This window comes from Erwinia psychrophila (assembly GCF_039023475.1).
Taxonomy (GTDB): Bacteria; Pseudomonadota; Gammaproteobacteria; order Enterobacterales; family Enterobacteriaceae; genus Erwinia.
The window spans coordinates 114,110-170,385 of the sequence record NZ_JBCHVB010000008.1 but is presented as its reverse complement, the minus strand read 5'-3'; the positions used below and the strand labels follow the sequence as shown (position 1 = coordinate 170,385).

At 56.5% G+C, this 56,276-nt stretch carries 55 protein-coding genes, 1 tRNA gene and 1 other RNA gene (1 of these 57 cut by a window edge); 28 read left to right on the top strand and 29 right to left on the bottom strand.

All coding sequences use genetic code 11. From position 1 onward, the window contains the following. Positions 1–50 precede the first annotated feature (50 nt). Together AAH446_RS17680 and AAH446_RS17675 are read right to left on the bottom strand one after the other, a co-directional pair. Positions 51–126: transfer RNA gene (locus AAH446_RS17680), tRNA-Phe, on the bottom strand. 160 nt (positions 127–286) lie between these two features. Continuing rightward, complete coding sequence (locus tag AAH446_RS17675; protein WP_342907986.1) at positions 287–1,420, bottom strand: NAD(P)/FAD-dependent oxidoreductase; 1,134 nt, start codon at positions 1,418–1,420, stop codon at positions 287–289. 17 nt (positions 1,421–1,437) lie between these two features. On the opposite strand from AAH446_RS17675, the gene AAH446_RS17670 reads away from it, so the two are divergent. Both AAH446_RS17670 and AAH446_RS17665 read left to right on the top strand, forming a co-directional pair. Next, a complete protein-coding gene (locus AAH446_RS17670) occupies positions 1,438–2,616 on the top strand; it encodes an NAD(P)/FAD-dependent oxidoreductase (protein WP_342907985.1) in 1,179 nt (392 codons plus the stop codon). A 566-nt stretch (positions 2,617–3,182) separates the two neighbouring features. Continuing rightward, the gene (locus AAH446_RS17665) at positions 3,183–5,327 is read left to right on the top strand and encodes an ornithine decarboxylase (protein WP_342907984.1); all 2,145 of its coding nucleotides are present in this window, start codon (positions 3,183–3,185) and stop codon (positions 5,325–5,327) included. 35 nt (positions 5,328–5,362) lie between these two features. Here AAH446_RS17665 and AAH446_RS17660 read toward each other — a convergent pair whose 3' ends face one another. Continuing rightward, positions 5,363–6,001: a TetR/AcrR family transcriptional regulator gene (locus tag AAH446_RS17660; protein ID WP_342907983.1), complete on the bottom strand. Its 639-nt coding sequence runs from the start codon at positions 5,999–6,001 to the stop codon at positions 5,363–5,365. A 284-nt stretch (positions 6,002–6,285) separates the two neighbouring features. Here AAH446_RS17660 and AAH446_RS17655 point away from each other — a divergent pair, with 284 nt between their 5' ends. Then, a complete protein-coding gene (locus AAH446_RS17655; protein ID WP_342908011.1) occupies positions 6,286–7,506 on the top strand; it encodes a Tm-1-like ATP-binding domain-containing protein in 1,221 nt (406 codons plus the stop codon). Between the two features lie 2 nt (positions 7,507–7,508). After that, positions 7,509–8,336 carry a phosphoenolpyruvate hydrolase family protein gene (locus AAH446_RS17650; RefSeq protein WP_342907982.1) on the top strand — a complete coding sequence of 276 codons (828 nt, stop codon included), beginning with the start codon at positions 7,509–7,511 and terminating at the stop codon, positions 8,334–8,336. Between the two features lie 66 nt (positions 8,337–8,402). Here AAH446_RS17650 and mltC read toward each other — a convergent pair whose 3' ends face one another. The 3 genes from mltC to mutY are packed head-to-tail and all read right to left on the bottom strand — an operon-like array spanning position 8,403 to position 10,894. Continuing rightward, the gene (gene mltC / locus AAH446_RS17645) at positions 8,403–9,482 is read right to left on the bottom strand and encodes a membrane-bound lytic murein transglycosylase MltC (RefSeq protein WP_342907981.1); all 1,080 of its coding nucleotides are present in this window, start codon (positions 9,480–9,482) and stop codon (positions 8,403–8,405) included. A gap of 51 nt (positions 9,483–9,533) precedes the next feature. Continuing rightward, entirely contained in the window at positions 9,534–9,806 is a 273-nt protein-coding gene (locus AAH446_RS17640; RefSeq protein ID WP_342907980.1) for an oxidative damage protection protein, read from the bottom strand. Next, entirely contained in the window at positions 9,806–10,894 is a 1,089-nt protein-coding gene (gene mutY, locus AAH446_RS17635; protein WP_342907979.1) for an A/G-specific adenine glycosylase, read from the bottom strand. The genes AAH446_RS17640 and mutY overlap by 1 nt, the downstream gene beginning before the upstream one ends. A gap of 151 nt (positions 10,895–11,045) precedes the next feature. Between mutY and trmB the strand changes: the two genes are divergently transcribed. From trmB to AAH446_RS17620, 3 genes are all read left to right on the top strand, one after another. Continuing rightward, a complete protein-coding gene (gene trmB / locus AAH446_RS17630; protein WP_342907978.1) occupies positions 11,046–11,765 on the top strand; it encodes a tRNA (guanosine(46)-N7)-methyltransferase TrmB in 720 nt (239 codons plus the stop codon). Further along, positions 11,765–12,091, top strand: coding sequence for a YggL family protein (locus tag AAH446_RS17625; protein WP_342907977.1), 327 nt, complete (start codon positions 11,765–11,767; stop codon positions 12,089–12,091). The genes trmB and AAH446_RS17625 overlap by 1 nt, the downstream gene beginning before the upstream one ends. A 95-nt stretch (positions 12,092–12,186) precedes the next feature. After that, the gene (locus tag AAH446_RS17620; RefSeq protein WP_342907976.1) at positions 12,187–12,897 is read left to right on the top strand and encodes a YggN family protein; all 711 of its coding nucleotides are present in this window, start codon (positions 12,187–12,189) and stop codon (positions 12,895–12,897) included. A 34-nt stretch (positions 12,898–12,931) separates the two neighbouring features. On the opposite strand, the gene AAH446_RS17615 is transcribed toward AAH446_RS17620, so the two are convergent. The 5 genes from AAH446_RS17615 to AAH446_RS17595 form a co-directional block, all read right to left on the bottom strand. After that, the gene (locus AAH446_RS17615; protein ID WP_342907975.1) at positions 12,932–13,294 is read right to left on the bottom strand and encodes a hypothetical protein; all 363 of its coding nucleotides are present in this window, start codon (positions 13,292–13,294) and stop codon (positions 12,932–12,934) included. Positions 13,295–13,441: 147 nt separating this feature from the next. Beyond that, positions 13,442–14,581 carry a radical SAM family heme chaperone HemW gene (hemW, locus tag AAH446_RS17610; RefSeq protein WP_342907974.1) on the bottom strand — a complete coding sequence of 380 codons (1,140 nt, stop codon included), beginning with the start codon at positions 14,579–14,581 and terminating at the stop codon, positions 13,442–13,444. Beyond that, positions 14,574–15,167 (bottom strand): XTP/dITP diphosphatase, encoded by a 594-nt coding sequence (locus tag AAH446_RS17605; protein ID WP_342907973.1) that lies wholly within the window; start codon positions 15,165–15,167, stop codon positions 14,574–14,576. Before AAH446_RS17605 ends, hemW begins: the two co-directional genes overlap by 8 nt. A gap of 24 nt (positions 15,168–15,191) precedes the next feature. Further along, positions 15,192–15,746, bottom strand: a complete 555-nt coding sequence (locus AAH446_RS17600; RefSeq protein ID WP_342907972.1) for a YggT family protein — start codon at positions 15,744–15,746, stop codon at positions 15,192–15,194. An 8-nt stretch (positions 15,747–15,754) separates the two neighbouring features. Continuing rightward, positions 15,755–16,462 (bottom strand): YggS family pyridoxal phosphate-dependent enzyme, encoded by a 708-nt coding sequence (locus AAH446_RS17595; protein ID WP_342907971.1) that lies wholly within the window; start codon positions 16,460–16,462, stop codon positions 15,755–15,757. Between the two features lie 15 nt (positions 16,463–16,477). On the opposite strand from AAH446_RS17595, the gene AAH446_RS17590 reads away from it, so the two are divergent. Further along, positions 16,478–17,473 carry a type IV pilus twitching motility protein PilT gene (locus AAH446_RS17590; RefSeq protein WP_342907970.1) on the top strand — a complete coding sequence of 332 codons (996 nt, stop codon included), beginning with the start codon at positions 16,478–16,480 and terminating at the stop codon, positions 17,471–17,473. A 4-nt stretch (positions 17,474–17,477) separates the two neighbouring features. Here the strand turns inward: AAH446_RS17590 and exuR are convergent, their stop codons facing one another. The 4 genes from exuR to AAH446_RS17570 form a co-directional block, all read right to left on the bottom strand. After that, positions 17,478–18,266, bottom strand: coding sequence for a transcriptional regulator ExuR (gene exuR / locus AAH446_RS17585; protein WP_342907969.1), 789 nt, complete (start codon positions 18,264–18,266; stop codon positions 17,478–17,480). A gap of 116 nt (positions 18,267–18,382) precedes the next feature. Beyond that, positions 18,383–19,684, bottom strand: coding sequence for a TRAP transporter large permease (locus tag AAH446_RS17580; RefSeq protein WP_342907968.1), 1,302 nt, complete (start codon positions 19,682–19,684; stop codon positions 18,383–18,385). Continuing rightward, positions 19,684–20,205: a TRAP transporter small permease gene (locus tag AAH446_RS17575; protein ID WP_342907967.1), complete on the bottom strand. Its 522-nt coding sequence runs from the start codon at positions 20,203–20,205 to the stop codon at positions 19,684–19,686. Before AAH446_RS17575 ends, AAH446_RS17580 begins: the two co-directional genes overlap by 1 nt. Positions 20,206–20,250: 45 nt before the next feature. Beyond that, positions 20,251–21,240, bottom strand: a complete 990-nt coding sequence (locus AAH446_RS17570; RefSeq protein ID WP_342907966.1) for a TRAP transporter substrate-binding protein — start codon at positions 21,238–21,240, stop codon at positions 20,251–20,253. A gap of 423 nt (positions 21,241–21,663) precedes the next feature. On the opposite strand from AAH446_RS17570, the gene uxaC reads away from it, so the two are divergent. From uxaC to AAH446_RS17550, 4 genes are all read left to right on the top strand, one after another. Next, entirely contained in the window at positions 21,664–23,076 is a 1,413-nt protein-coding gene (gene uxaC, locus AAH446_RS17565; RefSeq protein WP_342907965.1) for a glucuronate isomerase, read from the top strand. Positions 23,077–23,191: 115 nt separating this feature from the next. Beyond that, positions 23,192–24,643 (top strand): tagaturonate reductase, encoded by a 1,452-nt coding sequence (locus tag AAH446_RS17560; RefSeq protein WP_342907964.1) that lies wholly within the window; start codon positions 23,192–23,194, stop codon positions 24,641–24,643. A gap of 10 nt (positions 24,644–24,653) precedes the next feature. Continuing rightward, entirely contained in the window at positions 24,654–26,144 is a 1,491-nt protein-coding gene (locus AAH446_RS17555; RefSeq protein ID WP_342907963.1) for a UxaA family hydrolase, read from the top strand. An 80-nt stretch (positions 26,145–26,224) separates the two neighbouring features. Further along, on the top strand, positions 26,225–26,785 hold the full coding sequence (locus AAH446_RS17550) for a YgjV family protein (RefSeq protein ID WP_342907962.1): 561 nt from the start codon (positions 26,225–26,227) through the stop codon (positions 26,783–26,785). An 11-nt stretch (positions 26,786–26,796) separates the two neighbouring features. Here the strand turns inward: AAH446_RS17550 and ruvX are convergent, their stop codons facing one another. The 8 genes from ruvX to metK form a co-directional block, all read right to left on the bottom strand. Further along, a complete protein-coding gene (gene ruvX, locus AAH446_RS17545; protein ID WP_342907961.1) occupies positions 26,797–27,219 on the bottom strand; it encodes a Holliday junction resolvase RuvX in 423 nt (140 codons plus the stop codon). After that, positions 27,219–27,782, bottom strand: coding sequence for a YqgE/AlgH family protein (locus AAH446_RS17540; protein WP_342907960.1), 564 nt, complete (start codon positions 27,780–27,782; stop codon positions 27,219–27,221). The genes ruvX and AAH446_RS17540 overlap by 1 nt, the downstream gene beginning before the upstream one ends. A gap of 90 nt (positions 27,783–27,872) precedes the next feature. Continuing rightward, a complete protein-coding gene (gene gshB / locus AAH446_RS17535; protein WP_342907959.1) occupies positions 27,873–28,820 on the bottom strand; it encodes a glutathione synthase in 948 nt (315 codons plus the stop codon). Positions 28,821–28,874: 54 nt separating this feature from the next. Continuing rightward, positions 28,875–29,606, bottom strand: a complete 732-nt coding sequence (gene rsmE / locus AAH446_RS17530) for a 16S rRNA (uracil(1498)-N(3))-methyltransferase (RefSeq protein WP_342907958.1) — start codon at positions 29,604–29,606, stop codon at positions 28,875–28,877. 74 nt (positions 29,607–29,680) lie between these two features. Then, positions 29,681–30,394: a deoxyribonuclease I gene (gene endA / locus AAH446_RS17525; protein ID WP_342907957.1), complete on the bottom strand. Its 714-nt coding sequence runs from the start codon at positions 30,392–30,394 to the stop codon at positions 29,681–29,683. Between the two features lie 107 nt (positions 30,395–30,501). Next, positions 30,502–31,026, bottom strand: coding sequence for a SprT family zinc-dependent metalloprotease (locus tag AAH446_RS17520; protein ID WP_342907956.1), 525 nt, complete (start codon positions 31,024–31,026; stop codon positions 30,502–30,504). Positions 31,027–31,095: 69 nt separating this feature from the next. Beyond that, positions 31,096–32,493, bottom strand: coding sequence for a sugar porter family MFS transporter (locus AAH446_RS17515; RefSeq protein ID WP_342907955.1), 1,398 nt, complete (start codon positions 32,491–32,493; stop codon positions 31,096–31,098). 411 nt (positions 32,494–32,904) lie between these two features. Next, complete coding sequence (metK, locus tag AAH446_RS17510; protein WP_342907954.1) at positions 32,905–34,059, bottom strand: methionine adenosyltransferase; 1,155 nt, start codon at positions 34,057–34,059, stop codon at positions 32,905–32,907. Between the two features lie 687 nt (positions 34,060–34,746). On the opposite strand from metK, the gene AAH446_RS17505 reads away from it, so the two are divergent. The 3 genes from AAH446_RS17505 (at position 34,747) to speB (ending at position 38,090) form a co-directional block, all read left to right on the top strand. Continuing rightward, positions 34,747–34,899, top strand: a complete 153-nt coding sequence (locus tag AAH446_RS17505; RefSeq protein ID WP_342907953.1) for a hypothetical protein — start codon at positions 34,747–34,749, stop codon at positions 34,897–34,899. Then, positions 34,892–36,868 (top strand): biosynthetic arginine decarboxylase, encoded by a 1,977-nt coding sequence (gene speA, locus AAH446_RS17500; RefSeq protein ID WP_342907952.1) that lies wholly within the window; start codon positions 34,892–34,894, stop codon positions 36,866–36,868. Before AAH446_RS17505 ends, speA begins: the two co-directional genes overlap by 8 nt. 298 nt (positions 36,869–37,166) lie before the next feature. Then, positions 37,167–38,090, top strand: a complete 924-nt coding sequence (gene speB / locus AAH446_RS17495) for an agmatinase (RefSeq protein ID WP_342907951.1) — start codon at positions 37,167–37,169, stop codon at positions 38,088–38,090. 237 nt (positions 38,091–38,327) lie between these two features. On the opposite strand, the gene loiP is transcribed toward speB, so the two are convergent. Beyond that, the gene (gene loiP / locus AAH446_RS17490; protein WP_342907950.1) at positions 38,328–39,080 is read right to left on the bottom strand and encodes a metalloprotease LoiP; all 753 of its coding nucleotides are present in this window, start codon (positions 39,078–39,080) and stop codon (positions 38,328–38,330) included. Positions 39,081–39,363: 283 nt separating this feature from the next. Here loiP and tkt point away from each other — a divergent pair, with 283 nt between their 5' ends. The 7 genes from tkt (at position 39,364) to AAH446_RS17455 (ending at position 47,864) form a co-directional block, all read left to right on the top strand. After that, a complete protein-coding gene (gene tkt, locus AAH446_RS17485; RefSeq protein ID WP_342907949.1) occupies positions 39,364–41,355 on the top strand; it encodes a transketolase in 1,992 nt (663 codons plus the stop codon). Between the two features lie 289 nt (positions 41,356–41,644). After that, complete coding sequence (gene epd / locus AAH446_RS17480) at positions 41,645–42,691, top strand: erythrose-4-phosphate dehydrogenase (RefSeq protein ID WP_342907948.1); 1,047 nt, start codon at positions 41,645–41,647, stop codon at positions 42,689–42,691. Positions 42,692–42,713: 22 nt separating this feature from the next. Beyond that, on the top strand, positions 42,714–43,874 hold the full coding sequence (pgk, locus tag AAH446_RS17475) for a phosphoglycerate kinase (protein WP_342907947.1): 1,161 nt from the start codon (positions 42,714–42,716) through the stop codon (positions 43,872–43,874). 94 nt (positions 43,875–43,968) lie between these two features. Next, on the top strand, positions 43,969–45,048 hold the full coding sequence (fbaA, locus tag AAH446_RS17470; RefSeq protein ID WP_342907946.1) for a class II fructose-bisphosphate aldolase: 1,080 nt from the start codon (positions 43,969–43,971) through the stop codon (positions 45,046–45,048). A gap of 185 nt (positions 45,049–45,233) precedes the next feature. Continuing rightward, positions 45,234–46,127, top strand: a complete 894-nt coding sequence (mscS, locus tag AAH446_RS17465; protein ID WP_342907945.1) for a small-conductance mechanosensitive channel MscS — start codon at positions 45,234–45,236, stop codon at positions 46,125–46,127. A 144-nt stretch (positions 46,128–46,271) separates the two neighbouring features. Further along, the gene (gene argO / locus AAH446_RS17460) at positions 46,272–46,892 is read left to right on the top strand and encodes an arginine exporter ArgO (RefSeq protein ID WP_342907944.1); all 621 of its coding nucleotides are present in this window, start codon (positions 46,272–46,274) and stop codon (positions 46,890–46,892) included. Positions 46,893–47,096: 204 nt separating this feature from the next. Next, complete coding sequence (locus tag AAH446_RS17455; protein ID WP_463322830.1) at positions 47,097–47,864, top strand: oxidative stress defense protein; 768 nt, start codon at positions 47,097–47,099, stop codon at positions 47,862–47,864. Positions 47,865–47,930: 66 nt separating this feature from the next. Here AAH446_RS17455 and AAH446_RS17450 read toward each other — a convergent pair whose 3' ends face one another. Beyond that, positions 47,931–48,827 carry a LysR family transcriptional regulator ArgP gene (locus AAH446_RS17450; protein ID WP_342907942.1) on the bottom strand — a complete coding sequence of 299 codons (897 nt, stop codon included), beginning with the start codon at positions 48,825–48,827 and terminating at the stop codon, positions 47,931–47,933. Positions 48,828–49,030: 203 nt separating this feature from the next. Between AAH446_RS17450 and rpiA the strand changes: the two genes are divergently transcribed. Beyond that, positions 49,031–49,690, top strand: a complete 660-nt coding sequence (gene rpiA / locus AAH446_RS17445) for a ribose-5-phosphate isomerase RpiA (protein ID WP_342907941.1) — start codon at positions 49,031–49,033, stop codon at positions 49,688–49,690. A 141-nt stretch (positions 49,691–49,831) separates the two neighbouring features. Here the strand turns inward: rpiA and AAH446_RS17440 are convergent, their stop codons facing one another. After that, entirely contained in the window at positions 49,832–50,053 is a 222-nt protein-coding gene (locus AAH446_RS17440) for a hypothetical protein (protein ID WP_342907940.1), read from the bottom strand. 29 nt (positions 50,054–50,082) lie between these two features. Here AAH446_RS17440 and serA point away from each other — a divergent pair, with 29 nt between their 5' ends. Further along, positions 50,083–51,318, top strand: a complete 1,236-nt coding sequence (gene serA, locus AAH446_RS17435) for a phosphoglycerate dehydrogenase (RefSeq protein WP_342907939.1) — start codon at positions 50,083–50,085, stop codon at positions 51,316–51,318. A gap of 43 nt (positions 51,319–51,361) precedes the next feature. On the opposite strand, the gene AAH446_RS17430 is transcribed toward serA, so the two are convergent. From AAH446_RS17430 to zapA, 3 genes are all read right to left on the bottom strand, one after another. Then, a complete protein-coding gene (locus AAH446_RS17430) occupies positions 51,362–51,964 on the bottom strand; it encodes a 5-formyltetrahydrofolate cyclo-ligase (protein ID WP_342907938.1) in 603 nt (200 codons plus the stop codon). A 140-nt stretch (positions 51,965–52,104) separates the two neighbouring features. Next, positions 52,105–52,288, bottom strand: a non-coding RNA gene (gene ssrS, locus AAH446_RS17425) — 6S RNA. A 41-nt stretch (positions 52,289–52,329) separates the two neighbouring features. Continuing rightward, complete coding sequence (gene zapA / locus AAH446_RS17420) at positions 52,330–52,659, bottom strand: cell division protein ZapA (protein ID WP_024965770.1); 330 nt, start codon at positions 52,657–52,659, stop codon at positions 52,330–52,332. A gap of 171 nt (positions 52,660–52,830) precedes the next feature. On the opposite strand from zapA, the gene AAH446_RS17415 reads away from it, so the two are divergent. The 4 genes in view from AAH446_RS17415 to ubiI are tightly spaced (at most 43 nt apart) and all read left to right on the top strand, a layout consistent with a single transcriptional unit that may run on beyond the window. After that, positions 52,831–53,409: a YecA/YgfB family protein gene (locus AAH446_RS17415; RefSeq protein ID WP_342907937.1), complete on the top strand. Its 579-nt coding sequence runs from the start codon at positions 52,831–52,833 to the stop codon at positions 53,407–53,409. A 43-nt stretch (positions 53,410–53,452) separates the two neighbouring features. Next, positions 53,453–54,769, top strand: a complete 1,317-nt coding sequence (pepP, locus tag AAH446_RS17410) for a Xaa-Pro aminopeptidase (protein WP_342907936.1) — start codon at positions 53,453–53,455, stop codon at positions 54,767–54,769. Then, positions 54,766–55,944: a 2-octaprenyl-6-methoxyphenyl hydroxylase gene (ubiH, locus tag AAH446_RS17405; RefSeq protein ID WP_342907935.1), complete on the top strand. Its 1,179-nt coding sequence runs from the start codon at positions 54,766–54,768 to the stop codon at positions 55,942–55,944. The genes pepP and ubiH overlap by 4 nt, the downstream gene beginning before the upstream one ends. 14 nt (positions 55,945–55,958) lie before the next feature. After that, positions 55,959–56,276, top strand: the beginning of a protein-coding gene (ubiI, locus tag AAH446_RS17400) for an FAD-dependent 2-octaprenylphenol hydroxylase (RefSeq protein ID WP_342907934.1). The gene runs 885 nt beyond the window's last position; 318 of the gene's 1,203 nt are visible here — the first part of the coding sequence; it begins with the start codon at positions 55,959–55,961; its stop codon lies beyond the right edge, outside the window.

Here is a 56,276-nt window from a genome sequence, read left to right as displayed (position 1 = left end):
TGCTGGCTGCAGAAAGCAAAAACCCGCCGTAAGGCGGGTTCTTTAAATAATGGTGCCCGGACTCGGAATCGAACCAAGGACACGGGGATTTTCAATCCCCTGCTCTACCGACTGAGCTATCCGGGCAACGGGGCGCATTAAACCTTACTGGCCGCGGTGCGTCAATGTCTTTATAACCAAAAACGTACTGGTTGCACTCTTTTCCATCAACCCGGCGAAAAAGTAGCAAAAACGTCAGACAACAAGCCCCTGTTGCAGCTCAGGCACATACCTTTGGGCAGGGTAATTAGTCCAGCCGCTTATCCACAACATCACGCAGACGATACCAGCCGCTGACGAACGGTACAAACCAGGGGCGGCCATCATAAAGCGGAATGCGCTTAAACGTCGGGCGGTCGAATGAGAGTGGGCGCTCTTCTGTGCCCAACACCTTCTGCGCCGTGCGGTATCCCAGCCAGCTCATCAGCGCCACGCCATTACCGTTGCAGCCTACGGCAAAACGGGCGTTATCCATAAGCCCGGCATAGGCCGTTTTGTCGCGCGTCATACCAACATAGCCGCTCCAGGCATGGCTGATGCGGTAATCTTTCAGCTCCGGCCAGATAGCCAGCATCCGTTCGCGGAGCCTGACTGCTGCCGTCTTGTCATCGCAGTCCATGATGCCAGGACGCGATCCAAACAGCAGACGTGTACCGTCGGGAGAAGGGCGGGTGTAGATCAGATCGCGTCGGCTGTCGGTAATCATCCTGCCACCGGGGATCAGTTTAGCCATCAGCTCAGGCGGCAGCGGTTCGGTCGCAATCTGATAACTTTTTACCGGGACAATGCGTTTTACCAGGTTTGGCGTAGCCAGTGAATCGGTATAGCCATTAGTGAGCACCAGCACTTCCTGCGCTTCGATGGCACCGCGTTCAGTATCCACAATCTTCAGCCCGTTACGGGGCGTAACGGAAGTGACGCGTGCGTGGGAATAGAGGCCTGCACCCAGCTTACGAGCGAGATCCCGCAGTGCCCTGTTATATTTCCCGGGATGTACGCCGCCATACTCATCTACCAGGATCCCGCCGTGATAAAACTCCGATCCGATAATTGATGCCTGCTCTTTTCGCTTCACTTTATGTACGGTCACGCCGGTTACGCTGTGCAGGATATCGCCCATCTCGTACAGACTGTCGAGCTGCTTTTTAGTGTGTGCACCGAAGTAGCGACCGCCGATAAACAGATCGGCATCCAGCTGCTCGTTTTTCACCAGATCCTGAATAAAGGCGTAAGAGGCGATGGAATCGGCAATCATGCGGCTGAACAACTCGACAGAGATGCCCTTTATCGCACCGCCCACCACCAGTTTCTGGCCGCTGCTTATCATGCCACCAGTGCGGGTGCTGCCGCCGCTGCCCAGCGCATTCGCATCCAGTACCACGACCTTTTTGCCACACCGTGGCCGCTGAACAATCCAGCCGGAACTGGGGCTGGTGCCGCCGTACGGGGCGCGATCTGCGTGAGCTGCCGCTGATCCACGAAAGTATGAAAATGTGGGAAGGGATGAATGCTCTGGTCGGCAGAGAAACGGGCTTTCGCCGGGAAGGCATTCTCTATACCTCACGCACGGAGGAGCAACGTGAGCGGCACCTGCGCTGGATAGAGGAAGCGCGCAATTATGATATTCACAGTGAGATGCTGTCGCCCGCTCAGACAAAGGAGAAACTTCCGGGTCTGAATGGCACCCTTGTTGGTGGACTCTGGACGCCGCTCGATGGGCGGGCTGAACCGCAGAAAGCGACGCCGGCGATGGCAAAATATGCAATGTCGCTTGGGGTTAATATTCAGCAGCACTGCGCGGTACGCACTATTGAGCAGTCCGCCGGACGCGTCAGCCACGTTGTTACCGAACATGGCGTGGTGAACTGCCACTCTGTGGTGGTGGCGGGCGGCGTCTGGTCCAGGCTGCTGATGCAGGGAATGGGCATCGCTCTGCCCCAGCTTAAGGTGCTCTCCACGGTGATGCGAACGCGTCCGGTACAGAGTGATATCACCTTTTGCGCCAGCTTTGGCAACGTGGCGCTGCGCAAAAGGCTGGATGGAGGCCTGACCATAGCCAGCTCAGCCACTAACACGGCTGACATTACCCCTGATTCGCTACGCTTCATCAAGCCGTTCTTTCCCGCTTTCTGGCACGAGCGTAAGTCTGTTCAGTTACGGCTGGGCAAGCGATTTGTTGAAGAGGCGCTACACTGGCAGCCGGGACATGCCGATAAAGTCTCAATCTATGAGCGGATTCGGGTGCTGGAGCCTCGCATCAACCCGGCGATAATCAGCCAGATGCTGCTGAGCCTGAAGCAGTGGCTGCCATCAATGGACAAGGTGCAGGTTGCGCAAAGCTGGGGAGGAATGATTGATACAATGCCCGATGCCATTCCGGTTATCTCTGGCGCGCCTTCGCTGCCGGGTCTGTATCTGGCGACTGGCTTCTCCGGCCACGGTTTCGGTATTGCGCCAGCCGCCGGTCATCTGATGGCGGATCTGGTCACCAACGCCACACCCATTGCCGATCCCGCCGCTTTCCGTTTATCGCGGTTCAGCGAAGGCGAGAAGATTCAGGCGCAGCACTGGTTATAAGGGAAGGAAGCAACCAGCCCTGCCAGATCTGCTTAAGCCACAATAATTACGGGGCATATGCCGCAGGGACGCGGCCTCCAGGTTCCCACGGACGATTTCATATTGTCCCCGATAACTTGCCCCTGCGCAGCGCCCGGTTTTGTACTTAACCAAACACCGCGCCCGCTTTCAGCCGCCCCTCTTCTTGAACCGCAAAATAAAAAATGCCATGATTGCGGCCTTACTGATGCACACCTTTATTTCTCCCGTTTGAGGCCGCCGCTATGCAAGGTTCACTGCTGCTTTTCAGCAACTGTTCCCGACATCTTCCGATGCCGCACGCGCGCCGTTTCGCTTGTCACATCCTGCCAAAAAATATCGTCACCGTCCGGTGAGGTTTTCATACGCTTAACTCATGGCCATGCGTAAAAACAGACGCGATCTGATTTTACTGATGTCTATCGGTAGAAGCCTGCATTCACTGGCTGTTCATCCTCCAGACACCTTTCGCCGGGCGAGGGCTGCTGCCGTCTCCCAAAACTGTGCCTGTGGCACCCTCTCATCCTTGCCGCTTAAGGATTTGTGTTATGACACCACTGAAAATTGCAGCCAGCACCACTGTGGCTATTCACCTCCAGACCGGACGCGAAGTCGTTACGCTGGAGAAAACCGATTTTACCGATGTGGCGGCGGTGGTGCTGTCCGTTTCTGATTCGCGCAGCGGCGTGCTGGCGCTACTCCGGCATACCGGTTTTAACCTGCCGGTTTTTATCGCGCTGGACGAGCCGGAACAGGCGCAGGATCTGCCGGCGGTAACCGGTTTACTCACGGGCGAGCCTGGTGATGCCGCGCTGCTTGAAGCCGCCGCCTCTGACTATCAGACGGGGCTGCTGCCGCCGTTTTTTCAGACGCTGACCAAATATGTGGCGATGGATAACAGTACTTTCGCCTGTCCGGGGCACCAGGGCGGGGCGTTCTTCAAAAAGCATCCGGCGGGCCGCCAGTTTTTCGACTTTTTTGGCGAGAATATTTTCCGGGCCGATATGTGTAACGCGGACGTGAAGCTTGGCGATTTGCTGATCCATGAAGGGTCAGCCAAGCACGCGCAGAAGTTTGCCGCCAGGGTCTTTAACGCCGATAAAACCTATTTCGTACTTAATGGCACCTCCAGCGCCAATAAGGTCGTGACCAACGCGCTGCTGACGCGTGGGGATTTGGTGCTGTTCGATCGCAATAATCACAAATCAAACCACCACGGCGCGCTGATCCAGGCGGGCGCCACGCCGGTCTATCTGGAAACGGCCCGCAATCCCTTTGGCTTTATTGGCGGCATCGACGCGCACTGTTTCAGTGAAGGCTGGCTGCGTGAGCAGATTAAAAAGGTGGCGCCTGAACGTGCCGGAGAGGCGCGTCCTTTCCGCCTGGCGGTGATCCAGCTCGGCACCTATGACGGCACCGTCTACAACGCCCGGAAGGTTATCGACACTATCGGCCACCTGTGTGACTACATCCTGTTTGATTCCGCCTGGGTCGGCTATGAGCAGTTTATCCCGGTGATGCAGGCGTGTTCTCCGCTGCTGCTTGAGCTTAATGAACAGGATCCGGGCATCTTCGTCACCCAGTCGGTACATAAGCAGCAGGCGGGTTTTTCACAGACCTCGCAAATCCATAAAAAAGATAACCATATCCGCGGCCAGCAGCGCTTTTGCAGCCACAAGCGGCTCAATAACGCCTTTATGCTGCACGCCTCTACCAGCCCGTTTTACCCGCTGTTTGCCGCGCTGGATGTCAATGCCAGAATGCATCAGGGCGAGGCGGGGCGCCGCCTGTGGCATGAATGCGTCATGCTGGGCATTGATACCCGCAAGGCCATTTTGCAAAAGTGCGAAATGATTAAACCTTTTATTCCTGATGAGGTGGATGGCAAGCCCTGGCAGGAGGCGGCAACCGCCGCGATCGCCGCCGATCCGCGCTATTTCAGCTATGCGCCGGGCGCCGCGTGGCATGGCTTTGCCGGCTATGAGAAAGATCAGTATCTGGTCGATCCCTGCAAGCTGCTGCTGACCACGCCGGGTATTGATGCGGCCACCGGCCAGTACGCCTCGTTTGGCATTCCGGCGACAATCCTGGCAAATTATCTGCGTGAGAATGGCGTGGTGCCGGAGAAGTGCGATCTCAACTCGATCCTTTTTCTGCTGACGCCAGCGGAGAGCGTGGAGAAGATGGCGCACCTGGTGGCAAGGCTGGCGCAGTTTGAACAGCATATTAAAGAAGATGCCCTGCTGCGCGACGTGCTGCCGACCATCTACCGGAAAAACAGGGCGCGCTATGAAGGCTACACGCTGCGCCGTCTGTGTCAGGAAATGCATCAGCTCTATGTCAGCCACGGCGTGAAGGATTTGCAGAAGGCGATGTTCCGTCAGGAGAGCCTGCCGGAGAGCGCAATGAATCCTCAGGATGCCAATATCGCGTTTATTCGTGGCGACGTTGAGCTGGTGCCTGTCGCGCAGGCGGCGGGGCGGATTGCGGCGGAAGGGGCGCTGCCTTACCCACCGGGCGTGCTCTGTGTGGTGCCGGGAGAGCGGTGGGGCGGCGCCGTGCAGCGCTATTTCCTGGCGCTGGAAGAGGGGCTGAATCTGTTACCCGGCTTCTCGCCTGAGCTACAGGGCGTCTACGCTGAGGCGGACGACTCGGGCGTTAAGCGGCTGTATGGCTATATGATTCAATCCTGATCGTTCAGGAGCCGGCACTGCCGGCTCCTGTCCGCTTAGCTTGCAGGCCGTACGCCCGCCTCCTCGCGCGCCTGACGGACAATGGCTTTGGCGATCCACTTGCCGATGTCCTGTAACTGTTCGTTGTCACAGCCCCAGATATCTTTCATCACCAGAAAGATCTCCGAGCCGTATACCAGGGAAAGCGACTGAATAACCCGCTGCACCATCTCAGGTGGAAGCTCTTTGTTCAGCGGTTCCACCACATGTTGCAGTAGCGCTTTACGGTTCCCACGCACCAGCTTCTCTTTTCCGGGCCTGTCGGTGGCCTGCGATTGCGCCCACTGCGTCAGCGAGAGATGCAGCGCGGCCCGCAGCGTCCCTTCATGCTCCAGCATCCGCGGAAAGGCAAAAGAGAGCAGCTCATCAATGCGGTCGCCCACCTCTTCGCGGGAAGGCCGCCAGCTTTTAATCGGGCTGAGCGTTTCCGTCACGATGGCGGAAACCAGCGCGCTCTGGGTCGGGAAGTAACGGTATGCCGTCGCGCGGGAAAGCTGCGCTTCCTGCGCCACCTCGGTAATGGATGGAAAGGCGCCGCTGTCGAACATTTTCATTGCGGTTTCAATCAGTAAACGACGCGTTCTCGCACGTGTGGCGGTCAGTGTTGTCACCCCAGCGGAATCCCTTTGCTCCACAATAACCTCATTTTAACGGTTAATTTTACTTAAAATTTAAGCAATTAAAGGACGGCAGTGAGTAAATTTTCCTCTTCTCCCGCATAACCTGACGAACAGGTTTCATCCGTAAGCATAGCCAACATCCCTCTGAGACGCACATTCCATTCAATTGATTTACCATTGATTTAGATGATACTGTTATCTCAAAGCGATGAGCGCAAGCGATACTTCGACGTTATTAACTTTTTACTTGTGCTTAATCAAGTCTTTATTGCGTCTTATAACAGGGTGTTGTGATGACTATGAGTGCAGCTACAGGGTTTGTCTATGCCGTCGCGACGGCAGATACTAAAGCAAGAGAACTGTTTTTCGTCAGTGAAACGGTGGCGAAGGCGGGCGTTAATGTCGTGACGGTGGATCTCTCCACGCAGCGCGGCAGTTCCCCCTCACGGGCCGATTTCCCGCCGGAGCTGATCGCCGATTTTCATCCCGAAGGTCGTGGCGCGGTCTTCTGCGAAGACAGGGGCCGATCGATTGACGCGATGGCGCTGGCCTTTAAACAATTTCTGAGCCAGCGGCGCGATCTGCTGGGGGTGATTGGCCTGGGCGGATCGGGCGGCACGGCGCTGATTACCCCCGCCATGCAGTCGCTGCCGGTGGGCGTACCGAAAGTGATGGTATCGACGATGGCCTCCGGCGATATTTCCGGTTATATCGGCGCCAGCGATATCAGCATGGTCTATTCCGTTACCGACGTCGCCGGTCTGAACCGCATCTCCCGTCGTGTACTGGGCAATGCGGCCAACCAGATTGCCGGGGCGGTGCTGTTCCAGCAGGAAGAAGATATCCCGGGAAAACCCGCGCTGGGGCTGACCATGTTTGGCGTCACCACGCCCTGTATTCAGCAGGTCAGCGCTGCGCTGGAAGAAGATTATGACTGTCTGGTGTTTCACGCCACGGGCAGCGGCGGCAACGCGATGGAGAAGCTCGTGGCGAGCCGTATGCTATCCGGCCTGCTGGATCTCACCACGACCGAAGTGTGCGATTTACTGTTTGGCGGCGTCCTCGCCTGCGACGACACGCGCTTTGCGGCGCTGGCAGAAACCCGTATTCCCTGCGTTATCTCCTGCGGCGCGCTGGATATGGTCAATTTTGGCCACGTTTCTACCGTGCCGGAAAAGTATGCCGATCGGCTTTTCTATCATCACAACGCGCAGGTTACGCTGATGCGTACCACGCCGGACGAGAACGTCGCGATGGCGCAGTGGATAGCCGCCAGGCTCAACCGCTGCGAAGGCGATATCACCTTCCTGATCCCGGAAAAAGGTTTTTCGGCGCTGGACAGCGAAGGTCAGCCGTTCTGGTCGCCAGAGGCGGATCGCGCCTTTATCACCACCCTTGAAGCGCATCTGCTGCAAACGGAGCGCCGGAAGATTGTCCGGCTGCCCTGTAACATTAACGATCCACAATTCGCGGAAGCTGCGGTGAAGCACTTCCGGGCGCTTGCGGAGAAGGAGTTCTGAGTATGGCTTTTACCCGTCAGGAGATACTGAATAAATTTCAGGCAATGATTGCCCGTCGTGAGCCGATTATCGGCGGCGGCGCGGGCACCGGGCTGTCCGCCAAATGTGAAGAAGCGGGCGGTATCGATCTGATCGTCATCTACAATTCGGGCCGCTACCGGATGGCGGGCCGCGGCTCGCTGGCCGGACTGCTTGCCTATGGCAATGCAAACGAGATCGTGGTCGATATGGCCAGAGAAGTGCTGCCCGTGGTGAAGAAGACGCCGGTGCTGGCAGGTGTAAACGGTACCGATCCCTTCTGCCAGTTCGATCGTTTTCTGGATGAGCTGAAGGCGCTGGGCTTTTCCGGCGTGCAGAACTTCCCGACTGTCGGCCTGATTGACGGCAATTTCCGGGCAAATCTTGAAGAAACCGGCATGGGTTACGATCTGGAAGTGGAGATGATCCGGCTGGCGCATCAGAAAGATATGCTGACCACGCCTTATGTCTTCAGCGAGGAGGATGCGGTCGCCATGACGGCCGCAGGCGCGGATATCATCGTTCCCCATATGGGGCTGACCACCGGCGGCAATATTGGCGCGGAAACGGCCTTTAAGCTGTCGGACTGCGTGGCGTTAATTAATGCATGGGCAGCGGCGGCCAAAGCCGTACGCGAGGATGTGATCGTGCTCTGTCACGGCGGGCCTATCTCCAGCCCACAGGATGCGGAATACATTCTGAACCACTGTCCACAGTGCGACGGTTTTTATGGCGCAAGCTCTATGGAGCGCCTGCCTTCAGAGATCGCCCTGACCGAGACGACAAAACAGTTTAAAACGATTCGTCGTTAGGTTCTGCCAGTGCCATGGCAATTTAGCTTAGCGGCGAACGTCGGTTCGCCGCTTTTTGCTTTACGGCTAGTAGCGGTGATAGCTCTTCTGCGCGGTGTTAACTTTATAGAGGTAGCGACGTGATTCTGCGGAAGGGTGGTTCTTCGTCAGCGTCTGGTAAACCTCGGAAGGCGACAGGTTGTTGATGACGTTAAACGCCTTGTTCCTGTCACTTGAGAAGACTTTCAGTACGCTGCCTGCGCCACCGTTATAGGCGGTGATCACCGCATAGCGACGCGAGGTCGGGTCGCTAATGCCGGCGAGATAGCTCGACTGGAGCAGCGACAGATAGGCCGTCCCCGCATCGATATTATTCTCCGGATCGAGCAGGTAACTGCGGCTTGGCTTGCCCCATTTCCCCTTCATGCGGAACACGTCCACGCCCGCACTGTGCTGAACCACCTGCATCAGACCCAGCGCATCGGCATGGCTGACCGCATAAGGGTTAAAGCTCGATTCGATCTGCATGATCGCCAGGATCAGCGACTGATCGACGCCATATCGGGACGCCGCCTGGCGCACCATCGGCAGATATTTATGCGCGCGCTTATCCAGATGGTTAGGCACCATCGGGATGGTAACGGACCAGATCACGTGCAGGCCTGAGGAACGGCGCTTGAGTTTGTTCTGGATCAGGTAGTCGGCGAAGCTTGCCGCACGACCCTGCCAGCGGATCGGCTGGCCGGTATTATCCAGCACCTGTCCGTAAAGCAGCGGCTCTTTGCCGAGCTTGATGTCGTTCGCATCGGAATAGAGATCGACGTTGCCCGGATCTTCACCGATCAGCAACGTGGTAATGATCGCCTGACGGAGGCTGGCCGTGGGGTTGGTCCCGGCAATGGTTTCGATGGTAATCGAACCCGCGTCAAAGTTGATGTGGCTGCGGGTGAAGTATTGATCGCTGTACTTCACATAGTCTTTGGGGCCGGCAATCAGCACTTCGTTCATGCCCCAGATATTTTCGATATTGTGGGCAAACTGGCCCATCAAAATGTCAAAGCCGTTGGTGTCTTTTACCCACTCTTCATGAAAGAGGGGCTTTTTGTTGCTGGAACAGGAGATTAACAGCGGCGCGATGACCAGCAGGCCGATCAGTTTTTTATTCATTGTGTCGTGCTTCGCCCAAATTGAGAGGGCCTCATTCCGGAGGCCCAACGATTATTCTTCTGGCGGGGTATAACCTTCGATATGGACTTCATGCCCTTCAAACAGGAATTTCACCATCTCCTGCTCAAGCAGCTTCCGGTCTTCCGGATTCATCATGCTGAGCTTTTTCTCGTTGATCAGCATAGTTTGCTTGCTCATCCACTGTGCCCAGGCTTCTTTGGAGATCTCGTTATAGATACGCTTGCCCAGCTCGCCAGGGTAGAGCTGAAAGTCCTGCCCTTCAGCGTCGCGTTGCAGGAACGTGCAAAAAATGGTTCTGCTCATTACTCTTCCTCTTCTGTGGCGCCAATGCTCAGGGCGCGCTGTTGCGGGTGACGCAGCTGCTGTAGCAGACGTTCCACCGGGGCGGCCAGCCCGACGGACTGTGGTTGCGCTAAGTTATACCAGAGACCGGCGCCTTCATCCATTGCCGCACCGGCGGAAAGCAGCGGCAGCCACATCGGCACGATATCCAGATGAAAATGGCTGAAGGTGTGACGAAAGGCGATGCCCTGCTGAAGCGCGCCGGCGTCGAGCCGCTTATCGCGCAGCCACTGCTCAAGTTCGGGCAGGGTGGCAAACTGCGGAAAGCAGAACAGGCCGCCCCAGAGGCCGACGGGCGGGCGCTGCTCCAGCCAGACGCTATTCTCCCGCTGCATCATCAGCAGCCAGCCGGTGCGCTCCGGCAGCGTCTGTTTCGGTTTCTTGCCGGGATAGCTGGCCCAGCTTCCGCTGGCATAGGCGATGCAGCGGGACGATAGCGGGCAGATCTCACATTTGGGTTTGGATCGCGTGCAGACCATGGCGCCTAAATCCATCATCGCCTGATTAAACTGGCTGACGCCCTCTGCGGGCGTGACGGTTTCGCTTATCTGCCACAGGCGGTTCTCCACCTCTTTTTTACCGGGCCAGCCGGCAACGGCATAGCAGCGGGCCAGCACGCGCTTAACGTTGCCGTCAAGAATGGGAAAATGTTTGCCGAGCGCCAGCGAAAGCACGGCGCCCGCGGTGGAACGTCCTATGCCTGGCAGCGCGGCAACCTCCTCAAAGGTTTGCGGAAAAACGCCGCCATGCTTATCTGCAACCGTTTTGGCCGCTTTATGCAGGTTGCGCGCCCGGGCGTAATAGCCCAGTCCCGTCCAGAGATGCAGCACCTCATCCAGCGGCGCATCAGCCAGATCGGTGACCGTCGGAAAGCGGGACATAAAGCGCTCAAAGTAGGGGATTACCGTGGCAACCTGAGTCTGTTGCAGCATCACTTCGGAAAGCCAGACTTTATAGGGCGTTTTTTCCTGCTGCCAGGGCAAGGTTTTACGACCATAGCGCTGATACCAGTCCAGAACCTGGCTTGAGAACGGCGGCGCTTGCATCATGGTAAAGAGAATTCCCGCAGAATAAAAAATCAGGCTGGGATTCCAGCACAGACCAACTATGCTGTAAACCGGAAGTTTCCAGGGCTTGCTTAACAGCTGTAACATTGCATAATGCCCGTTTTCCAGATATTGCAGACCAGCAGGCAGAAACATGAATAATGATGTGATCTCTCCGGAGTTTGATGAAAACGGCCGCGCGATGCGCCGTATTCGCAGCTTCGTACGTCGTCAGGGCCGCCTGACCAAAGGACAGCAGCATGCACTGGAGACGCTCTGGCCGGTAAATGGCGTGGAATACCAGCCTGAGCCTGTCGAGCTGGCTGGCCTGTTTGGGCGCGAAGCGCCGGTTGTGCTGGAAATCGGTTTCGGTATGGGATCGTCGCTGGTGGCAATGGCGGAAGCGAATCCGCAGCAGAACTTCCTCGGTATTGAAGTGCATTCGCCGGGGGTCGGCGCCTGCCTGCAAAGCGCGCAGGAAGCTGGCGTGGAGAATCTGCGCGTGATGTGCCACGATGCTGTAGAGGTACTGGAAAAGATGATTCCGGATAACTCACTGCGTATGGTTCAGCTTTTCTTCCCCGATCCGTGGCATAAAGCCCGCCACAACAAGCGCCGCATCGTGCAGGTGCCTTTTGCCGAACTGGTAATGCGTAAGCTGAAGCTGGGTGGCGTATTCCATATGGCAACCGACTGGGAAGCCTATGCTGAACACATGCTGGAAGTGATGAACAGCATTGCGGGTTATCAAAACCAGTCAGCAACGCAGGACTACGTGCCGCGCCCCGAGTCGCGTCCGTTAACAAAATTTGAGCAGCGTGGCCAGCGTCTGGGCCACGGTGTTTGGGATCTGATGTTTGAGAGGATTAAATAATGGCTACCCAACGCAGTCGTCGTTTGCGTAAAAAAATGCACATCGATGAGTTTCAGGAACTGGGCTTCTCCATCGCCTTCTCGTTTCCGGAAGGCACCAGCGAAGAGACAATCGATTCCACCGTCGATGCGCTGATCAATGAAGCGATCGATCCTAACGGCCTGGCCTTTGACGGCAGCGGCTATTTGCAGTGGGAAGGTCTGATCTGCCTGCAACAAACCGGCAAGTGCACCGAAGAGCATCGCGAACTGGTACGCAAATGGCTGGAAGATCGCAAGCTGAGCAATATTCAGGTCACCGAACTTTTTGACGTCTGGTGGGACTAAACCTTTTATCGCCTGCCGCGTTATCACGGCAGGCCCGGTAGAAAGTCAGTCGGGGCCACGCTTGCGTGGCCCCATCGATCTCAGGAGAGAGCCAAATGCGTAAAGCGATGATGGTGGGTGCGTTACTTCTGGCTGCGGGTCAGGCGCAGGCAGACTACCAGTGCAGCGTGAACCCTCAGGATGACATTGTTATTTCCCCTCAGAGCGTGCAGGTCGTGGGTGCCAGCGGCAATCTGACCATCATGCCAACGGGCGAGGTGCAGCGTAACGGAGAGGCGGCGACGGTGGACACCGCAACCCGTCAGAAGGCGATTGATTATCAGGCCTCCCTGCGCCGGGATCTGCCCTGGGTCGATCAGGGCGCCCGCCAGCGTCTTGAGAAAGCGCGCGTCGCGCTTGACGGCGTTATCGTGGAAAAGCTGGGTCAGAACAGCAACGTGCGCAGCCGGCTGACTACGCTGGACAGCCAGCTTAAGCAGCAGATGAACCGGATTATTGAACACCGCAGCGACGGGCTCACCTTTCACCATCAGGCTATCGATCAGGTGCGTCAGGATGGCGAAAAGCTGGTACAGAGCGCGCTGGGCGGCGTATTGCAGGACAGCCTGAACGAGATGGGCAGGCAGGGCGGGAACAGCGACAATCCGCTCCAGGCGATCATGGGCAATCTGGGCGGGCTACAGCAGTCTATCCAGGCCGAATGGCGCAGCCAGGAAAAAGATTTTCAGAATTTTGGCCATGAGGTCTGCAACCGTGTGACCACGCTGGAAGGGCAGCGCAAAGCGCTGATCGCCGGGCTGAAATAAAAAAGCAGGCTGCCGGATGGCAGCCTGCTGACTATTACGCTTCGTCGTGATGGGGTTTTTTATGCTCTGAACGCTGCGCTTTTTCTTTCAGATGATGTTTTGATGTGTGATGTTTCGCCGCCTGGCGATGGTCACCGTCCCTGTGTTCCTGCGGGTGCTTGTTGTCAATTCTGTGGTGCTCCGGGTTCCCTCTCTTACCAAACTGATGATGTTCTGAGTTCTTCGTCTCATGCTCACCGCGATGCGCTATTCCTTCATGCTCGCCGTGATGCTTACCCTGCTCGCCGCGATGCTCTATCTCCGTTCTGCTTTTGTGATGGTCATTGTCGGCCCAGACGCTAAGGCTTGCGGCAGAGAGCAGTACGGCGAAAAGTACTTTCAGTCCAGATTGTTTCATTTTTATTTCCCTATTTATTGTGAGTAACGATATCCATCGCCAGGCTATCTTCGATTTCCCACAATTTACTGCCAATAAGAGAACTCTTATTAACCCCTGAACAAAGCAGTATCCTTGATAAATATCAATTTTAGTACGCTAAAAGCCTTACTCTTCCGCCAGAAACAGCTCCAGCAGTGAGTTGAGAAACAGCTTTCCTTTCTCCGTTATCTGCCAGTTTTCCGCCGTTTCGGTCAGATAGCCTTTAGCCAGCGCCTCATCAATCTGGGGACGGATTACGCTTTCATCCAGTCCGGTATAGCGACCAAACTCTACTCTTGGCGCCGCTTCCAGCAGGCGGAAACGGTTCATAAAGAATTCGAAAGGTTTCTCGCTGTCGCTGACCTCATGCTGGCGATCGAGATAGTTGCCCGCCATAAACCCGCGCGGATGTTTAGTTTTGCTGGTACGGATAATTCTGCCGTCAGCCTGGGTCAGCTTACCGTGCGCACCGCAGCCGATCCCCAGGTAGTCGCCGAAGCGCCAGTAGTTCAGGTTGTGCTCGCAGCGATAGCCTGGTTTGGCATAGGCAGAGGTTTCATACTGTTCATAACCCGCCGCCGTCAGTATCTGGTGGCCCTGCTCAAAAATATCCCACAGCGCGTCGTCGTCGGGTAGAACCGGCGGCCTTGAAGCGAACAGCGTATTCGGCTCAATGGTCAGCTGATACCAGGAGAGATGGGGCGGATTGAGTTCAATCGCCTGACGCAAATCATCCAGCGCCTCCGCCAGAGACTGGTCGGGCAGGCCATGCATCAAATCGAGATTAAAGCTGCGCAGGCCGAGACCTTCGGCAAGCCTGGCCGCGCGCTTCGCCTCTTCCGGGCCGTGGATGCGCCCGAGCCGCTCCAGCTTCTGCTGGCTGAAGCTCTGCACGCCAATCGAGATGCGGTTAATCCCGGCCCGCTGATAGTCGCTGAAGCGAGCAGCTTCGACGGTGCCGGGGTTGGCCTCCATGGTAATCTCAGCTTTCGGTGCCAGCGGCAGCCGCGCCCGCACGCCATCCAGCAGCATCTGCATCGCCGCGCCGGAGAGCAGGCTTGGCGTGCCGCCGCCGATAAAGATCGTGCTGACCTCCCGACCTGATGCCAGCGGCAGATCGGCATCCAGATCCGCCAGCAGATGGCGCACATACTCTTCATGCGGCACCTCGCCCTTCAGCGCGTGAGAGTTGAAGTCGCAGTAAGGGCACTTTTGTACGCACCAGGGAACGTGAATATAGAGGCTGAGCGGAGGAAGATTACCCATTGCGCATCGCATCCAGCAGCAGCGTCAGCGCTTTTCCACGGTGAGAAACCGCACGCTTTTCATCCTTGCTCAGCTCGGCGGCCGTTTTGCCCAGCGCCGGAACATAAAAGATCGGATCGTAGCCGAAACCACCTTCACCTGCGGCGCTGCGTGTAATTTCACCTTCCCAGCTGCCGTGAAATACCAGCGGCGTCGGATCTTCCGCATGGCGAAGGTAAACCAGCACGCAGTGGAACTGCGCCTGGCGCTGACCTTCCGGCACCGCTTCCAGCGCGCCCAGCAGCTTGTTCAGGTTTTGCAGATCGGAGGCTTCCTCTCCGGCGTAGCGGGCGGAATAAATGCCCGGCGCGCCGCCGAGCGCATCCACCGCCAGACCCGAGTCATCCGCAATCGCGGGCAGCCCGGTTATCGCGGCGGCGTGACGCGCTTTCAGGATCGCATTTTCAATAAACGTCAGGCCGGTCTCCTCGGCTGACGTCACGCCCAGTTCGGTTTGCGCCACAATATCCAGGCCAAACGCGGCCAGCAAATCGGCCAGTTCACGAACTTTCCCGGCGTTGCCGGTGGCGAGCACAACTTTTTGCATATCACATCCACAATTCATTCAGGGTTACAGCAGGTACCAGAGGCCGGGGAAGAGATCCATACCGAGGAAATTCAGCATATAAAGGATCAGGATCACCACCATGGCGGAGAAATCGATGCCGCCCATCGCAGGCAGGATGCGGCGGATGGGTGACATCAGCGGCTCGGTCAGCTGGATCAGTACCTGATCGACCGCTCCCCGCCCCTGGCTTATCCAGCTCATCAGCGAGCGGATGATAATCACCCAGAACACCAGATGACCGGCCGACTTGACCAGCGAAAGCAGGCCCACCAGCAGGTTCATCGGATCGACCGAGAAGGCCCCGACCTGAATCAGCAGCAGGATCGGATACTTCAGCGTGGTCAGCACAAACGCCAGCAGCAGCGAGGCGGTATCCACCGGCCCAATGGAAGGCAGGATCCGGCGTAGCGGCTTCACCACCGGCTGGGTGACCTTCACGATGAACTGTGCCAGCGGGTTATAGAAATCACAACGTGACCACTGCATCCAGATACGTAACAGCAGCACCATTACGTACAGGTCGATCAGGGTCTTGACCAGAAAAGTCAACGTCAGCATGGTTTTCCTTAATTAGTGTTGTGGGCGGCGCCATAGTCGCGAGCGCCAAAAATTGCGGTGCCAATGCGCACCAGCGTACTGCCTGCCGCAATAGCGGCGTCCATATCGTCGCTCATTCCCAGCGAAAGCGTATCGACGGTTGGGTAATCTTTTTTCAGCGCGTGGAACGCTTCCGCCATCTTCTGGCATACGGCCAGCTGGCGGTCATAATCCGCCTCCGGCGCCGGGATCGCCATCAGCCCGCGCAGCGTTAACCGCGGCAGAACGGCGATACCCTGCGCCAGCCCGTTCAGCGCCTCCAGCATGATGCCAGATTTACTCTGTTCATCGCTGATGTTTATTTGGATCAGCACATTTAGCGGAGGTAACGCCTCGGGCCGCTGCTCGTTAAGCCTTGCCGCGATTTTCAGCCGATCGACGGTATGGCACCAGGCGAAGTTTTCCGCAACAAGCCTGCTTTTATTGGATTGCAGCGGGCCAATAAAGTGCCAGATAAGGGCCGGATTCGCCAGCGCCTGCACTTTTTCAACGCCCTCCTGCACGTAGTTTTCACCAAAGCAGCATTGCCCGGCGGCGAACGCTTCTTCGACCGCGCCCGCAGGTTTTGTTTTGCTCACTGCAAGCAGCGTAATTTCCTGCGGATCGCGGCCGCAGCGTGTCGCCGCAGCGGAGATTCGCTCACGTACATGCTGTAAGTTGTGCTGAATCGAGGTCATAGTCAGGGAGAATATATGCGTATTGAGGAGTTAGTGGCCCTTAGTGTAAAGCATAATGCCGGGGATCTGCACCTTTGCAGTGGTCATTCTCCGTTCTGGCGTCGGCATGGCCGGCTGGAAAAGATCCCCGACTGGCCACCGGTTGAGGCCTGTGAGCTGGAGGGGCTGGCCGCCGCCTGGCTCGACGGCACGCAGCAGGCGCAGCTGGAGAGCGTGGGGCAGGTAGACTTTGCCGTCACGACTGGCGCCGGGACGCGCCTGCGCGCCCACTTTTTTCAGCAGCGGGAGGGGCTGTCGCTGACGCTCAGGCTGATTGCCAGCGCCGCGCCGCCGCTGGCCGATCTGAGACTGCCGCCGGTGGCTGATGATCTGCTCCGGCTGGCGGACGGCCTGGTGCTGGTCACCGGCGCGACCGGCAGCGGAAAGTCCACCACCCTGGCCGCGCTGATTAACGCGCTGAACCAGCAGCAGGATCGGCACATCATCACGCTGGAAGATCCGATCGAGTTTCTCCATCACAGCCAGCTTTCGCTGATCCAGCAGCGCGAAATCGGACAGCATTGCCTCTCGTTCAGCGAGGGGCTGCGTGGCGCGCTGCGTGAAGATCCTGATGTGATCCTGCTGGGAGAGCTGCGTGACGGCGAGACCATCCAGCTGGCGCTGACGGCGGCGGAAACCGGGCATCTGGTGCTGGCCACCCTGCATACGCGCGGCGCAGCGCAGGCGGTGGAGCGGCTGGTCGATGTTTTTCCGGGCGCGGAGAAAAACCTGATCCGCAGCCAGCTGGCAGGCAGCCTGCGGGCGGTGATTGCCCAGAAGCTGGAGCCGGGTAGTAATGAGGGCAGGGTGGCGCTGTTTGAGGTGCTGGTCAACACGCCTGCGGTAGCCAATATGATCCGCGAGGGGAAAACCCACCAGCTGCCTGGGCTGCTGCAAACCGGTATGCAGGCGGGGATGCAGACTTTCGAACAGAGCCTGCTGGAGCGGCGCAGGCAGGGGCTGGTGCCCTGATGCGCTATTTATCCTTTAGCGGGGGCTCAAGATGCACTACCGGGTTCTCGGAATAGAGATAGCGGTCAACGTTAAATTCAAAATCATCGCTGGTGGCGCGGAACAGCATCAGTTTGGTATTTTCCAGGTGCTGCCACATCGCCAGCTTGGCGGCGTAGGGATCGCGGCGGATCAGCGCTTTCAGGATCAGATCGTGCTCTTCACACCAGCTCTCGATCGACCGCTCGTCAATATGCTCATGCAGCTTAATCCAGTAAGGATTATGCAGGCGCTGACTCCACATTTTTTCAACGATAACCGCCAGCGCGCTGTTCTGCGTCGCCTGCGCCACCTGTACGTGGAATTTCAGATCCCACTCCGAGTCGCGGAAACGATCCTCCTGGCGGGCATGCTCCTGAATTTCCATCAGGCGCATAATATCCTGCTTATTCACCTGGGTTGCGGCAAACTCCGCAATATTACTTTCAATCAGCTGGCGTGCCTGTAGCAGCTCGAACGGACCGGCGGTGCCAAACTCGCTGCCATCGTCGGCAATCACCAGATGACGCTGCTGATTAGACATCACATGAATGCCCGAACCTTTGCGCACCTCCACATAACCCTCGACTTCGAGCATGATGATGGCTTCGCGCACTACGGTACGGCTGACGTTCATTTCTTCAGCGATGAGCCGCTCTGCGGGCAGTCGTTTGCCCACCTCATAGAGCTGACTCGCAATTCGTTGTTTCAGCTCGGCGGCGACTTTTTGATAGAGCCGTTTCGACTCGAAGACATCTTCATTAATGTCACTCACACCCAGGCCTCTTTTGTTGCGAATGCCGGGCATCGCGCCCGGCATGGAGAACTTATTATACCAATTTAACGTAAAATGCACGAATGAGCCAGCGGCTCATTCGTGCACCTGATGCCTTAATGCATGCCAAACAGGCCCGGCAGGGAGAGGCTCAGAGAGGGTATATAGGTCACGGCCAGCAGGCCCAGCAGCAGCACGAAGAAGAAGGGCAGCATCGGTCTGATAAGCGACTGCAGTTTTACCCCAGCGACGGAGCAGCCGACAAACAGGGCGCTGCCAACCGGCGGCGTACAGAGGCCGATGCAGAGGTTGAACACCATCATGATGCCGAAATGCACCGGATTCATACCAAGCTCGGTGACAATCGGCAGGAAGATGGGGGTAAAGATAAGCACCGCCGGGGTCATGTCCATAAAGACACCGACGATCAGCAGGATGACATTAATGATAAGCAGGATAACGAGAGGGTTATCGGAGACATTCATCAAGGCATCGCTGATAGCGTAAGGAATGTCGGCGTTGGTCATTGCCCAGGACATGCCTACCGAGATGCCTATCAGCAGCAGCACGATGGCGGTCGTCACCACCGAATCGAGCATGATGGCTGGCAGGTCCTTGATTTTGACCTCGCGGTAGATGACCACGGAAAGCAGGAAGGTGTAAACCACGGCAATGGCGGAGGCCTCGGTGGCGGTGAAGATGCCGCCGAGTATGCCGCCCATCACCACCACCACCAGCAGCAGGCTGGGGATAGCATCCAGGAAAGCGCGCACCACCATGGCGAACGAGGGGCGTTCGGCGATGGGATAACCGCGGCGCCTGGCGATGATGGTACCGACCGCCATAATGCTGACTCCCATCAGGATACCGGGCACGTAGCCCGCCATAAACAGGGTCGCCACCGAAATGCCGCCTGCCGTCAGGGCATAGATGATCAGCACGTTGGAAGGTGGGATTAGCAAACCTGAAATGCAGGAGGTGACGTTGATAGCGGCAGAGTAGGCCGGATCATAGCCCGCCTTCTTCTGCATGGGGGCCATGGTGCCGCCCACCGCAGCCGCAGCCGCCACCGCAGAACCGGAGATGGAACCAAACAGCATGTTTGCCATAACGTTGACGTGGCCGAGGGAGCCCGGCATACGTCCTACCAGCACCTGGGAGAAGTTGATCAGTCGTTGTGCGATGCCGCCGCAGTTCATCAGGGTTCCCGCCAGGATGAAAAAGGGGATCGCCAGCAGCGAGAAGCTGTCGAGGCCGGTCGCCATCTTCTGACCGACCACCGCTAATATGGTTTCCAGAGGCAGCAACATCAGGCCGGAGGCCAGCGTCGCCAGACCAATGGAAAAAGAGATAGGCACGCCGGCGAAGACCAGTACGAAGAAAGAGCCGAACATGACCAGAGCAATGGTCCAATCCATCAGATGTTCTCCTCTGAGGGGGCAATATCCGGAAGGGGAGCCAGGCTGTCGAGCAGGGTCTCCGCTATGTAGATCACGCAGTAGTAGCAGATGATGAGGCCGCTGAACGGCAGCACCAGATAGATATAGGCCATCGGCATTTGCATCGCAGGCGATACCTGACCCGTGCTGTAGACCTTGGTCACCAGGGTCATTCCCCCCCATACCATGGCGCTACCGGCAAACAGCAGCACGCAGAAATCCACAAAAAGCTGGTTGATGAGCTTCCGGGTGCCCTGCAGGTTGGAGGTAAACAGATCGATACTCAGGTGGCGGCGTTTGCCGGTCGCGTAGGCGGCGCCGAGCAGACCGACCCAGATCATGCTGAAGCGGGCTATCTCATCGGTCATGGTGCTGGGCTGTGACAGCACATAGCGGCTGAACACCTGCCACACCACGCAGATCACCAGCAGAAACATCACGGTAACGGTGAACATGGCGAGTAGCCTGTCGATGGGTTGCTTGAACTTTTCAAGACGCATTGCTCTTCTCCCGGGAGGGCGACCTGGGCCGCCCTCCGCTCATGATTACTGGGCCGCTTCGTTCTCGATTTTGCCGAGCCACTCGCCCCGCACCGGATCCTTGCGGAAATCGTCATACAGAGGGGCCAGCGCAGCGCGGAAAGCCTCCTTGTCGACCTTAATGAAAGTGGCACCCGCCTCGGTTGCCTGCTTCCGGGATGCCGCCACTTCCTTGTCCCACAGTTCCTGTTCATAGGTTTCGGAGTGCCTGGCCGCCGTCTCCAGTATCTGTTTCTGCTCGTCGGTGAGCTTGTCCCACACCTTGGTCGAGATCACCAGGAAGTCCGGTACTGAGGTGTGCTCATCCTCGGCGTAGAATTTGGCCACTTCCACATGACGGGTCTGCACATAAGAGGGTTCATTATTCTCGGCACCGTCGATCACCCCCTGCTGGAGTGCGGTATAGACTTCACCGAACGGAATCGGAGCCGGTGCGGCACCGAGCAGTTCGATCATCTTGATAGTGGTCGGCGTGGAGACGATACGGATCTTCATGCCCTTCATGTCGGCCGGTGTGCGAATAGGTTTATTGGCATAGAAGCTGCGGGTGCCCGCGACATAGGCGGCGATAGAGACGAAGCCCTTGTCACGCGTCCCGGCCATCATGGTGCGGCCAATCGGACCATAGATCACTTTGTTGAAGTGGGCCTGATCCTTGAACAGATAAGGCAGGCTGAAGATGGAGAAGGCTGGGGAAAAGGGTTCCATTTCGCTGGCGCTCGCCTTAGTCATATCCAGGGCGCCGTTTTGCAGCAGTTCCAGCGTCTCGCGCGGACCGCCCATCTGACCACCCGGATATATACGCAGCTTCATCTTGCCGTCAGAGGCGGTAGCGATCTCTTTAGCCATCCCGGCCAGCGCCTGATGAACCACGTGCTTGGTGTCAAGATTATGAGCCAGCTTCAGGGTAATTCTGTCCATGGCATGGGAAGAGAAGGCGGCCAGGGCTAAAGGGGCAGCCATCAGGATGGCGGCGGTGAGCGTTTTCATCTTCATTGGAGCGAAACCTCAAGTATGTGTGTTGTTTTCTGCCAGACCTCTTCCCTGAGGATGCGGTCTTAATGTCCTACATCTTCGAGGTGCCAACTCTAATTGGTAGAACATCTATGGATGTTGAGAGCCATCACAAAAAACGAATACCCCTAAGAAGTGGATGCCATAAACGCAACGCGGGTCACATTTTATGCGGTTAATAACGGCTGAAAGGAGCGAAATGATGCTGATTCATGCCCGGCAGGCTGCCACGAAGCCTGTCTGGCTGCTAAACAGCGGCGCAGAAGATTCCTTAACGCAATCGGAGAGATTTTGTGACCTGGGCAGGGTTTTTAGCGCAAGATGACTGGACGAGATGTCTGGCAAAGCGAATAATTGGTCCAATAACTCTGCTTTTCACCGAGAACACTTGTACGGAGTAGCCGAATGACCGCCTTCATGACAGATGACTTTCTGCTGGACACTGAAATGGCTCGTCGCCTTTACCACGAGTTTGCCAAAGACGAGCCCATTTTCGATTATCACTGCCATCTGCCCCCAGAGCAGATTGCACAGAACTATCAGTTCAGGAATATGTACGATATCTGGCTGAAAGGCGATCACTATAAGTGGCGCGCCATGCGCACTAATGGCGTGGCGGAACGTTTATGTACCGGTGACGCCAGCGACCGTGAGAAGTTTGATGCCTGGGCGGCCACGGTTCCTCATACGATTGGTAACCCGCTTTACCACTGGACGCACCTTGAGCTGCGTCGTCCGTTCGGCATTACAGGCAAACTGCTCTCTCCGGATACCGCTGACGAGATTTGGCAGCGCGGTAACGCGCTTCTGGCGCAGGACAGTTTCAGCGCGCGCGGCATCATGAAGCAGATGAATGTGAAAATGGTGGGCACCACTGACGATCCGATCGATTCGCTTGAACACCACAAGGCGATAGCCGAAGACGGCAGCTTCGATATTAAAGTCCTGCCAAGCTGGCGTCCTGACAAAGCCTTCAATATTGAAGCTGAAACCTTTACGGATTATCTCCATAAGCTGGCCTCCGCGGCGGATGTTTCTGTGACCCGCTTCAGCGATCTCTGTGAAGCGCTGAAAAAACGGATGGATCACTTTGCGGCACATGGCTGCAAGGTCTCCGATCACGCGCTGGACGTGGTGGTTTACGGCGAAGCGGACGAGTCAACTCTGGATGCTATTCTTTCGCGTCGCCTGAGCGGCGTCATGCCGGACAAAGAAGAGATCGCCCAGTTCAAAACCGGCGTCCTGCTTTATCTGGCCTCGGAATATCACCGGCGTGAATGGGTGCAGCAGTACCATATTGGCGCACTGCGTAATAACAATACCCGGATGTTCAGGCTGCTTGGTGCCGACGTGGGCTTTGACTCCATTAACGATCAGCCGGTGGCTGAACCTTTAGCGAAGCTGCTGGGCGCGCAGGGCATGGAAGGCGGCCTGCCGAAAACGATTCTCTACTGCCTGAACCCCAGCGATAACGAAATTATCGGCACCATGGTCGGTAACTTCCAGGGCGAAGGAATGCCGGGCAAGATGCAGTTTGGCTCTGGCTGGTGGTTCAACGATCAGAAAGAGGGCATGCAGCGCCAGATGACGCAGCTTGCCAACCTCGGCTTACTGAGCCGCTTTGTCGGCATGCTGACCGACAGCCGCAGCTTTCTCTCCTACACGCGTCACGAATATTTTCGCCGCGTCCTGTGCCAGATGGTCGGACGCTGGGTGGAAGATGGCGAAGCGCCTGCGGATATCCAGTTACTGGGCAGTATGGTGAAAAATATCTGCTTCGATAACGCCAGACAGTATTTCGAGATTGAACTGAACTGAGATCTTTAAGGCGCGCCTGGCTGCGCGCCATCACGACTCCCGATAACCAAACGGCGGCGGAGCGGCAATATTGTCCTCAAAGACCGACGTGCGATCAAATTAAGGTAAATGTGACATGCAGAGATTAAATCGCCGTGACTTTCCTGGCCGTCGTCATCCCGACAAAATTATTCAGTTCGGGGAAGGCAACTTTCTGCGGGCATTTGTGGACTGGCAAATCGATCTGCTAAATGAGCACACCGATCTGGATGCCGGCATCGTGGTTGTGCGGCCTATTGATACCGATTTCCCGCCCTCGCTCAGCGAGCAGGATGGTCTGTATACCACCATTATCAGCGGGCTGAACGAGCAGGGCGACGCGGTGCGGGAGATCCGCGTTATCCGATCGGTAAACCGCGAAATTAACATCTATCAGCAATTTGATGAGTATCTGGCGCTGGCGCAGGATCCCAATATCCGTTTTGTTTTCTCCAACACGACGGAGGCGGGCATCAGTTATCAGGAGAGCGACCGTTTTGATGATGCGCCGCCTGCCAGCTTTCCGGCAAAATTAACCCGTCTGCTGTTTGAACGCTTTACCCATTTTGACGGCGCTGCTGACAAAGGCTGGATACTGCTGCCGTGCGAATTGATCGACTATAACGGCGAAGCGTTGCAGGAACTGGTGCTGCGTTATGCACGGCAGTGGGCGTTACCGGAGGCGTTCACCCACTGGCTGAACACCAGCAACACGTTTTGTTCCACGCTGGTGGACCGCATCGTCACAGGATACCCACGCAGCGAGGCGGAAAGCCTCGAAGAAGAGCTGGGCTACCGTGACAGCTTCCTCGACAGCGCTGAGCATTTCTATCTCTTTGTTATTCAGGGACCGAAGAGCCTGGCGCAGGAACTGAGGCTGGATAAGCTGCCGCTCAATATTATGCTGGTGGATGACATCAAGCCCTACAAAGCGCGCAAGGTCGCCATCCTGAATGGTGCGCATACGGCGCTGGTGCCGGTGGCATTTCTTGCCGGGTTAGAGACCGTGGGCGAAGCGATGAACGATGCGCAAATCCGTCGCTTTGTGGAGCTGGCGATTGCGGAAGAGATCTCGCCCGTGCTGGATCTGCCGCAGGCGGAACTGACATCGTTTGCTCAGGCGGTAATGAGCCGGTTCAGCAATCCCTTTATCCAGCATCAGCTCCTGTCGATAGCGCTGAACGGCATGACCAAGTACCGCACCCGCATCCTCCCTCAGTTGCTGGCCAGCCAGCAAAAGAATGGCGTATTGCCACCTCGTCTGACCTTCGCATTAGCGGCGCTGCTGGCGTTTTATCGCGGTGAGCGCGACGGACAAACCTATCCTTTGCAGGATGATGCGCTCTGGTTAAACCGTTTTTCCCAGCTGTGGAACGGGGTACGCAGCGGTGACACTGCTCTGGCAGAACTGGTGGAAACCGTGCTGGCGGATAAAGAACATTGGGGTGCGGATCTCAATGCGGTGCCGCAGCTGGCTCAGGCAGTCACTGAACATTTACAGGCGATTGACGATCGCGGTATGCGCGCAGCGCTGACGTCGTATTGCTAAGAGAGTAACTATGCAAAGTATTATCCAGATTCATTCCGCCGATAACGTCGGCGTAGCACTGCGCGACCTTGAAGCGGGCGAGCAGGTGACCGTTGGGAATCATGTTGTGACACTGGCGCAGGCGGTTGATCGTGGTCACAAATTTGCCCTGAGCGCGATTACCGCTGGCGAAAACATTGTGAAATATGGTCTGCCAATTGGTCACGCGCAGCGGGATATCGCCCCCGGCGAGCATATTCATTCGCAAAATGGCAAAACCAATTTAAGCGATCTGGATACCTATCAGTATCAGCCGGAATTTATGACGTTGCCGGCGCAGATGGCGGATCGTGAGGTGCAGATCTTCCGGCGTAAAAACGGCGATGTCGGCATACGCAACGAGCTGTGGCTGATCCCCACGGTAGGCTGCGTTAACGGTATCGCCCGCCAGATCCAGACGCGTTTTCTGAAAGAGACCAACGACGCGGAAGGGATTGACGGCGTGCATCTTTTCACCCATCCGTTTGGCTGCTCCCAGCTGGGCGACGATCATATTAATACCCGCACCATGCTGCAAAATATGGTGCGTCACCCTAACGCGGGCGCGGTACTGGTGATAGGCCTTGGGTGCGAAAACAATCAGGTTGATGTGTTCCGCGATACGCTGGGCGAGGTGGATGACGAGCGCGTGCGGTTTATGACGATGCAAAAACACGACGATGAGGTGGAGGCGGGACTGGAGCGCCTGCGCGAACTTTACGCCGCAATGCGCGAGGACAAACGCGAACGCGGCTGGCTCAGCGAACTGAAATTCGGTCTGGAATGTGGGGGGTCTGATGGTTTGTCCGGTATAACGGCGAACCCGCTGCTGGGCCGCTTCTCCGACTATGTGATAGCCAACGGCGGTACGTCGGTGCTGACCGAAGTGCCGGAAATGTTCGGTGCCGAACGCATTCTGATGAGCCGCTGCCGCGATGAGCAGACGTTCGAAAAGACCGTTCATATGGTCAACGACTTCAAGCAGTATTTTATCGAACATAACCAGCCGATTTACGAGAATCCCTCGCCGGGTAACAAAGCGGGCGGCATCACCACGCTGGAGGAGAAATCCCTCGGCTGTACGCAAAAGGCCGGACAAAGCCCGGTTATGGATGTGCTGAAATATGGCGAACGGCTTACCACGCCCGGCCTCAATCTGCTGAGCGCGCCGGGCAACGATGCGGTGGCGACCAGCGCGCTGGCGGGGGCAGGCTGTCATATGGTGCTGTTCAGTACCGGACGCGGCACGCCTTACGGCGGTTTTGTGCCAACGGTGAAGCTGGCCACCAACAGCGAACTGGCCGCGAAAAAACCGCACTGGATCGATTTTGATGCCGGACAACTGATCCACGATGTCAGTATGGATCGGCTGCTGGAGGAGTTTGTGGACGCGATTGTGGCGATTGCCGACGGTCGTAAAACCTGTAATGAACTGAATGACTTCCGGGAGCTTGCTATCTTCAAAAGCGGCGTCACACTGTGATCTTCCCGCGTTAATGCAGGGCAAGCGGCGCGCCACTGACGGCGCGTCGCGTTGCGGCGACAAAGAGGAGATCGCTGGAGATGACGTTTTACTGGTTTGCGCAGTCGGTTGGCGTGCTGGCTTTTCTGGTCGGCATCACGATGTTTTTCAACCGCAGCGACCGCCGCTTCAAGCAGCAGCTTTCCCTGTACAGTGCGATTATTGGCACGCATTTTCTGCTGATGGGCGCCGCGCCTGCCGGGATGAGCGCCTTGCTCAATTCCGTGCGTACGCTGGTTTCTCTGCGAACCCGCAGCCTGTGGGTGATGGTGATATTTATTTCGCTGACGTTAGTTTTCGGGTTGGTTAAGGCGAAGCACCTGATGGAGTTATTGCCCGTTGGCGCGACGGTCGTCAGTACCTGGGCGCTGTTTCGCACCAGCGGGCTGACAACGCGCTGCGTTATGTGGTGTTCCACCTGCTGCTGGGTGATTCATAACATCTGGTTAGGATCCATCGGCGGAACGTTGATTGAAAGCAGTTTCCTGATCGTGAACGGCATCAATATTATTCGCTTCCGCCGTCTGCAGCTGCGTGGAATCGATCCGTTCAGGGTGGAAAAAGAGGTCAAAACGAATGATGAAAGTCCGTCCCTACAGTAAACGCGTGACGGTCAGGACCAGGCGTTCTCAAACCAGCTTTCGAGGATAATCACCGCAGAAAGGGAATCCACGCTGCCCTTGGTAAGGGCGCGAAAGCCACCGCGCGCAAAGAGGTCGGCGCGCGCTTCAACGGTGCTCAGGCGCTCATCGTGCAGATCCACCTGCACGCCGAAGCGGCCATGAAGGCGGTTGGCAAACTTGCGGGCTCTGGCGGTCAGCGGCTGCTCGGTGCCGTCCATATTCAGCGGCAGTCCCACCACCACGCGATCGGGCTGCCACTCTTTCAGCAGCGCCTCAATTTTATTCCAGTCCGGAATACCATCCTGGGCCTTAATGGCATTCAGCGGGCGTGCGGTGCCGGTCAGCTGCTGGCCGATAGCCACGCCGATGCTTTTGGTGCCGAAGTCGAAGGCCAGTAGCGTCATCATCGTCATCAGGCGTGACCCGCGTCGCTGGTCAGTTTATGAATATCGACGCCGATACTCTTCGCCGCTTCACGCCAGCGTTCCGCAATCGGCGTCTGAAAAAGGATCAGGCTGTTTGCTGAGGTGGTCAGCCAGGCGTTTTCCAGCAGTTCGTTCTCAAGCTGGCCTTTTTCCCAGGCGCAGTAGCCTAAGGCGACCAGCACATTTTCAGGCTGTTCGGGCGTGCCTAACGTCTCCAGCACGTCGCGGGAGGTGGTGATCACCGTGTTATCAGAGACGCGAATGCTGGAAGCAAACAGGCTCTGGGCCGAATGCAGAATAAATCCACGATCTTCAGCCAGCGGACCGCCTGCAAACACGGGTTTATCGAGTTTGCTGTCAGGTTCACGCGGCGTGGGCATGATTTTAAGCTTCTGCAGGATGCCGTCGACGGTAAGGTTTTCCATCGGCTTATTGACGATAATGCCCATGGCACCCTCGTCATTATGCTCACAGATGTAAACAACCGAGCGCTTAAAGAGCGGATCCTGAAGGCCGGGCATCGCAATCAAAAAATGATGCTGTAAATTCATTATCAAGGTTCTGTCTTCGGGTTAACCGCTCAGGGCCTGCGCCTTGAACGGTGTTAACGGTTGAGTACGGGGCCGTTGACCCCGTTCAGGCTATCGGGCCAGGCGTTTCTCAATAGCGTCCATCAGCATACCAGTAATGGAGATTGGGAATGCGGCCTCGATCTCACGTATGCAGGTTGGACTGGTAACGTTAATCTCAGTCAGCTTGTCGCCAATAATATCCAGACCGACAAAAATCAGCCCTTTCGCTTTCAGCGCGGGGCCGACGCGGCGGGCAATTTCCCAGTCGCTGTCGGAGAGTGGGCGGGCTTCACCACGGCCACCTGCGGCCAGGTTGCCACGCGTTTCGCCCGATTTAGGGATGCGCGCCAGGCAGTAAGGCACCGGCTCGCCATCCACAACCAGCACGCGCTTGTCGCCTTCTTTGATGGCGGGCAGATAGTTTTGCGCCATGCAGTAGAAGTTGCCATGCTCGGTCAGCGTTTCAATGATGACCGAAAGGTTAGGATCTTCCTTCTTTACGCGGAAAATTGACGCGCCGCCCATGCCGTCGAGCGGCTTGAGGATGATGTCGCCATGCTCCTGCCAGAATTCACGTACCTGGCTGGCACTACGTGTGACCAGCGTATCTGGCGTCAGTTCCGCAAACCAGGCGGTATAGAGTTTTTCATTACAGTCGCGCAGGCTCTGCGGCTTATTGACGATCAGCGTACCTTTCTCCTCTGCGCGTTCCAGAATGTAGGTCGCGTAGATAAATTCGGTATCGAAAGGCGGATCTTTACGCATCAGCACCACGTTCAGGTCCGCCAGGGCGATATCCTGCTCGCTGCCGAACTCAAACCACTTATCGTAGTTTTGCTCAACGCTCAGCGTACGGGTCTGCGCCCGCGCTTCACCGCCGCGCAGATAGAGATCTTTCATCTCCATGTAGTGGATTTCATAACCACGGCGCTGAGCTTCCAGTAGCATGGCGAAACTGCTGTCTTTTTTAATATTGATGGAGGTAATCGGGTCCATCACAATGCCAAGCTTAATCATTTTTATTTCTCCAGTGAGCTTTCTTACTAGCTATCTTGAACGCAGGCCGTTTGTTCAGCCCAAATCGCCAAACCGGACCTGAAGAGCGGTCATTGCGGTAAGGGCCGTGGTCTCCGTGCGCAACACGCGCGGGCCAAGAAGAATATCGGTAAAGTCATAGCGTGCCGTCATGCCGATTTCATCCGCTGAAAGGCCGCCTTCCGGGCCAATCAGCAGGCGCACGCGGCTGACGGGCAGCGGCAGCGTATTAATGCTCTGGCTGGCGCGGGGATGCAGGTTCAGCTTCAGTCCCGCTTCCGGCTCCGCGCACCAGGCCTCCAGCGTCATCGGCGCCCGCACTACGGGCACGGCGTTTCTGCCGCACTGCTCGCAGGCGGAAACCACGATTTTCTGCCACTGCTGGATCTTTTTCGCCAGCCTTTCTGCGTCCAGCTTTACGCCACAGCGCTCAGAAAACAAGGGGGTGATCGTATTTACACCCAGTTCAACGGCTTTCTGGATGGTGAACTCCATCTTCTCGCCGCGCGACATCACCTGGCCTAAATGCAGATGAAGCGGGGATTCCCGGCTCTCTTCGCGGCTTTCGCCCACCGAAACGCGGACGCTTTTTTTATCAGCCTGCACGATTGTGGCGGTAAAAGTCAGATTACTGCCATCGAAGAGTTCTAGGGCCTGTCCCGGGGCCATTCTCAGCACGCGACCGACGTGATTTGCCGCGTCGTCGGAAAGGGAAATCTCACTGCCCTGGGTTAAGGTTTCGGGGTGAAAGATGCGGGGTATACGCATGGAAATCCTGCTTAAAGTTACAGGCCGCGCAGCGGCACGGCCCAGAAGATGAGCACTAGTTTAGGTCAGCGATTTTACCGCTGGCAAGCTTGCTGTATATAGGGGTTATGATTTCCCTGCACGCGGGCGATGCGGGCGTCACGTTCACATTCCCACACCGACACCGGGTACTGTTTATTCCAGACCGTCATCAGCTGCGTTTGCTGCTTCGACATTGAGAGCTTATAGCGATCCCGCATGTAGAACCAGGTTCGTGCGATAACGCCTCTGGCGCGGGCAGGGGGCTCTGCCATTCGGTTTTTAAAGTCGACCTTCATTTCGCACTGGCCATACTGGCCTTCGCCGCCCTTCCACTGGCTGTACATAAAGTTGCCACGGTCGCCGTTCACTTCGCCGATGGAAGGCTGCAAGTTATGTAAATCGGTTTCCATATGGCGATACACGGGATCTTTGGCGCACTGCTTCCTGCCGCCGTTCTGCCAGCACTGGCGCTGGTGGCCAAAGCTCCAGGCCGGAACGATGTGCTCCCACTCAATCCGGCTGGCGCGGTTCGCGTTTTTACGGACCTGATAACCACACGACGCGAGGTCCGGGACGCCTTTTTTACCTTTCCAGTGAATAGTACAGCCGCAGTAAATTGTACCGGGCGCGTCCGCATTTATCTGCGCGGCATAGGATTTAGCCTGGCCGAAGCTGTTCTGATGATAGTTATCCAGGCTGAGGCCGTGTGCGTAAAAGACGGGAACGAGCAGGGAAAGGCTGAGGCAGCCGGTAATTTTGCGAAGCATAATCCAGAATATCGGTGATAAAAACGAGGCGGCGAGAGTAACAGAAGCTGTCAGTTTTCGGAAATGCGTGCGGCTGAAATGGCGCTAAATTCCCTGTTATTGCGCTATTAAACCGCTTTTTCAGACAAGGCGTAGACGCCCGGCTGTAAAAGCTCCCCGCAGGAGACGCAGCGGTATTCACTTTCTCCGCGCAGGATCCGGTTGTGGCGGCGCACGGTAAGCTGATGCTGCTGACAGCGGCAGCGATAGGGGAAAGTGCGGCTGCGCACCGAGGCGATCGCAAACTGGTGCGTCCGGCGCGCCGGAACGCCCAGCACGCTCTCCATCATCCACTTCCACTCTTTGCCGTGTGGTGCCACCCGGCCAAAGTGCTTCCAGACCAGCAGATGAGCGAGTTCATGGGGCACAACCTCATTAATAAATGCCTCCTGATTCTCCATCAGCAGTACAGGATTGAGGCGGATTTCCCAGTTTTGCAGCCACGCGGTGCCCGCCGCCGTGCCGCGCTGTTGGTACAGCAGTGCAGGTTCCGGATAGTGGCGCTCCAGCCGCTGGTTAGCCAGCTGTAATTTTTCGCGCAGCGCGCGCATCACGGCTTGCTGAACGGCAATGGGAAGTCTGAGGGGTTTCATGACGCAGAGGATACGATGGGAAAGCAGGGATAGCAATGAGGCTGGCCGGGTTTCCCCGGCCAGATTAACTTAGTCGCGATGACCGATGTCACGCAGCTTTTTGCCGCCTAACAGGTTGCGCTCAATGTGCTCCAGAGAAACGTTTTTGGTTTCCGGGATCAGCATGATTGTCAGCAGGATAAAGACCACGTTCAGGCCAGCGTAGACCCAGAAGGTGTTCGCGTTACCCAGCGTGTTCAGCATGGTCAGGAAGGTTGCCCCAACGATCATGTTGGCAATCCAGTTGGTCGCGGTGGAGACGGTAATACCGAAATCGCGGCCTTTCAGCGGCTGAATTTCAGAACAGAGTACCCAAATCAGCGGACCGGCGCTCATGGCAAAACCGATGATGAACATCAGCAGCATAGCGACCGCAAAGTACTGCGCACTCTCTGAATGGATGCCCACATGCAGCATGGTACCAAGGATGCCCATACCGGCCGCCATCACCATAAAGCCCAGGATCAGCGTAGGCTTACGGCCCCAGCGGTCAACCAGGCCGATAGCGATAAAGGTCGCCAGTACGTTGATCAGGCCAACGATAACGGTGCCCCACATCTGCTCGGTGGTGTTGGTGAAGCCTGCAATTTCAAAAATCTTCGGCGCGTAATACATGATGACGTTCATGCCGGTAAACTGCTGCATTACCTGCAAAAGTACGCCCAGATAAACCGCACGACGGAAGTTGCTGTTGTCCTTAAACAGGCTCCAGCCGGACTGCTTGATCTTCAGGCTTTCGCGGATTTCGTCCAGCTCACGCTTCGCCTGCTCGCTGGTGTCACGCAGACGATCCAGCACGCGCTGTGCGCTGCGGAAATCACCACGCGCTGCCAGCCAGCGTGGGCTGTTCGGCAGGAAGCAGACGCCGACCAGAAGCAGAAGGGCGGGGATGGTGATGATCCCTAACATCCAGCGCCATTCGCCGGTGTAGCTGAATGCGGTATCGGAGAGATAGGCACCCAGGATACCGATGGTGATCATCAGCTGGTAGAGTGAAATCATACTGCCGCGGATCTTCTCCGGAGCGATCTCGGAGAGATAAAGCGGTGCGGTGTAGGAAGCGACACCCACGGCCAGACCCAGCAGCACGCGTGCCACAATCAGCATTTCCGGGTTAGGTGCCATCGCTGACCAGAGCGATCCAATAACGAAGAGGATAGCGCCGATCATCAGGCTCTTTTTACGGCCCAGGCGTGAAGACATCCAGCCGCTGCCAACGGCACCGACGGCGGCACCAAACATCATCGAGCTGACAATCCACTCCTGCTGATGCGCGGTGACGTTGAATTCATCAGCGATAAAGGGCAGTGCGCCTGCGATGACGCCAATGTCCAGACCGAACAGCAGACCCGCAAGTGCTGCAAGAAAACAGACAAAAAAGGTCATCGCCTTGTTCGATGTTCTGCTCTGCTTTTTATTTTCAGGCATACAGCCTCCATGTAAGTAGTACTTCATATTGTTGTTATAAATGTTAGAAAACCTTCGCGCGCGTAACTGTGCGTCAGATCACACTGGTGTAATCGGTTACACTTCAGATCTGTCGGGAAAACCGGTGGATCATACGCGCTTACGCTTTATAACCAGTTAGACACAGCATTAAACAGTTTCTCTTAATTCCCTGGTTGCCCTCTATCGGACAGCGCTGAAAATAGCGCATTCCGGTAGCGGTTGTCAGTCCTGTAAATTCTTAATTATAAGAAAAATAATATGTTTCCGACTGTAACCGGTAACATAGCTGGCGGACTGAGCAGAAAAAGTGTAGCGAACGTTCGTCAGTCCGCCAGTCAGCAGACAGCAAAAAGGGCACCCTTGGGTGCCCTCAGTTCTGCAAGCTGACGGTTATTTCAGGCCAGCAGCATCCCGCAGCAGCGCGGCTTTGTCGGTTTTTTCCCATGGGAAATGTTCACGACCAAAGTGACCATAAGCCGCCGTTTCGCGGTAGATAGGGTGCAGCAGATCCAGCATCTGGATCAGGCCATATGGACGCAGGTCGAAGAACTCGCGCACCAGCAGCGTCAGCTGCTCGGTAGAGATTTTCTCGGTACCGAAGGTTTCGACCATGATGGAGGTAGGTTCAGCCACGCCAATCGCGTAGGAAACCTGAATCTCACAGCGGTCAGCCAGGCCAGCCGCAACGATATTTTTTGCCACGTAGCGGGCAGCATAGGCTGCTGAACGGTCCACTTTAGAAGGATCTTTACCGGAGAAGGCGCCGCCGCCGTGACGGGCCATGCCGCCGTAGGTATCAACGATAATTTTACGGCCGGTCAGACCACAGTCGCCCATCGGTCCGCCAATGACAAAGCGTCCGGTTGGGTTGATGTGATACTTGGTATTCTCGTTGATCCACTCAGCAGGCAGCACCGGCTTGATGATCGTTTCCATCACCGCTTCCTGCAGATCTTTCTGGGAGATCTCTTCAGAATGCTGCGTTGAAAGCACCACGGCATCAATCCCGACGATTTTGCCATCGTCATACTGGAAGGTGATCTGGCTTTTGGCATCCGGACGCAGCCACGGCAGCGTGCCGTTTTTGCGCACTTCTGACTGACGCTGAACCAGACGGTGCGCGTAGGTCACCGGCGCAGGCATCAGTACGTCAGTTTCATTGGTGGCATAGCCAAACATCAGACCCTGATCGCCGGCACCCTGCTCCAGCGGATCGGCACGGTCAACGCCCTGATTAATATCCGGTGACTGTTTGCCGATCGCGTTCAGGACCGCGCAGGAGTTGGCATCAAAGCCCATATCAGAATGAACATAACCGATTTCACGCACGGTGCTGCGGGTGATCTCTTCGATATCAACCCATGCAGAGGTGGTAATTTCGCCACCCACCAGCACCATGCCGGTTTTCACATAGGTTTCGCAGGCGACGCGCGCTTTCGGATCCTGCTCAAGAATGGCATCGAGCACGGCATCAGAAATCTGGTCGGCGATCTTATCGGGATGTCCTTCTGATACGGACTCGGATGTAAAAAGGTGTTTGGCCATTTAATTCTTTACCTTACTAAAACGGGTTGAAATCGACTGCATAGCGCTGAAGACGGGGCACCAGCTTGCACGATCGGCATCTGGATTATTCTCAGCGCTCCCTCAGGCAAAGCCATGAGCAGTATAGTTATGCGAAGACGCTTAGAAGTTAACCAGTATAGATGGATTAACATCTGGACGGCTATTTTAGGTTACTCATTGAGCGGATTGCCAGCGTTTTTTCGCGAAAGCGCCTTTCTTGTCGCGTGCCAGGTGGCAAATTTTCCTGACAGGTTACGCATTTCGCACAATTTGATTTTGCATTTCCTGCGCTGTGGCTGTATAAAACGCCGCTGCTTTAAACCCTGCTCAACCGGTTTAGCGGCAGGCGCGTCAGCGGTGATGATTTCATCCTGACCTTTCACCCTCAGCATATTTGGTTTTCCACGCGCCATCTGGTGTGTGTGGAGGTGATAACAGTAATGATCACAGGCGTTTTTAAATCCGATCAATTACGCTGCTCTGGCGTGCCACGTTCCCCTTCTTATGACTACTATGCCCGTGCGCTTTATCCGTATGCCGGCGCTCTGAGCCATCATTCTGACATTCGCCCAGGCTAATCTCTCGCCATCGCCGTCATCTGTTTCTCTCAGGCTTTCCTGAGGGAGCGTATCACTGGTCGTCTGACCCGTTACCGGAGTCCGCTACGTGTTTACTGTTATACTTCAGGTACTGATTGAGGCGGTAACTCAGCGTTTTATGCTGGCTTTCCCGCTGTCCGATGGGTTGTTGTTGCGGGGTTTCCCTGCGATAGTAGTTAACTATTCCGCATTATTGAAATTTGAGGCTCGCGATGTCTGACGACATGAAGACTATTAAGGGTTCGTCAGCAGGCGAACAGGGTGTACTCCGTTCAATGCAGGAGGTGGCCATGAGCGATCAAGATGCCAGCAAAATGCTGCGCACCTACAATATTGCCTGGTGGGGTAATAACTATTATGACGTCAATGAGCTGGGCCATATCAGCGTCTGTCCCGATCCGGACGTGCCGGAAGCCCGTGTCGATCTGGCCAAACTGGTCAAAGAGCGCGAGGCCGACGGTCAGCGACTGCCTGCTCTGTTCTGTTTCCCTCAGATTCTGCAACACCGCCTGCGTTCAATTAACGCGGCGTTTAAACGCGCGCGTGAATCCTACGGCTACCGCGGCGACTATTTCCTGGTTTATCCGATCAAGGTTAACCAGCACAAACGCGTCATTGAATCCCTGATCAATTCAGGTGAGCCGCTGGGCCTGGAAGCGGGCTCTAAAGCCGAGCTGATGGCCGTGCTGGCGCATGCCGGGATGACCCGGTCAGTTATCGTCTGTAACGGCTACAAAGATCGTGAGTACATTCGCCTGGCGCTGATCGGCGAGAAGATGGGCCATAAGGTCTATCTGGTGCTTGAAAAAATGACCGAAGTGAAGCTGGTGCTGGAAGAAGCGGAGCGCCTGAACGTCGTGCCGCGCCTGGGCATCCGCGCCCGCCTGGCGTCTCAGGGCTCCGGTAAATGGCAGTCGAGCGGCGGTGAAAAATCCAAATTCGGCCTTTCTGCCACTCAGGTCCTGAAGCTGGTGGACATCATGCGTGAAGCGGGGCGGCTCGAAAGCCTGCAGCTGCTGCACTTCCACCTCGGCTCTCAGATGGCCAATATCCGCGACATCGCTACCGGCGTGCGTGAGTCGGCCCGCTTTTATGTGGAGCTGGCGAAGCTTGGCGTCAACATTGAATGCTTTGACGTCGGCGGCGGCCTGGGCGTGGACTATGAAGGGACGCGCTCGCAGTCTGACTGCTCGGTAAACTACGGCCTGAACGAATATGCCAATAACGTGATCTGGGCCATCGGCGACGCCTGTGAGGAGCATAATCTGCCTCACCCGACCGTTATTACGGAATCGGGCCGGGCGGTGACGGCGCATCATACCGTGCTGGTTTCTAATATTATCGGCGTCGAGCGTAACGAGTTTAGCGAACCTCAGGCCCCGGAAGCCGACGCTCCGCGTCCGGTGCTCAGCCTGTGGGATACCTGGCAGGAGATGCACGAGCCAAGTAATCGCCGCTCGCTGCGCGAATGGCTGCACGACAGCCAGATGGATCTGTTCGACATCCATACCGGCTATTCGCAGGGGATCTACGATCTGACTCAGCGCGCCTGGGCCGAGCAGCTCTATCTCAGCATCTGTCACTATATCCAGATGCACCTTGATCCGAGCAACCGCGCGCACCGTCCGATTATTGATGAGTTACAGGAGCGGATGGCGGATAAGATTTACGTTAACTTCTCGCTGTTCCAGTCGATGCCGGATGCCTGGGGCATCGATCAGCTGTTCCCGGTTCTGCCGCTGGAAGGACTGAATAAATCGCCGGAGCGCCGTGCGGTGCTGCTGGATATCACCTGTGACTCCGACGGTACTATCGACCATTACGTTGATGGTGACGGTATCGCCACTACCATGCCGATGCCGCATTATGATGTCGATAATCCACCGATGCTGGGCTTCTTTATGGTGGGCGCCTATCAGGAAATCCTGGGCAATATGCATAACCTGTTTGGCGATACCGAAGCGGTTGACGTCTTCGCCTTCCCTGACGGCAGCGTGGAAGTGCAGCTGTCCGATGAAGGGGATACGGTGGCGGATATGCTGGAGTATGTGCAGCTGGATCCGCAGGAGCTGCTGACCCACTTCCGCAATCAGATCAAAGAGAGCGATCTGGATGAGGATCTGCGTGCACAGTTCCTGGAAGAATTTGAGTCTGGTCTCTATGGCTATACCTATCTTGAAGATGAGTAAGTAAAGCCGGCGGGCGGAACCTTTTTTCAGCGGTTCTGCCCGTTTTACTCTGGAGGCTTCAGCGTCCCGCCAGACGGCTTCTCTTCCGTTCGCATAACGTTCTTTTGAGCCTGCATTTCAGCATGGAGAAAAGGAGCGGAAGCTTGCGAAGCAGAGCGTTAGCAGCGATAATTTAGCCTCTGCGTCAGCAGGAATAAATCCCTTTCCCGTCGGGCTTAACGACGTGAAAGGGATTTTTTTCATCTACTCAGGCAACTGGCTCTGCGCTTTTCCGGCACCTGTCTACAGAGGACTTTCTATGAATAACACCCTGGGCAATCAGTACGATAACTCACTGGTCTCTAACGCCTTCGGTTTTATGCGTTTCCCGGTTAACTTCCAGCCGTATGATTGCGATGCGGAGTGGGTCATTACCGGCGTTCCGTTTGACGCCGCGACCTCCGGCCGGCCGGGCAGCCGCCTTGGCCCGGGCGCGATCCGCCAGATCTCCACCAACCTGGCCTGGGAAGGCTGCCGCTGGCCGTGGAATTTCGATCTGCGTCAGCGCCTGAAGGTTGTTGACTGTGGCGATCTCGTTTACGCCTTCGGCGACTCGCAGGATCTGACCGACAAGCTTCAGGCTCATGCGGAAAAGCTGCTGGCGAACGGGAAGCGTATGCTGACGTTCGGCGGTGACCATTATGTTACGCTGCCGCTGCTGCGCGCCCATGCAAAATACTTTGGTAAAATGGCGCTGGTGCACTTTGACGCGCATACCGACACTTACTCAAACGGGCCTACCTTCGATCACGGAACCATGTTCCACCATGCGCCAAAGGAAGGGTTAATCGATCCGACCCGATCCGTACAGATTGGCATCCGCACCGAGTTTGACGCTTCGCTGGGCTTTAACGTGCTGGACGCGGCGCAGGTAAACGATCGCTCCGTCGATGATATCATCGCTCAGGTGAAGCAGATTGTGGGTGATATGCCTATCTATCTGACATTTGATATCGACTGTCTGGATCCGGCTCACGCGCCGGGCACGGGAACGCCGGTGATCGGTGGCCTAACTACCGATAAAGCGACCAGGCTTGTTCGTGCACTTCAGGGGCTGAATATCGTGGGAATGGATCTGGTTGAGGTTGCGCCGGGGTACGATCAGTCCGATCTGACCTCGCTTGCCGCTGCCACGCTGGCGCTGGACATGCTGCATGTGCAGGCCGTGAATAAAGGCGAGTAATCTAATGTCCGTAAGGATGTTATGCGGAACAAAGGACGGCTGACCGCCCTTTCAGACTGCTGACAAAGGTAAAGCTCGGGGAACAGGGACTGGGAGTAAAGCGTCCCGCGCCATGGACGGCGCGGGCCGGGCTATCAGGGACGATGCTTTTTGCGTCTTTACGAGCAGGCCTTGTTCCCGGAGCCGGCACGTTATCAAAAACCTCAAAGGGCGGCTGACCGCCCTTTTTCAATGGCTTTACTTCCCGGCAGCGATGCGATCTTTAATATGCTGCGCGCGCGATTCGGAAGAGGGGTGTGAATCAAACATGCTGCTCTGATGGCTGCCTTCCAGCTGCGCCAGCTTTTCAAAGCTGGTGACCAGCCCCTGCGGATTAATGTCACGCTTTTTCATCAGGTCGAACGAGTAATCGTCCGCCTGAGATTCCTGCGCCTGAGAGAACTGGGCGTTCACCAGTTTTTCCCCCATATCCGCCAGCTGTGACTGCGACAGCGAGGCTGCAATGCCGCCGACTGAGCCGACTGCCGTACGCGCCGCCGTGGTGCCATAGGCGACCTGCATCGCTTTGCGGGTGTGGCCCAGCGCAACGTGGCCCATCTCATGACCCAGTACGCCTTCCACTTCATTGTCCGTCATGATGTCCATCAGGCCGCTGTAGACGCGGATACAGCCGTTAGCCATCGCCCAGGCGTTGACGTCTTTGGTCACATAGACCTTGTAATTGGCGGGCGTGCCGTTGATGTTATCGCCCAGCGCTTTGGCAATTTTATCCAGGCGCTGAGCGTAGACGCTGTTTGCCGGCGCGATCTGCGCTTCACTGTCCATCTGGGCACAGGATTTGACGCTCAGCTCTTTGACCTGTTCGTCGCTGAGCGTGGCGGCCTGATAAGCCTGAGCGCCGGACTGCATCAGCGCATCGGTATTAAGGTTTGCGCAGCCGGAGAGCGTGGCGGTCAGGGTGAGCGCGATAAGTGAAGCAGAGAGTTTCATGTATTTCAGCCGTAAAGTAATAAGGAAATAAAAACAATAGTCTGTCTGAAGGCAGAAAAGAATCGTTGCTGAGTAAAAGGGCGTTATAACCCGTACTGGCGCTTATACATAGTGGCTAAAGCCGCAAAGCGCAAGTTTGGACCGGGTTTTTTGCATATTATGCCATGTACACAGGCAGTGACTTTCATGTACATTGAGGGTCGACTTTTATCACTTTGCCTGCTAACTCCTTGATTAAACAAGTTATGAGCGGCGAAGCGTTTAATCCGACCTGGAGTAAAACATGTCTTCTCGTAAAGAGCTAGCGAACGCCATTCGCGCATTGAGTATGGATGCGGTACAGAAAGCCAATTCCGGCCACCCCGGCGCCCCGATGGGCATGGCGGATATCGCCGAAGTGCTGTGGCGTGATTTTCTGAACCATAACCCGGCCAACCCAGGCTGGGCTGACCGCGATCGCTTCGTGCTGTCCAACGGTCACGGTTCAATGCTGATCTACAGCCTGCTGCACCTCAGCGGCTACGATCTGCCGATTGAAGAGCTGGCTAACTTCCGTCAGCTGCACTCAAAAACGCCAGGTCACCCTGAATATGGCTATACCGCCGGCGTTGAAACCACAACCGGCCCGCTGGGGCAGGGTGTTGCTAACGCCGTCGGTATGGCGATCGCCGAGCGTACGCTGGCGGCGCAGTTCAACCGGCCGGGGCACGAGATCGTTGACCACAGCACCTATGTGTTTATGGGCGACGGCTGCATGATGGAAGGCATTTCCCATGAAGTTTGCTCACTGGCGGGAACGCTGAAGCTGGGCAAGCTGGTGGCTTTCTATGATGACAACGGCATCTCCATTGATGGTCATATCGAAGGCTGGTTTACCGACGATACGGCAAAACGCTTTGAATCTTATAACTGGCATGTCATCCGTGGCATTGATGGTCACGATGCGGAAGCGATTAAGAAAGCGGTAGAAGAAGCGAAAGCCGTGACCGATAAGCCTTCCCTGCTGATGTGCAAAACGGTGATCGGCTTCGGTTCGCCAAACAAAGCGGGTACGCATGATTCGCACGGCGCACCGCTGGGCGGCGATGAGATCGCGCTGACCCGCAAGCAGCTGGGCTGGGAACACGAACCTTTCGTGATCCCTTCCAGCATCTACGCGCAGTGGGATGCGAAAGAGATGGGTCAGGCTAAAGAGTCTGCCTGGAATGAGAAATTTGCCGCCTATGCGCAGGCGTTCCCGGCGCTGGCGGAAGAGTTTACCCGTCGTACTAAGGGTGAGCTGCCGGCCAACTGGCAGAGCGAGTCTCAGAAATATATCGAGCAGCTGCAGGCTAACCCCGCCAAAATCGCCAGTCGTAAAGCTTCTCAGAACGCGCTGGACGCTTTTGGTAAGCTGCTGCCGGAATATCTGGGCGGCTCAGCCGACCTGGCGCCGAGCAACCTGACCATGTGGTCTGGCTCAAAGCCAATCAATGAAGACGCGGCCGGTAACTACATCCATTATGGCGTGCGCGAGTTTGGTATGACCGCTATCGCAAACGGCATTACGCTGCACGGCGGCTTCCTGCCTTATACTGCGACGTTCCTGATGTTCGTGGAATACGCGCGCAACGCTGCCCGTATGGCAGCGCTGATGAAAATCCGTCAGGTGATGGTTTATACCCACGACTCAATTGGTCTGGGTGAAGATGGCCCTACTCACCAGCCGGTTGAGCAGATGGCGAGCCTGCGCGTAACGCCAAACATGAGCCTGTGGCGTCCCTGTGACCAGGTTGAGTCGGCGGTGGCGTGGAAATATGCCGTTGAGCGTCACGACGGTCCGACTGCGCTGATCTTCTCACGTCAGAACCTGGCGCAGCAGGATCGTAACGCTGAGCAGCTGGCAAACGTAGCTCGTGGTGCTTATATCCTGAAAGATTGTGACGGTCAGCCGGAAGTGATCCTGATCGCCACCGGTTCTGAAGTTGAACTGGCGGTAGGCGCTTACGAGCAGCTCTCTGCGGAAGGGCGTAAGGTTCGGGTGGTATCCATGCCCTCTACCGATGCGTTCGATAAGCAGGATGAAGCCTATCGTGAAGCAGTACTGCCGAAGGCGGTCAGCGCACGCGTGGCCATTGAAGCCGGCATCGCCGACTACTGGTACAAATATACCGGTCTGAACGGCGCCGTTGTGGGCATGACCACCTTTGGTGAATCTGCCCCGGCCGACCAGCTGTTCAAAATGTTCGGTTTCACCGTCGAGAACGTTGTCGCTAAAGCGAAATCGCTGCTGTAATCCTCTCCTGCGATCCGCATCGCCCCTCAGCCGTAGCTTCACGGCCTGAGGGGCGATATTTTTTCCGATTCTGTGATACAGATCCAAAGATTGCTGCGGCAATTGATCCCCGTCATTCCTATTATTCCTCCCATCTATTATTCTGGCTGAAGCGTTTCAGTCTGCGCTGTAAGCGGATGACACGCTGTCTGAATGCTGTTTCAGCAGGTCAAGAATTGCCTGTACAAACCTGCCCGGCTGGCTCAGGCTAAAGGCTCGGTTTAACACTCAATTCTGATGCAGGAGTGATATGACGGTTCGCATTGCCATAAATGGTTTTGGTCGCATAGGACGCAACGTGCTGCGGGCGCTGTATGAAACCGGACGCCGCGCTGAGATCACGGTGGTCGCCATCAACGAGCTGGCGGACGCAGCGGGCATGGCGCATCTGCTGAAATATGACACCAGCCATGGCCGCTTCGCCTGGGAAGTCCGGCAGGAGCGCGATCTGCTGTGGGTGGGCGAAGATACCCTTCGTCTTCTGCATCGTGCCGATATCAGCGATCTGCCGTGGCAGGCGCTGGACGTGGATGTGGTGCTGGACTGTACCGGCGTTTACGGCAGCCGGGCCGATGGTGAGGCGCACCTGGCGGCGGGCGCGAAGAAGGTGCTTTTCTCGCATCCCGGCGGTCACGATCTGGATGCGACAGTCGTCTATGGCGTCAATGAGAAAGCGCTGCGTCCTGAAGATCGCCTCGTATCTAACGCTTCCTGCACCACCAACTGTATTATTCCGGTGATAAAATTGCTGGATGATGCGTTTGGTATTGAGTCAGGAACGGTCACTACGATCCACTCCGCGATGCACGATCAGCAGGTTATTGATGCCTATCATCCTGACCTGCGGCGCACCCGCGCAGCCAGTCAGTCGATCATTCCGGTGGATACCCGGCTCGCCGCCGGCATTACCCGTATTTTTCCGAAATTTCATGACCGCTTTGAAGCGATTGCCGTCCGTGTGCCCACAATTAACGTGACCGCAATTGATTTGAGCGTCAGCGTACGCGATGCGGTCAGCGCCCGTGAAGTTAACACGCTGTTGCAAAACGCGTCGGAAGGGGCATTTAGTGGTATAGTTGACTATACGGAATTACCGTTAGTCTCCATAGATTTTAACCACGATCCGCACAGTGCCATTGTGGACGGCACGCAGACGCGGGTCAGCGGTCAGCACCTGATCAAAACGCTGGTCTGGTGTGACAACGAATGGGGCTTTGCTAACCGGATGCTCGATACCACGTTAGCGATGGCCGCAAGCGGTTTCAGCCAGGGCGCGGATTGCGCCTTTAAAATTTAGAGAATCAACGAGAGGATTCACCATGTCTGTAATTAAGATGACCGATCTGGATCTTGCTGGTAAGCGTGTACTTATTCGTTCCGATCTGAACGTGCCGGTAAAAGAAGGGAAAGTGACGTCTGATGCACGTATTCGTGCTTCATTGCCGACCATCGAAGCGGCGCTGAAGCAGGGCGCTAAAGTGATGGTAACCTCCCACCTTGGTCGTCCAACCGAAGGTGAATATAACGAAGAGTTCTCTCTTCTGCCGGTGGTTAACTACCTGAAAGAAAAACTCTCTTCTCCGGTTCGCCTGGCAAAAGACTATCTGGACGGCGTGGACGTTGCAGAAGGTGAGCTGGTGGTGCTGGAAAACGTCCGCTTTAACAAAGGCGAAAAGAAAGACGACGAAGCGCTCTCTAAAAAATATGCCGCGCTCTGCGACATCTATGTGATGGACGCTTTCGGTACGGCTCACCGCGCCCAGGCTTCCACCCATGGCGTTGGTAAGTTCGCGCCGGTTGCCTGCGCGGGTCCGCTGCTGGCTGAAGAACTGGACGCGCTGGGCAAAGCCCTGCTGCACCCGGCCCGTCCGATGGTGGCCGTGGTTGGCGGTTCCAAAGTTTCTACCAAATTCGACGTGCTGAACTCGCTGGTGAAAATCGCGGATACGGTGATTGTGGGTGGCGGTATTGCCAACACCTTCGTGGCTATCGATAACAACGTCGGCAAATCACTGTATGAGCCTGACTTTGTGGATGCGGCGAAAAAACTGCGTGACGAGTTCAAAATCCCGGTGCCTACCGACTCCCGCGTAGGTACAGAATTCTCTGAAACTGCCCCTTCCACCGTGAAGAAAGTCAGCGAAGTCAACGATGATGAAGAGATCATGGACTTTGGCGATGAAACCGCAGAAGCGATGGCTAAGATCTTGAAAGAAGCCAAGACTATCCTGTGGAACGGCCCGGTTGGCGTGTTTGAATTCCCGAACTTCCGTAAAGGCACTGAAATCATCGCGAAAGCGATTGCCGACAGCGACGCATTCTCTATCGCCGGCGGTGGTGATACGCTGGCAGCCATCGATCTGTTCGGTATCGAAGATCAGATTTCTTATATCTCTACCGGCGGCGGCGCCTTCCTGGAGTTTGTGGAAGGTAAAAAACTGCCAGCCGTTGCGATGCTTGAAGCGCGCGCAAAACAGTAATCTCTGCGGCGGGGGCGCATCTCCCGCCGGAATTTCCAGCCTGATCTACAGGCACCGAATTTCTTAATCCGGCCGACGAAACAGGACAAAAAGCATGTCTAAAATTTTTGATTTCGTAAAACCAGGCGTTGTCACCGGTGACGACGTACAGAAAATTTTCCAGGTAGCGAAAGAGAACAAATTCGCACTGCCAGCGGTAAACTGCGTGGGGTCTGACTCCATCAATGCCGTGCTGGAAACCGCGGCTAAAGTCAAAGCGCCGGTCATCATTCAGTTCTCCAACGGCGGCGCTGCGTTCATCGCAGGCAAAGGCCTGAAGTCCGACAAGCCACAGGCTGCGGCGATTCTGGGCGCGATCTCTGGCGCGCATCACGTCCATCAGATGGCCGAGCATTACGGTGTTCCGGTTATTCTGCACACCGACCACTGTGCTAAAAAACTGCTGCCCTGGATTGATGGCCTGCTGGATGCGGGTGAAGCTCACTTTGAGAAAACCGGTAAGCCGCTGTTCTCTTCACACATGATCGACCTGTCTGAAGAGTCACTGGAAGAAAACATCGAGATTTGCAGCAAGTATCTGGCGCGTATGGCTAAGATCGACATGACGCTGGAAATCGAGCTGGGCTGCACCGGCGGTGAAGAAGATGGCGTGGATAACAGCCACATGGACGCTTCTGCTCTCTACACGCAGCCGGAAGACGTTGATTACGCTTACACCAAACTGAACGAAATCAGCCCTCGCTTCACCATCGCAGCCTCCTTCGGTAACGTGCACGGCGTGTACAAGCCAGGCAACGTTAAGCTGACCCCAACCATCCTGCGTGATTCTCAGGACTATGTGAGCAAGAAACACAACCTGCCACATAACTCTCTGGATTTCGTTTTCCACGGCGGTTCCGGTTCATCAGCGGCTGAGATTGAAGAATCAATCGGCTACGGCGTGATCAAAATGAACATCGATACCGATACCCAGTGGGCAACCTGGGACGGTATTCTGCAGTACTACAAAAAGAACGAAGGCTATCTGCAGGCCCAGCTGGGTAACCCGGAAGGGGCTGATAAGCCGAACAAGAAATATTACGATCCGCGCGTCTGGCTGCGTTCAGCCCAGACCTCAATGATCGTTCGTCTTGAGCAGGCGTTCAAAGAACTGAACGCGGTCGACGTGCTGTAATTTTAAACAGCATGCGTTAAAAAGCCCCGAAAGGGGCTTTTTTTATGGCCTTTACCCCGGAAAAAACAGGACTTCCTCAGCAAATTTGGCAGGCGCTGCCTTTTTTAGTTACTCTTTCATGCTGGGCGTCAGTTCTGGCTGGCCGCAAGATGATATCCCGCTGGGAACAACAACAGGAAAACCAAATGGAAGATTTGAACGTGATTGACGGCATCAACAGCGCCGGCAGCTGGCTGGTGCAGCATCAGGCGCTGCTGCTGAGTTACTCAGTCAATATCATTGCCGCAATTGTCATTCTCGTGGTGGGGATGATCCTTTCCCGCATTATCTCTGGCATGCTGAATAAAGTGCTTATTTCGCGTCGCCTGGACGCAACGGTAGCCGGCTTTCTTTCCACGCTGGTGCGTTATGGGCTTATCGCCTTCACGCTGATTGCCGCGCTGGGCAGAGTGGGCGTACAAACCGCCTCTGTAATTGCCATACTGGGTGCCGCAGGTCTGGCTATCGGTCTGGCGCTGAAAGATTCGCTGGCAAACCTGGCCGCCGGGGTACTGCTGGTGACCTTCCGTCCTTTCCGCACCGGAGAATTTATTGATATCGGCGTAATGGGGACCGTACAGCACGTTCAACTCTTCTCAACCACGCTGAAGACGGCTGACGGTAAAACCGTCGTGGTGCCAAACGGTAAAGTCATTGCTGGGAATATTGTTAACTTCTCCCGTGAGCCGGTGCGCCGTAACGAGTTTATTATTGGCGTCTCCTACGATGCGGATGTGGATCAGGTCCTCACGCTGCTGCGTGAGGTTGTTGATGCTGAACCGCGCGTCTTGCAGGATATGGGCGTGCAGATTGGCCTGAACGAGATGGGGCCATCTTCGCTCAATTTCGTAGTGCGCTGCTGGAGCAACGCCGGCGAGCTGATCAACGTTTACTGGGATTTGATGAAAGCGTTCAAGCGCGCGCTGGATGCCAACAAAATCGGTATTCCTTATCCGCAGATGGATGTTCACCTGCATCAGGTGAATCAGCCTGAAGCGTTACAGGCACCGGCAGAAACCAGCCTGACTAAATCCGAATAATCATTTGAAGGAGAGCGAACTGCGGTTCGCTCTTTTTTTGGCATTCTTGATAAGAGCAGCTAATAACGTATTAGATTATTCCATTTCCGCTAATGCCATCGCCCCGATAAACTCCCGTTAAATTACTCACCTGAGGCTGACTTCATGCTGTCTGTTTTCTTCCAGGGGATGGCGCTGGGCGCTGCGCTGATCCTGCCGCTGGGGCCACAAAACGCGTTTGTGATGAATCAGGGCATTCGCCGTCAATATCATTTAATGACCGCCGGGCTCTGTACGCTGAGCGATATTGTGCTGATCTGCGCTGGCGTCTTTGGTGGCAGCGCACTGCTGACCCAGTCGGCCCTGCTGCTGAACCTGGTGACCTGGGGCGGAGTGGCGTTCCTGCTATGGTATGGCTGGGGCGCTATCCGTACGGCCCTGAGCGGCAATATCGATCTTGTGCGCGCGGATATCCAGAAGCAGAGCCGCTGGCGTATCATCGCCACCATGATGGCCGTCACCTGGCTGAATCCCCATGTCTATCTTGATACGTTCGTGGTGCTGGGCAGTCTTGGCGGCCAGCTGCCTGCTGCCGCGCGGACCTGGTTTGCGCTCGGTTCCGCGATCGCTTCCCTGCTGTGGTTTTTCAGCCTCGCGCTGATGGCCTCCTGGCTGGCGCCCCGCCTTAGTACGACAAGGGCGCAGCGCATCATCAACGCGCTGGTTGGCATGGTGATGTGGGTTATCGCCCTGAAGCTTGCTATCCAGGGCATGGCCTGGTTTTAACGCCTGCCCGGCGGGTTGAAACGCAGGAAGACCGCCTGTACTCCTCAGCCTTTTTAGCACGCTGACTGTCGCTGTAACCGTAGCATGTGCTCTTTTTTTGCGGTAAAAGTAGTCCGTTCCGGCGTTAAAACGCGTCCGACGGCGAACTTTTTTCTGAATAAAAAATCTGAACATCATCTTTAGTGCATTATAAACTGCTGCGTTATGCAGAATGCGACGAATCATTTCCCCTCAAGGAGGAATACTGTGAGATTAAAAGCCCTGGTTTTAGCCGGATTGATGTCGACCACCGCGCTTTCGGTCACCGCCGTGGCCGGTGAAGTACCTAACGGACCGCACGTCGTTACTTCAGGTCAGTCGAGCGTAGATGCCACGCCGGATATTGCCACACTCTCCATTGAAGTAAGCGTTTCCTCAAAAGATGCTTCCGAGGCGAAAAAGCAGACTGACGCACGCGTTGCGCAGTACTTCGACTTTCTGCAAAAAAACAATATTGAGAAAAAGGATATCGACGCAGCCAATCTGCGGACTCAGCCGGAATATGATTACCTGAAAGATGGTAAATCCGTGCTGAAAGGATATCGCGCCGTACGTCAGGTTCAGGTCACGCTGCGTCAGCTGGATAAGCTGAACGAGCTGCTGGACGGTGCGCTGAAGTCAGGACTCAATGAGATCCGCTCCGTTGAGCTTGGCGTGGCCCATCCAGAGCAGTACCGTGACAAGGCGCGTCAGGCGGCGATAGAGGACGCTACCCGCCAGGCAGGACAGCTGGCGAAAGGCTTTAATGCGACGCTCGGTCCGGTATACAGCATCCGCTATCACGTGGCTAACTATCAGCCAATGCCGATGGCGCGGATGTACAAAGCCGCCGACGCGGCACCGATGACCTCGGCAGCCCAGACCTATGAGCAGCAGAGCATTCATTTCGACGACCAGGTTGACGTGGTATTTGAGCTTCAGCGCGGTCAGTAAAGGAAGTGGGCAAGCGCTGCCCATGGCGATAAATACCAGGCCGTCCCTTAGCGGGGCGGCCTTTTTCTATTCGCTCTGGCGCAGCACGCGGTGTCCATGAGCAAGCAAGGCATCGGTGACTTTACGCATCAGGCGGCTTTCCGGCGCAAAGCGGTGCCAGTAAAGCATCCTGCGCTGGAACAGGCCGGGCGTCAGATCGATCAGTTCCCCCTCCGCCAGCTCACGTTCAATCTGTAAATGGGGGATCATGCAGCAGGTTGTCCCCTGCCGGGCCAGCTGCACAAAAGCCTCCGAAGAGTTGACGATATGACAGGGCACGCTTCCCGGCGAGAGGTCAAAGTTCTGCTGTAGAAAGGCCTGATGCATATCATCAAGATGATCAAAGGCGACCGCGGGCGCTTTCAGCAGGGCCGAACGCGTCACGCCGTTCGGGAAATAACGGGCCGCAAAATCTTTCGAGCCGACAAACAGGTAATCCAGCGCGCCCAGCCGATCGACGAGGCAGCTTGGCAGCGGCTGAGGCTGAATACTCACCGCGCCAACCACTTCGCCGCGCCGCAGCCTCTCCTGAGTGCGGCTTTCATCCTCAACCTGCAAATTAAGACGTACCGGCGAGTCGGTCAGCACCGTTTTTAGCGCCGGAAGCAGCCAGGTCGCCAGACTGTCGGCGTTGACCGCCAGCGAGAGCAGCAGCGGGGTGGTGCCGCTGTTCTCATCGCCCAGCCACTCCTCTTCAAGCAGTTCAACCTGATGCAGCAGCGCCAGCAGCTTCTGTCCCTGTTCGGTCGGGCGGGGCGGCACGGTTCGCACCAGCAGCGGCTGCCCGAACATATTCTCCAGCTGCTTGATGCGCTGGGAAACGGCGGACTGCGTGATGCAAAGTTTCTGCGCGGCCCGTTCAAAGCCGCGTTCGCGAATCACCGCATCCAGCGCCTGAAGCGTTCGATAATCCGGGCGTTTCATTATTCCTTTCGCTCTCATTCAGGTGTGGATAGAGCACTATGCCATATTTTTGACACTTTGCCCTGTGCAACGGCGACTTTATCCGGCAGCCGCTTTGTGGGCCGCTTTGCAAAGTGACAGGAAATGCGCGGGCAGGGCGGATTTTTTCGCCGGGGTTGTTTTATACTAGGCGCACACAATGGCAGCAGGGATTGTAAACGCATATGACGCAGGAAGAACTGAAAAAGGCCGTGGGCTGGGCCGCGCTGGATTACGTTAAGCCCGGCACTATCGTTGGCGTAGGCACCGGCTCGACCGCCGCCCATTTTATCGATGCGCTGGGCTCGATCAGGCATCAGATTGATGGCGCGGTCTCCAGCTCGGAAGCCTCTACCCAGAAGCTGAAAGGCCTGGGTATTCAGGTTTTTGATCTGAATGAAGTCGACTCACTGTCAATCTACGTGGATGGCGCCGATGAGATAAACGGCTTTATGCAGATGATCAAAGGCGGCGGCGCGGCGCTGACGCGGGAGAAGGTGATTGCGGCCGTCGCAGAGACATTTATCTGCATCGCCGATGAGTCGAAGCAGGTGGACGTGCTTGGCCGTTTCCCGCTGCCGGTGGAGGTGATCCCGATGGCGCGCAGCTACGTTGCCCGCGAACTGGTGAAGCTGGGCGGCCTGCCGGAGTATCGTCAGAACGTGGTGACAGATAACGGCAACATTATCCTTGATGTGCATAACCTGCGCATTCTGGATGCCGTGGCGCTGGAGAAAGCGATCAACGCGCTGGCAGGCGTGGTTACCGTCGGCCTGTTTGCCAACCGCGGGGCGGACGTGGCGCTGATAGGCAGCGCTTCCGGCGTCAGGACGATTAATAAATGATCTGACCCGCGCTGCTGGCGTCAGTTAATTTATGATAAAAAACATCTTTTCTTCACCTCCTGAAATTTGGTGACTTATGTCACATAACTGTAGCCTTCAGGGGGATTCTGCTGGAGATAGGGTTGCAGCCGTGATTATGTGTCAGGTTAGCGCCCGCTTCGCTTCCGCCGTGCTGACCGGCGGGCAATCGTTTGTATTGCCGACGCCGTAAATTTTGATATTTTGACAGAAGGCTAACTTATCGCCGGGAACGGACGCCGCAGCAATGTGCCGGTCTGAGCCGCCACGGGGCAGTAATAACGCCCCTGGCTCAGGATTGTCGCAGGTCAGGCGACCATCTCCGTAAAAGGCAAGATTAGCCACTTCTGAAGTCAGCTAAATAGGGTCGGGAAATGGCAAAGGTATCACTGGAGAAAGACAAGATTAAGTTCCTGCTGGTGGAAGGCGTACACCAGAGCGCGGTAGAGAATCTGCGCGCGTCGGGCTATACCAATATCGAATTTCACAAAGGCGCGCTGGACAGCGAAGCGCTGAAAGCATCCATCCGCGATGCCCACTTTATCGGCATCCGCTCACGTACCCAACTGACCGAAGAGATTTTTGCCGCCGCAGAAAAGCTGGTTGCGGTGGGTTGCTTCTGCATCGGTACCAATCAGGTCGATCTGAACGCGGCAGGGAAACGCGGTATTCCGGTCTTTAACGCGCCTTTCTCCAATACCCGATCCGTGGCTGAACTGGTTATCGGTGAACTGCTGCTTATGCTGCGTGGCGTACCTGCGGCCAACGCCAAAGCGCACCGGGGCATCTGGAACAAGCTGGCTGTCGGCTCCTATGAGGCTCGCGGCAAGAAGCTGGGCATCATCGGCTACGGCCACATCGGTATGCAGCTGGGCGTGCTGGCGGAAAGCCTGGGGATGCACGTCTATTTTTATGATATTGAAAACAAGCTCCCGCTGGGCAACGCCACCCAGGTGCGGGCGCTCTCTGACCTGCTGAATATGAGCGATGTGGTCAGTCTCCACGTCCCGGAAACGCCTTCCACACAGAATATGATGGGCGCGGAAGAGCTGGCGCAGATGAAGCCGGGCGCGCTGCTGATTAACGCCTCGCGCGGCACGGTGGTGGATATTCCCGCGCTCTGCAAGGTGCTGGCCGATAAACATCTGGCCGGGGCGGCGATCGACGTCTTCCCTGAAGAGCCGGCGACCAACAGCGATCCTTTCAATTCACCGCTGTGCGAGTTTGATAATGTGATCCTGACGCCGCACATCGGCGGCTCCACGCAGGAAGCGCAGGAGAATATCGGGATTGAGGTGGCGGGCAAGCTGGCGAAATATTCCGATAACGGTTCCACGCTTTCCGCCGTTAACTTCCCGGAAGTGTCGCTGCCGATGCATGGCGATCAGAGCCGCCTGCTGCACATCCATGAAAACAGGCCGGGTGTGCTGACCGCCATCAACAACATCTTTGCCGGTCAGGGCATCAATATTGCCGCTCAGTACCTGCAAACCACGCCGCATATGGGCTACGTGGTGATCGATATTGAGGCGCCTCAGGATGTGGCAAATACCGCGCTACAGCTGATGAAAGCGATCCCCGGCACCATCCGCGCCCGCTTGCTTTATTAATGACCCCAGACGACTGAATCAGCGCCACCCCGGTGGCACTGATTCAGCTATTCAGCGTCGGCCACTGCCAGATTTTTGAGGGCGTTATCAACGCCGGCAGGGGGACATCCCACTCCGCGACCGGCAGCTGCGCAATCTGCTGACAGTCATGCGCCAGCCCTACCGGCAGAAAGCCATGCTGCTGCCAGTTTTGCAGCGTGCGGTCATAGAATCCGCCTCCCATTCCCAGTCTCTGCCCATACCGGTCAAAAGCCACCAGCGGCACCATCAGCACGTCCAGCTCGCTTAAGGTTGCCAGCCTGCGGATATCCAGCGGCGGCTCCGGGATGCGCAGCCGGTTTGGCGTCAGCGGCGTGTCGGCCTCGTAGCGAATAAAGAGGAGTTGCCCCGGAGAGAAAGGATGGAGCACCGGCAGATAAACCTGCTGCCCGCGCTGCCAGAGGCTGGCAATCAGCGGGCGGGTGTCCAGCTCGCCGTCGAAGGAGAGAAACAGCGCGATTTTTTCTGCCTGCTGCACCGGCGCGAAATTCAGCGCCCGTGCGGCGGCCTGGTCGGCGGACTCCCGCTGCTGCTCTGGCGTCAGGGCGCGACGGAGATGGCGGACGTGGGTCCGGATATCCTGCCGGTCAAGAAGGTTCAGATCCATGACGATGACTCCCGTTATCTGGCGCAGAAATCCAATTGGTGCCGCTTTATCACGCGAAAGACGATGAGTTTGCCATACGGAAGAGGGAATTTCGACCCGCTGGGGGTGAGGTCACTGAACGGAAAAGAAAGGTAAAGAAGGGAATCTCCGAGATGCCGCCGCAGGCTGTAACCCTTGAACCCTTGGTTCAAGGTGAATGTGCCGTCGCAACCATCAGGCTTCTCGGACGGACCGAGCATGCTCACAGGTTACAGAGCGCCACACTCTGTTGGTATGAAATATCGGCTCAGGGGACTGGCCCGCTTGCAAACATCTCAGAGAATTTTTTACTTCACCGTCACTGTAGCACAGATGACGTTGAGGTGTTATTCGAACTTCGGTCCTGAACGTTCCGTTATGCGACCCTGCTCAAGCAATGCCTGTTCAATGGTCTGTTGCAGCATACGGATGCGCTGTTCCATGTTGCTGGCATAATCGCGCGTTTTAACTTTTTCCTGCGCCAGCTCGTGACAAACGTTCAGGGCAGCGATAAAAACCAGCTGCTCGGTATTTGTGACTCTAGTGCGGACTTTTAAATCCTGCAACCGCTGATTAAGGTCTTCGGCAGCACTGTTCAGCGCATCTTGCTGTTCAGGCGGACAATTTACTCTTAAAGAACGACCAAAAATTTGTAGATCTACGGGTTGTGCAGACATGCCACCATCCTGACTGATTACTGCGCCGCCAATCACCCTTAACCGCACACCGGGCTGGGAGGGGCGCAACTATAACTACCCCTTTTAGAAGAAACAACCCCTTTCTGGAATCGTTGAGGCACCTGGTGGTAGCATATCACGAACTTACTCAGCCAACGACGACCAAAACGTATGTCACTATCAAACACAATGCCGGGCTATGACCAGCTGGCTTCAGCACTGACGCAGCAGGGAGTCGGCATGACGCCCGCTGAAATGCACGGCCTGATCAGCGGAATGATCTGCGGCGGCAACACGGACAGCAGCTGGCAGACGCTGGTTCATGAACTGACGAATGAAGGCATGGCGTTTTCGCAGTCGCTCTCCCAGCCGCTACAGCAGCTTCATCAGGGCATCGGCGATGCGCTGGAGGAAGAGGGCTTTCTTTTCCAGCTTTACCTGCCGGACGATGATGACATCAGCGTCTTTGACCGCGCCGATGCGCTGGCCGGCTGGGTGAATCATTTCCTGCTGGGCCTGGGCGTTTCCCAGCCTAAACTGGATAAAGTGAAGGGCGAAACCGGCGAAGCGATTGACGATCTCCGGACCATCGCCCAGCTCGGCTACGATGAGGATGAAGATCAGGAGGAGCTTGAGCAATCGCTGGAGGAGGTTATTGAGTATGTTCGCGTCGCGGCGCTGCTCTGCCACGATACGTTTACGCATCAACAACCGACCGTCGTGGAAGTAAAAAAACCGACGCTGCACTAAGCGGCGTCAGGCTACTAACAAGGACTGCATTCAGGAGAAGCTGATGACCCGGCAAGAATTTTTACGCCGCCGCCAGGCGCTGTTAGCGAAAATGCCACCCGCCAGCGCGGCGGTGATTTTTGCTGCCCCGGAAGTGACCCGCAGCAACGACAGCGAGTATCCCTACCGGCAGAGCAGTGATTTCTGGTATTTCACCGGCTTTAACGAGCCGGAAGCGGTACTGGTGCTGATCAAAAGTGATGAAACCCACAATCACAGCGTGCTGTTTAACCGCGTGCGCGATCTCACGGCGGAAATCTGGTTTGGTCGTCGGCTGGGGCAGGACGCCGCGCCGGAAGCGCTGTCGGTGGATCGCGCGCTGCCCTACAGCGACATCGGCGAGCAGCTCCCTCTGCTGCTTAACGGGCTGGACGTGGTCTGTCACGCTCAGGGCTGTTACCCGGAAGCCGACAGGCTGATGTTTGACGCGCTTGAAACCCTGCGCCGTGGCTCACGGCAAAACCTCCGCGCGCCCGCCACGATGACCGACTGGCGGCCCTGGGTGCATGAAATGCGCCTGTTCAAATCGCCGGAAGAGCTGGCGATCCTTCGCGAAGCGGGACGTATCAGCGCGCTGGCGCATCACCGCGCCATGGAAAAGTGCCGCCCTGGTATGTATGAGTACCAGCTTGAAGGGGAAATTCATCATGAGTTTACCCGCCATGGCGCGCGCTACCCGGCTTATAACACCATCGTCGGCGCGGGTGAGAACGGCTGCATTCTGCACTACACCGAGAATGCTTCCCGGATGCGCGAAGGTGAGCTGGTGCTGATTGATGCCGGCTGCGAATATCAGGGATACGCGGGCGATATTACCCGCACCTTCCCGGTAAACGGGCGTTTTACCGCGCCGCAGCGCGCAGTCTATGAGATCGTCCTCGCTTCCCTGAACCGGGCGCTGGCGCTTTTCCGACCGGGCACCAGCATCCGTGAAGTCAATGCGGAAGTGGTCAGGATTATGGTGAGCGGGCTGGTTGAGCTTGGCGTGATGAAGGGCGAGGTCGATGCGCTGATTGAAGCGCAGGCGCACCGGCAGTTCTATATGCACGGGCTGAGCCACTGGCTTGGACTGGATGTGCATGATGTTGGCCTCTACGGCAACGATCGTGACCGTCTGCTCGAACCCGGCATGGTGATTACCGTTGAGCCGGGCCTCTATATTGCCCCGGATGCCGATGTCCCCGCAGAGTATCGCGGCATCGGCATTCGCGTGGAAGATGACATTCTTATCACCGCTGACGGCAACGAAAACCTGACCGACAGCGTGGTGAAAGATCCCGACGACATTGAAGCCCTGATGGCGGCAGCGAAACGACTATGAGTATCGTTATTGCAGGCGGAGGAATGGCGGGCGCCACGCTGGCCCTGGCGATTTCGCATCTGACCGGCGGTAAGGTGCCGGTGACGCTGGTGGAAGCCAGCGAACCCTCAACGCGCGCCCATCCCGGCTACGATGGCCGTGCGATCGCGCTAGCGGAAGGCACCCGCCAGCAGCTCGCCGCGATCAACCTCTGGCCCGCGATCCGGGCCTGCGCTACCGCAATAACACACGTTCACGTCAGCGATCGGGGCCATGCTGGCTTCGTCTCGCTGAAGGCGGAAGATCATGGCATCTCTGCGCTCGGACAGGTGGTTGAGCTGCACGAGATTGGTCAGCGCCTGTTTGCGCTGCTGAAAAAGGCGCCCGGCGTGCGCCTCTGCTGCCCGGCGAGAGTGGCTGAGGTTGAGCGCACGGCGTCCGGCGTCAGCGTGCGGCTGGATACGGGAGAACAGCTCCAGGCCCAGCTTCTGGTGGCGGCTGACGGCTCCCGCTCGGCGGTGGCGGCAGCCTGCGGCGTGCAGTGGCAGAGCCGTGACTATCAGCAGGTGGCGGTGATCGCGAACGTCTCCACGCGTGAACCGCACCGGGGCCGGGCCTGGGAACGCTTTACCGAGCATGGCCCGCTGGCGCTGCTGCCGATGTCCGCCGGGCGCAGTTCGCTCGTCTGGTGCCATCCGCTGACGGAGAAAGCGCAGGTGGATGCCTGGAGCGACGAGCGCTTTCTTGATGAGCTACAGCAGGCGTTTGGCTGGCGGCTGGGGCGCTTTACCCAGGTCGGCCAGCGGCACAGCTATCCACTTCAGCTTCAGGCCGCCACGCAGCATGTTTCCCATCGCCTGGCGCTGGTGGGTAACGCCGCACAGACGCTGCACCCGATTGCGGGACAGGGATTCAATTTAGGCCTTCGCGACGTCATGTCGCTGGCGGAAACGGTCGCAGAAGCCTGGCGAAACGGGCAGGATGTGGGAGGCTATGCTACCTTGCAGCGGTATCAGCAGCGCCGGCAGCCCGATGCGGCGGCCACGATCGGCCTGACCGATGCGCTGGTCAGACTGTTTGCGAATCGCTATGCACCGCTGGTCGCGGGACGCAATCTGGGCTTAATGGCCATGGATTCGCTGCCGCTGGCGCGTAATTTGCTCGCCGGGCGCACGTTGGGCTGGGTTGAGCGTTAAGGAGAAAGCACGTAATGCAAACATATGATGTGATCGTCGCAGGCGGCGGTATGGTCGGCCTGGCGGTGGCCTGCGGGCTGCACGGCAGCGGACTGAAGATTGCCGTACTTGAGCGCCAGGCGCCGGTTACGCAGGAGGCGGGAGCCGATCATGCGCTTCGGGTCTCGGCAATCAATGCTGCCAGCGAACGCCTGCTTCAGCATCTTGACGTATGGAGCGCCATTCTGGCGGCGCGCGCCAGCGTGTACCACGGCATGGAAGTCTGGGACCGTGACAGTTTTGGCCGGATTGAATTTAATGACGCGCAGCAAGGGCTGCCTCATCTCGGGCAT

Excerpts from the sequence above, each read along its gene's own strand:
- AAH446_RS17665 (WP_342907984.1), top strand. The coding sequence starts at position 3,183 with ATGACACCACTGAAAATTGCAGCCAGCACCACTGTGGCTATTCACCTC.
- AAH446_RS17655 (WP_342908011.1), top strand. The coding sequence starts at position 6,286 with ATGAGTGCAGCTACAGGGTTTGTCTATGCCGTCGCGACGGCAGATACT.
- AAH446_RS17650 (WP_342907982.1), top strand. The coding sequence starts at position 7,509 with ATGGCTTTTACCCGTCAGGAGATACTGAATAAATTTCAGGCAATGATT.
- mltC (WP_342907981.1), bottom strand. The coding sequence starts at position 9,482 with ATGAATAAAAAACTGATCGGCCTGCTGGTCATCGCGCCGCTGTTAATC.
- AAH446_RS17640 (WP_342907980.1), bottom strand. The coding sequence starts at position 9,806 with ATGAGCAGAACCATTTTTTGCACGTTCCTGCAACGCGACGCTGAAGGG.
- mutY (WP_342907979.1), bottom strand. The coding sequence starts at position 10,894 with ATGATGCAAGCGCCGCCGTTCTCAAGCCAGGTTCTGGACTGGTATCAG.
- trmB (WP_342907978.1), top strand. The coding sequence starts at position 11,046 with ATGAATAATGATGTGATCTCTCCGGAGTTTGATGAAAACGGCCGCGCG.
- AAH446_RS17625 (WP_342907977.1), top strand. The coding sequence starts at position 11,765 with ATGGCTACCCAACGCAGTCGTCGTTTGCGTAAAAAAATGCACATCGAT.
- AAH446_RS17620 (WP_342907976.1), top strand. The coding sequence starts at position 12,187 with ATGCGTAAAGCGATGATGGTGGGTGCGTTACTTCTGGCTGCGGGTCAG.
- AAH446_RS17615 (WP_342907975.1), bottom strand. The coding sequence starts at position 13,294 with ATGAAACAATCTGGACTGAAAGTACTTTTCGCCGTACTGCTCTCTGCC.
- hemW (WP_342907974.1), bottom strand. The coding sequence starts at position 14,581 with ATGGGTAATCTTCCTCCGCTCAGCCTCTATATTCACGTTCCCTGGTGC.
- AAH446_RS17605 (WP_342907973.1), bottom strand. The coding sequence starts at position 15,167 with ATGCAAAAAGTTGTGCTCGCCACCGGCAACGCCGGGAAAGTTCGTGAA.
- AAH446_RS17600 (WP_342907972.1), bottom strand. The coding sequence starts at position 15,746 with ATGCTGACGTTGACTTTTCTGGTCAAGACCCTGATCGACCTGTACGTA.
- AAH446_RS17595 (WP_342907971.1), bottom strand. The coding sequence starts at position 16,462 with ATGACCTCGATTCAGCACAACTTACAGCATGTACGTGAGCGAATCTCC.
- AAH446_RS17590 (WP_342907970.1), top strand. The coding sequence starts at position 16,478 with ATGCGTATTGAGGAGTTAGTGGCCCTTAGTGTAAAGCATAATGCCGGG.
- AAH446_RS17580 (WP_342907968.1), bottom strand. The coding sequence starts at position 19,684 with ATGGATTGGACCATTGCTCTGGTCATGTTCGGCTCTTTCTTCGTACTG.
- AAH446_RS17575 (WP_342907967.1), bottom strand. The coding sequence starts at position 20,205 with ATGCGTCTTGAAAAGTTCAAGCAACCCATCGACAGGCTACTCGCCATG.
- AAH446_RS17570 (WP_342907966.1), bottom strand. The coding sequence starts at position 21,240 with ATGAAGATGAAAACGCTCACCGCCGCCATCCTGATGGCTGCCCCTTTA.
- uxaC (WP_342907965.1), top strand. The coding sequence starts at position 21,664 with ATGACCGCCTTCATGACAGATGACTTTCTGCTGGACACTGAAATGGCT.
- AAH446_RS17560 (WP_342907964.1), top strand. The coding sequence starts at position 23,192 with ATGCAGAGATTAAATCGCCGTGACTTTCCTGGCCGTCGTCATCCCGAC.
- AAH446_RS17555 (WP_342907963.1), top strand. The coding sequence starts at position 24,654 with ATGCAAAGTATTATCCAGATTCATTCCGCCGATAACGTCGGCGTAGCA.
- AAH446_RS17550 (WP_342907962.1), top strand. The coding sequence starts at position 26,225 with ATGACGTTTTACTGGTTTGCGCAGTCGGTTGGCGTGCTGGCTTTTCTG.
- ruvX (WP_342907961.1), bottom strand. The coding sequence starts at position 27,219 with ATGACGATGATGACGCTACTGGCCTTCGACTTCGGCACCAAAAGCATC.
- AAH446_RS17540 (WP_342907960.1), bottom strand. The coding sequence starts at position 27,782 with ATGAATTTACAGCATCATTTTTTGATTGCGATGCCCGGCCTTCAGGAT.
- gshB (WP_342907959.1), bottom strand. The coding sequence starts at position 28,820 with ATGATTAAGCTTGGCATTGTGATGGACCCGATTACCTCCATCAATATT.
- rsmE (WP_342907958.1), bottom strand. The coding sequence starts at position 29,606 with ATGCGTATACCCCGCATCTTTCACCCCGAAACCTTAACCCAGGGCAGT.
- endA (WP_342907957.1), bottom strand. The coding sequence starts at position 30,394 with ATGCTTCGCAAAATTACCGGCTGCCTCAGCCTTTCCCTGCTCGTTCCC.
- AAH446_RS17520 (WP_342907956.1), bottom strand. The coding sequence starts at position 31,026 with ATGAAACCCCTCAGACTTCCCATTGCCGTTCAGCAAGCCGTGATGCGC.
- AAH446_RS17515 (WP_342907955.1), bottom strand. The coding sequence starts at position 32,493 with ATGCCTGAAAATAAAAAGCAGAGCAGAACATCGAACAAGGCGATGACC.
- metK (WP_342907954.1), bottom strand. The coding sequence starts at position 34,059 with ATGGCCAAACACCTTTTTACATCCGAGTCCGTATCAGAAGGACATCCC.
- speA (WP_342907952.1), top strand. The coding sequence starts at position 34,892 with ATGTCTGACGACATGAAGACTATTAAGGGTTCGTCAGCAGGCGAACAG.
- speB (WP_342907951.1), top strand. The coding sequence starts at position 37,167 with ATGAATAACACCCTGGGCAATCAGTACGATAACTCACTGGTCTCTAAC.
- loiP (WP_342907950.1), bottom strand. The coding sequence starts at position 39,080 with ATGAAACTCTCTGCTTCACTTATCGCGCTCACCCTGACCGCCACGCTC.
- tkt (WP_342907949.1), top strand. The coding sequence starts at position 39,364 with ATGTCTTCTCGTAAAGAGCTAGCGAACGCCATTCGCGCATTGAGTATG.
- epd (WP_342907948.1), top strand. The coding sequence starts at position 41,645 with ATGACGGTTCGCATTGCCATAAATGGTTTTGGTCGCATAGGACGCAAC.
- pgk (WP_342907947.1), top strand. The coding sequence starts at position 42,714 with ATGTCTGTAATTAAGATGACCGATCTGGATCTTGCTGGTAAGCGTGTA.
- fbaA (WP_342907946.1), top strand. The coding sequence starts at position 43,969 with ATGTCTAAAATTTTTGATTTCGTAAAACCAGGCGTTGTCACCGGTGAC.
- mscS (WP_342907945.1), top strand. The coding sequence starts at position 45,234 with ATGGAAGATTTGAACGTGATTGACGGCATCAACAGCGCCGGCAGCTGG.
- argO (WP_342907944.1), top strand. The coding sequence starts at position 46,272 with ATGCTGTCTGTTTTCTTCCAGGGGATGGCGCTGGGCGCTGCGCTGATC.
- AAH446_RS17455 (WP_463322830.1), top strand. The coding sequence starts at position 47,097 with ATGCAGAATGCGACGAATCATTTCCCCTCAAGGAGGAATACTGTGAGA.
- AAH446_RS17450 (WP_342907942.1), bottom strand. The coding sequence starts at position 48,827 with ATGAAACGCCCGGATTATCGAACGCTTCAGGCGCTGGATGCGGTGATT.
- rpiA (WP_342907941.1), top strand. The coding sequence starts at position 49,031 with ATGACGCAGGAAGAACTGAAAAAGGCCGTGGGCTGGGCCGCGCTGGAT.
- serA (WP_342907939.1), top strand. The coding sequence starts at position 50,083 with ATGGCAAAGGTATCACTGGAGAAAGACAAGATTAAGTTCCTGCTGGTG.
- AAH446_RS17430 (WP_342907938.1), bottom strand. The coding sequence starts at position 51,964 with ATGGATCTGAACCTTCTTGACCGGCAGGATATCCGGACCCACGTCCGC.
- zapA (WP_024965770.1), bottom strand. The coding sequence starts at position 52,659 with ATGTCTGCACAACCCGTAGATCTACAAATTTTTGGTCGTTCTTTAAGA.
- AAH446_RS17415 (WP_342907937.1), top strand. The coding sequence starts at position 52,831 with ATGTCACTATCAAACACAATGCCGGGCTATGACCAGCTGGCTTCAGCA.
- pepP (WP_342907936.1), top strand. The coding sequence starts at position 53,453 with ATGACCCGGCAAGAATTTTTACGCCGCCGCCAGGCGCTGTTAGCGAAA.
- ubiH (WP_342907935.1), top strand. The coding sequence starts at position 54,766 with ATGAGTATCGTTATTGCAGGCGGAGGAATGGCGGGCGCCACGCTGGCC.